This window comes from Micromonospora sp. CA-246542 (assembly GCF_050942905.1).
GTDB lineage: Bacteria > Actinomycetota > Actinomycetes > Mycobacteriales > Micromonosporaceae > Micromonospora.
Window position 1 is genome coordinate 3,422,770 of the sequence record NZ_CP192040.1, and the last position, 56,240, is coordinate 3,479,009.

General features: G+C 72.9%; 53 protein-coding genes (2 of these 53 only partly in view). 36 read left to right on the forward strand and 17 right to left on the reverse strand.

The genetic code is table 11. The features are described from left to right. On the reverse strand, positions 1-1,015 hold the 5' portion of the coding sequence (locus tag ACQP0N_RS16030) for a glycosyltransferase family 39 protein (RefSeq protein ID WP_433121185.1). 545 nt of this gene lie to the left of the window's left edge; 1,015 of the gene's 1,560 nt are visible here — the first part of the coding sequence; its start codon is at positions 1,013-1,015; its stop codon lies beyond the left edge, outside the window. Between the two features lie 209 nt (positions 1,016-1,224). On the opposite strand from ACQP0N_RS16030, the gene ACQP0N_RS16035 reads away from it, so the two are divergent. From ACQP0N_RS16035 to ACQP0N_RS16050, 4 genes are read left to right on the forward strand one after another with little or no spacing between them, the layout of a single operon-like run. Next, positions 1,225-2,115, forward strand: coding sequence for a glycosyltransferase family 2 protein (locus tag ACQP0N_RS16035; RefSeq protein ID WP_396804883.1), 891 nt, complete (start codon positions 1,225-1,227; stop codon positions 2,113-2,115). A 23-nt stretch (positions 2,116-2,138) separates the two neighbouring features. Beyond that, entirely contained in the window at positions 2,139-3,110 is a 972-nt protein-coding gene (locus tag ACQP0N_RS16040) for an NAD-dependent epimerase/dehydratase family protein (RefSeq protein ID WP_433121188.1), read from the forward strand. Between the two features lie 21 nt (positions 3,111-3,131). Then, positions 3,132-4,427 carry an acyltransferase family protein gene (locus tag ACQP0N_RS16045; protein WP_433121190.1) on the forward strand — a complete coding sequence of 432 codons (1,296 nt, stop codon included), beginning with the start codon at positions 3,132-3,134 and terminating at the stop codon, positions 4,425-4,427. 37 nt (positions 4,428-4,464) lie between these two features. Beyond that, positions 4,465-5,436 (forward strand): DNA polymerase domain-containing protein, encoded by a 972-nt coding sequence (locus ACQP0N_RS16050; protein WP_433121192.1) that lies wholly within the window; start codon positions 4,465-4,467, stop codon positions 5,434-5,436. Between the two features lies 1 nt (position 5,437). Here ACQP0N_RS16050 and ACQP0N_RS16055 read toward each other — a convergent pair whose 3' ends face one another. Further along, positions 5,438-5,920, reverse strand: a complete 483-nt coding sequence (locus ACQP0N_RS16055; protein WP_433121648.1) for an Lrp/AsnC family transcriptional regulator — start codon at positions 5,918-5,920, stop codon at positions 5,438-5,440. A gap of 130 nt (positions 5,921-6,050) precedes the next feature. Between ACQP0N_RS16055 and pdhA the strand changes: the two genes are divergently transcribed. The 4 genes from pdhA to ACQP0N_RS16075 all read left to right on the forward strand — a co-directional run bounded on the left by pdhA (position 6,051) and on the right by ACQP0N_RS16075 (position 11,543). Further along, positions 6,051-7,217, forward strand: coding sequence for a pyruvate dehydrogenase (acetyl-transferring) E1 component subunit alpha (gene pdhA / locus ACQP0N_RS16060; RefSeq protein WP_433121194.1), 1,167 nt, complete (start codon positions 6,051-6,053; stop codon positions 7,215-7,217). Then, a complete protein-coding gene (locus ACQP0N_RS16065; RefSeq protein ID WP_433121650.1) occupies positions 7,214-8,218 on the forward strand; it encodes an alpha-ketoacid dehydrogenase subunit beta in 1,005 nt (334 codons plus the stop codon). Before pdhA ends, ACQP0N_RS16065 begins: the two co-directional genes overlap by 4 nt. Then, a complete protein-coding gene (locus ACQP0N_RS16070; RefSeq protein ID WP_433121196.1) occupies positions 8,215-9,726 on the forward strand; it encodes a dihydrolipoamide acetyltransferase family protein in 1,512 nt (503 codons plus the stop codon). Before ACQP0N_RS16065 ends, ACQP0N_RS16070 begins: the two co-directional genes overlap by 4 nt. A 137-nt stretch (positions 9,727-9,863) precedes the next feature. Then, positions 9,864-11,543, forward strand: coding sequence for a right-handed parallel beta-helix repeat-containing protein (locus ACQP0N_RS16075; RefSeq protein WP_433121652.1), 1,680 nt, complete (start codon positions 9,864-9,866; stop codon positions 11,541-11,543). Between the two features lie 91 nt (positions 11,544-11,634). Here the strand turns inward: ACQP0N_RS16075 and ACQP0N_RS16080 are convergent, their stop codons facing one another. Both ACQP0N_RS16080 and ACQP0N_RS16085 read right to left on the reverse strand, forming a co-directional pair. Next, entirely contained in the window at positions 11,635-13,734 is a 2,100-nt protein-coding gene (locus ACQP0N_RS16080) for a PQQ-dependent sugar dehydrogenase (RefSeq protein WP_433121198.1), read from the reverse strand. Between the two features lie 20 nt (positions 13,735-13,754). Continuing rightward, a complete protein-coding gene (locus ACQP0N_RS16085; protein ID WP_357170445.1) occupies positions 13,755-14,729 on the reverse strand; it encodes a sugar phosphate isomerase/epimerase family protein in 975 nt (324 codons plus the stop codon). Between the two features lie 1,565 nt (positions 14,730-16,294). On the opposite strand from ACQP0N_RS16085, the gene ACQP0N_RS16090 reads away from it, so the two are divergent. Further along, a complete protein-coding gene (locus ACQP0N_RS16090) occupies positions 16,295-17,563 on the forward strand; it encodes an Ig-like domain-containing protein (RefSeq protein WP_433121200.1) in 1,269 nt (422 codons plus the stop codon). Between the two features lie 120 nt (positions 17,564-17,683). On the opposite strand, the gene ACQP0N_RS16095 is transcribed toward ACQP0N_RS16090, so the two are convergent. Next, positions 17,684-18,700 carry an SMP-30/gluconolactonase/LRE family protein gene (locus ACQP0N_RS16095; protein WP_433121202.1) on the reverse strand — a complete coding sequence of 339 codons (1,017 nt, stop codon included), beginning with the start codon at positions 18,698-18,700 and terminating at the stop codon, positions 17,684-17,686. Between the two features lie 189 nt (positions 18,701-18,889). On the opposite strand from ACQP0N_RS16095, the gene ACQP0N_RS16100 reads away from it, so the two are divergent. Next, positions 18,890-19,312, forward strand: coding sequence for an STAS domain-containing protein (locus ACQP0N_RS16100; RefSeq protein WP_433121204.1), 423 nt, complete (start codon positions 18,890-18,892; stop codon positions 19,310-19,312). A gap of 178 nt (positions 19,313-19,490) precedes the next feature. On the opposite strand, the gene ACQP0N_RS16105 is transcribed toward ACQP0N_RS16100, so the two are convergent. After that, positions 19,491-19,883 carry an FKBP-type peptidyl-prolyl cis-trans isomerase gene (locus ACQP0N_RS16105; RefSeq protein ID WP_357118979.1) on the reverse strand — a complete coding sequence of 131 codons (393 nt, stop codon included), beginning with the start codon at positions 19,881-19,883 and terminating at the stop codon, positions 19,491-19,493. Positions 19,884-20,068: 185 nt separating this feature from the next. Then, positions 20,069-20,626, reverse strand: coding sequence for a hypothetical protein (locus ACQP0N_RS16110; RefSeq protein ID WP_433121206.1), 558 nt, complete (start codon positions 20,624-20,626; stop codon positions 20,069-20,071). 236 nt (positions 20,627-20,862) lie between these two features. Here ACQP0N_RS16110 and ACQP0N_RS16115 point away from each other — a divergent pair, with 236 nt between their 5' ends. Further along, complete coding sequence (locus ACQP0N_RS16115) at positions 20,863-21,816, forward strand: TerC/Alx family metal homeostasis membrane protein (protein WP_433121208.1); 954 nt, start codon at positions 20,863-20,865, stop codon at positions 21,814-21,816. An 18-nt stretch (positions 21,817-21,834) separates the two neighbouring features. On the opposite strand, the gene ACQP0N_RS16120 is transcribed toward ACQP0N_RS16115, so the two are convergent. Continuing rightward, positions 21,835-22,395: a hypothetical protein gene (locus ACQP0N_RS16120; RefSeq protein WP_433121210.1), complete on the reverse strand. Its 561-nt coding sequence runs from the start codon at positions 22,393-22,395 to the stop codon at positions 21,835-21,837. Continuing rightward, positions 22,392-23,135 (reverse strand): Asp23/Gls24 family envelope stress response protein, encoded by a 744-nt coding sequence (locus tag ACQP0N_RS16125; RefSeq protein WP_433121212.1) that lies wholly within the window; start codon positions 23,133-23,135, stop codon positions 22,392-22,394. Before ACQP0N_RS16125 ends, ACQP0N_RS16120 begins: the two co-directional genes overlap by 4 nt. Positions 23,136-23,775: 640 nt before the next feature. Here ACQP0N_RS16125 and ACQP0N_RS16130 point away from each other — a divergent pair. The 3 genes from ACQP0N_RS16130 (at position 23,776) to ACQP0N_RS16140 (ending at position 27,894) form a co-directional block, all read left to right on the forward strand. Then, complete coding sequence (locus tag ACQP0N_RS16130; protein ID WP_433121214.1) at positions 23,776-25,389, forward strand: Ig-like domain-containing protein; 1,614 nt, start codon at positions 23,776-23,778, stop codon at positions 25,387-25,389. An 89-nt stretch (positions 25,390-25,478) separates the two neighbouring features. Next, positions 25,479-26,345 carry a hypothetical protein gene (locus ACQP0N_RS16135; protein WP_433121216.1) on the forward strand — a complete coding sequence of 289 codons (867 nt, stop codon included), beginning with the start codon at positions 25,479-25,481 and terminating at the stop codon, positions 26,343-26,345. 292 nt (positions 26,346-26,637) lie between these two features. Then, complete coding sequence (locus ACQP0N_RS16140) at positions 26,638-27,894, forward strand: hypothetical protein (RefSeq protein WP_433121218.1); 1,257 nt, start codon at positions 26,638-26,640, stop codon at positions 27,892-27,894. A 110-nt stretch (positions 27,895-28,004) separates the two neighbouring features. Here the strand turns inward: ACQP0N_RS16140 and ACQP0N_RS16145 are convergent, their stop codons facing one another. Continuing rightward, positions 28,005-28,352, reverse strand: a complete 348-nt coding sequence (locus tag ACQP0N_RS16145; protein WP_396797971.1) for a histone-like nucleoid-structuring protein Lsr2 — start codon at positions 28,350-28,352, stop codon at positions 28,005-28,007. A gap of 155 nt (positions 28,353-28,507) precedes the next feature. Further along, complete coding sequence (locus ACQP0N_RS16150) at positions 28,508-29,116, reverse strand: response regulator transcription factor (protein ID WP_355052631.1); 609 nt, start codon at positions 29,114-29,116, stop codon at positions 28,508-28,510. A 98-nt stretch (positions 29,117-29,214) separates the two neighbouring features. Between ACQP0N_RS16150 and ACQP0N_RS16155 the strand changes: the two genes are divergently transcribed. From ACQP0N_RS16155 to ACQP0N_RS16170, 4 genes are all read left to right on the forward strand, one after another. Further along, complete coding sequence (locus ACQP0N_RS16155; RefSeq protein ID WP_433121221.1) at positions 29,215-30,873, forward strand: manganese catalase family protein; 1,659 nt, start codon at positions 29,215-29,217, stop codon at positions 30,871-30,873. A 95-nt stretch (positions 30,874-30,968) separates the two neighbouring features. Next, the gene (locus ACQP0N_RS16160; protein ID WP_355052628.1) at positions 30,969-31,250 is read left to right on the forward strand and encodes a hypothetical protein; all 282 of its coding nucleotides are present in this window, start codon (positions 30,969-30,971) and stop codon (positions 31,248-31,250) included. A 37-nt stretch (positions 31,251-31,287) separates the two neighbouring features. After that, positions 31,288-33,618 (forward strand): endopeptidase La, encoded by a 2,331-nt coding sequence (gene lon / locus ACQP0N_RS16165; RefSeq protein WP_357118944.1) that lies wholly within the window; start codon positions 31,288-31,290, stop codon positions 33,616-33,618. 85 nt (positions 33,619-33,703) lie between these two features. Next, entirely contained in the window at positions 33,704-34,159 is a 456-nt protein-coding gene (locus tag ACQP0N_RS16170) for a DoxX family protein (RefSeq protein WP_433121224.1), read from the forward strand. A gap of 48 nt (positions 34,160-34,207) precedes the next feature. Here the strand turns inward: ACQP0N_RS16170 and ACQP0N_RS16175 are convergent, their stop codons facing one another. Both ACQP0N_RS16175 and ACQP0N_RS16180 read right to left on the reverse strand, forming a co-directional pair. Next, a complete protein-coding gene (locus tag ACQP0N_RS16175; protein WP_355052625.1) occupies positions 34,208-35,932 on the reverse strand; it encodes a DEAD/DEAH box helicase in 1,725 nt (574 codons plus the stop codon). Between the two features lie 81 nt (positions 35,933-36,013). Continuing rightward, positions 36,014-36,913: a hypothetical protein gene (locus ACQP0N_RS16180; protein WP_433121226.1), complete on the reverse strand. Its 900-nt coding sequence runs from the start codon at positions 36,911-36,913 to the stop codon at positions 36,014-36,016. Between the two features lie 132 nt (positions 36,914-37,045). Here ACQP0N_RS16180 and ACQP0N_RS16185 point away from each other — a divergent pair, with 132 nt between their 5' ends. The 4 genes from ACQP0N_RS16185 to ACQP0N_RS16200 are packed head-to-tail and all read left to right on the forward strand — an operon-like array spanning position 37,046 to position 39,607. Then, the gene (locus ACQP0N_RS16185) at positions 37,046-38,200 is read left to right on the forward strand and encodes a histidine kinase (protein WP_433121228.1); all 1,155 of its coding nucleotides are present in this window, start codon (positions 37,046-37,048) and stop codon (positions 38,198-38,200) included. After that, complete coding sequence (locus tag ACQP0N_RS16190) at positions 38,197-38,802, forward strand: response regulator transcription factor (RefSeq protein ID WP_433121230.1); 606 nt, start codon at positions 38,197-38,199, stop codon at positions 38,800-38,802. Before ACQP0N_RS16185 ends, ACQP0N_RS16190 begins: the two co-directional genes overlap by 4 nt. 14 nt (positions 38,803-38,816) lie before the next feature. Further along, complete coding sequence (locus tag ACQP0N_RS16195) at positions 38,817-39,059, forward strand: hypothetical protein (protein WP_433121233.1); 243 nt, start codon at positions 38,817-38,819, stop codon at positions 39,057-39,059. A gap of 23 nt (positions 39,060-39,082) precedes the next feature. Further along, positions 39,083-39,607, forward strand: coding sequence for a 2'-5' RNA ligase family protein (locus ACQP0N_RS16200; RefSeq protein ID WP_433121235.1), 525 nt, complete (start codon positions 39,083-39,085; stop codon positions 39,605-39,607). 26 nt (positions 39,608-39,633) lie between these two features. Here the strand turns inward: ACQP0N_RS16200 and ACQP0N_RS16205 are convergent, their stop codons facing one another. Next, positions 39,634-40,854, reverse strand: a complete 1,221-nt coding sequence (locus ACQP0N_RS16205) for a S8 family peptidase (RefSeq protein WP_433121237.1) — start codon at positions 40,852-40,854, stop codon at positions 39,634-39,636. 278 nt (positions 40,855-41,132) lie between these two features. Between ACQP0N_RS16205 and shbA the strand changes: the two genes are divergently transcribed. Both shbA and ACQP0N_RS16215 read left to right on the forward strand, forming a co-directional pair. Beyond that, positions 41,133-41,705, forward strand: coding sequence for an RNA polymerase sigma factor ShbA (gene shbA / locus ACQP0N_RS16210; RefSeq protein WP_433121239.1), 573 nt, complete (start codon positions 41,133-41,135; stop codon positions 41,703-41,705). Further along, positions 41,702-42,772: an anti-sigma-D factor RsdA gene (locus ACQP0N_RS16215; protein ID WP_433121241.1), complete on the forward strand. Its 1,071-nt coding sequence runs from the start codon at positions 41,702-41,704 to the stop codon at positions 42,770-42,772. The genes shbA and ACQP0N_RS16215 overlap by 4 nt, the downstream gene beginning before the upstream one ends. Positions 42,773-42,964: 192 nt before the next feature. Here ACQP0N_RS16215 and ACQP0N_RS16220 read toward each other — a convergent pair whose 3' ends face one another. Beyond that, on the reverse strand, positions 42,965-43,789 hold the full coding sequence (locus tag ACQP0N_RS16220) for a helix-turn-helix transcriptional regulator (RefSeq protein WP_433121243.1): 825 nt from the start codon (positions 43,787-43,789) through the stop codon (positions 42,965-42,967). Between the two features lie 256 nt (positions 43,790-44,045). On the opposite strand from ACQP0N_RS16220, the gene ACQP0N_RS16225 reads away from it, so the two are divergent. The 10 genes from ACQP0N_RS16225 to ACQP0N_RS16270 all read left to right on the forward strand — a co-directional run bounded on the left by ACQP0N_RS16225 (position 44,046) and on the right by ACQP0N_RS16270 (position 52,090). Then, complete coding sequence (locus ACQP0N_RS16225) at positions 44,046-44,780, forward strand: SDR family oxidoreductase (RefSeq protein ID WP_433121245.1); 735 nt, start codon at positions 44,046-44,048, stop codon at positions 44,778-44,780. Positions 44,781-44,804: 24 nt separating this feature from the next. Next, complete coding sequence (locus ACQP0N_RS16230) at positions 44,805-45,107, forward strand: hypothetical protein (RefSeq protein WP_433121247.1); 303 nt, start codon at positions 44,805-44,807, stop codon at positions 45,105-45,107. 100 nt (positions 45,108-45,207) lie between these two features. After that, on the forward strand, positions 45,208-45,948 hold the full coding sequence (locus ACQP0N_RS16235) for an ArsR/SmtB family transcription factor (protein WP_433121249.1): 741 nt from the start codon (positions 45,208-45,210) through the stop codon (positions 45,946-45,948). A 168-nt stretch (positions 45,949-46,116) separates the two neighbouring features. Further along, on the forward strand, positions 46,117-46,710 hold the full coding sequence (locus tag ACQP0N_RS16240) for a hypothetical protein (protein WP_433121251.1): 594 nt from the start codon (positions 46,117-46,119) through the stop codon (positions 46,708-46,710). Next, the gene (locus ACQP0N_RS16245) at positions 46,611-47,141 is read left to right on the forward strand and encodes a cytochrome P450 (RefSeq protein ID WP_433121253.1); all 531 of its coding nucleotides are present in this window, start codon (positions 46,611-46,613) and stop codon (positions 47,139-47,141) included. Before ACQP0N_RS16240 ends, ACQP0N_RS16245 begins: the two co-directional genes overlap by 100 nt. Continuing rightward, positions 47,138-47,935: an isocitrate lyase/PEP mutase family protein gene (locus ACQP0N_RS16250; protein WP_433121255.1), complete on the forward strand. Its 798-nt coding sequence runs from the start codon at positions 47,138-47,140 to the stop codon at positions 47,933-47,935. Before ACQP0N_RS16245 ends, ACQP0N_RS16250 begins: the two co-directional genes overlap by 4 nt. A gap of 139 nt (positions 47,936-48,074) precedes the next feature. Then, positions 48,075-49,037 (forward strand): DUF5715 family protein, encoded by a 963-nt coding sequence (locus ACQP0N_RS16255; protein WP_433121257.1) that lies wholly within the window; start codon positions 48,075-48,077, stop codon positions 49,035-49,037. A gap of 4 nt (positions 49,038-49,041) precedes the next feature. After that, positions 49,042-50,643: an asparagine synthetase B family protein gene (locus tag ACQP0N_RS16260; protein ID WP_433121259.1), complete on the forward strand. Its 1,602-nt coding sequence runs from the start codon at positions 49,042-49,044 to the stop codon at positions 50,641-50,643. Between the two features lie 54 nt (positions 50,644-50,697). Further along, positions 50,698-51,525, forward strand: coding sequence for a MerR family transcriptional regulator (locus ACQP0N_RS16265; protein ID WP_433121261.1), 828 nt, complete (start codon positions 50,698-50,700; stop codon positions 51,523-51,525). A 220-nt stretch (positions 51,526-51,745) separates the two neighbouring features. Further along, the gene (locus tag ACQP0N_RS16270; protein ID WP_433121263.1) at positions 51,746-52,090 is read left to right on the forward strand and encodes a DUF1203 domain-containing protein; all 345 of its coding nucleotides are present in this window, start codon (positions 51,746-51,748) and stop codon (positions 52,088-52,090) included. A gap of 6 nt (positions 52,091-52,096) precedes the next feature. Here the strand turns inward: ACQP0N_RS16270 and ACQP0N_RS16275 are convergent, their stop codons facing one another. Together ACQP0N_RS16275 and ACQP0N_RS16280 are read right to left on the reverse strand one after the other, a co-directional pair. After that, positions 52,097-53,323, reverse strand: a complete 1,227-nt coding sequence (locus ACQP0N_RS16275; RefSeq protein WP_433121265.1) for an SLC13 family permease — start codon at positions 53,321-53,323, stop codon at positions 52,097-52,099. Between the two features lie 125 nt (positions 53,324-53,448). Then, positions 53,449-54,900: an LVIVD repeat-containing protein gene (locus tag ACQP0N_RS16280; RefSeq protein ID WP_433121267.1), complete on the reverse strand. Its 1,452-nt coding sequence runs from the start codon at positions 54,898-54,900 to the stop codon at positions 53,449-53,451. Between the two features lie 140 nt (positions 54,901-55,040). Between ACQP0N_RS16280 and ACQP0N_RS16285 the strand changes: the two genes are divergently transcribed. Next, positions 55,041-55,742 (forward strand): DUF305 domain-containing protein, encoded by a 702-nt coding sequence (locus ACQP0N_RS16285; protein ID WP_433121269.1) that lies wholly within the window; start codon positions 55,041-55,043, stop codon positions 55,740-55,742. Positions 55,743-55,764: 22 nt separating this feature from the next. Next, positions 55,765-56,240 carry the 5' end (the start) of a sensor histidine kinase gene (locus ACQP0N_RS16290; protein ID WP_433121271.1) on the forward strand. The gene runs 730 nt beyond the window's last position, so the window shows 476 of its 1,206 coding nt (coding positions 1-476); the start codon lies at positions 55,765-55,767; its stop codon lies beyond the right edge, outside the window.

Consider the following 56,240-nt stretch of genomic DNA (forward strand, 5'->3'; position numbering starts at 1 on the left):
GCACGAGGAAGAGCAGGTACTTGGAGAAGAAGTAGTTGATGTCGCCGGTGGAGGCCACCAGGATCACCGGCACCGGCAGCGCGGCGATCACCGCGGCGGCGGCCGTCCGCGCGGCCACGTCGCGGCGCAGGTGGGTCAGCACCCCGACCACGGCCAGCGCGGTGATCGCGGCGGCGAGCAGCACCGACCCGAAGACCTGTTCCCAGACCGTCCACGGCGCGCTGTCCGGGATCCAGCTGATCTGCCGTCCCGCCTGCTTCATACCGCGCAGGATCACCGGGGCGGCGATCCCCACCCCGGCGGCGGTGGCGAGCACGAACCAGGCCAGCGACCACCAGCGGCGCTCCCGCCAGGCGTGGATCAGGACGGCGACACCGTGCCCGAGCAGCAGCGTGAGCGCCACCACGTTCACCAGGCCGATGCCGGCCACGGCGAGCGCGTACGCGATCCAGCGCAGCCACCCCGGGCGCTGCAACGCCCGGAGCAGGAACAGCGTGGCCGCCGCCGCGGCCAGGACCACGAAGGCGTACGACCGGGTCTCCTGCCCGAAGCGGGTGACGGTGGGCACGAGGGCGAAGACGAAGCCGGCGGCGACACCCGCCGTCCGGTCGAAGATCCGACGTCCGACCAGCGCCACGCACGTGGTCGCCAGGACCATCGCCAGCGCCGACGGCAGCCGTACGACGGCCGCGTCGGTGCCGAACAGGCTCGTCCAGCCGTGCATGAAGAGGTAGTACGCCCCGTGCACGGCGTCGACGTTCGCCAGCATCCCCAGGATCTGCCCGGTCGAGCGGGTCGCCACGTCGACGGTGACCAACTCGTCGTGCCACATCTCCGGGCTGCCGAGACGCCAGCCGATCGCGAGGGCCGCGAACGCCGTGGGCCAGAACCAGACACTGAGCACGAGTCGGCGGGCGAGAGGGGGTCGCCGTCCCTCCGACTCGGTGGCGGGCGGGGGCGGCCCCGCGTCGGTGGGCGCGGGAGGCGCGTCCGTGGTGACGGCGCGGTCTGGCATCGGCGTCCGATCGGGGGCGAGCGGGGAGTGGGCGCGACGATGATAGCCGTCGGCGTGGTCGCCGGAGGACCCGTCGTCCGGTCACCGCCGGTGGTGGCGCGGCGAGCCCCGGGGCCGGATCGCCGGTACTGGATTCGGACGCCGTGCCTGATAATGTGGCCCGCGCCCGTCGCGCACGTCCACCACGCAGAGTAAGGCCCGGGGAACCGATGATTGTCGACATCATGTTGCCGTACTACGGGAGTGTGCCCCTCATGCAGGCGGCGGTGCGCAGCGTGATGGCACAGAGTGATCCGGGTTGGCGTCTGACCGTGGTCGACGACGGCACCGAGCCGGGCGTGCCGGAGTGGTTCGCGCAGATCACCGACGAGCGGGTCCGCTACCAGCGCAACGAGCGCAACCTCGGCATCACCAACAACTACCGCAAGTGCGTCGGCCTCGCCGAGCACGAGTATCTGGTGATGATGGGCACGGACGACATCATGCACCCCAACTACGTCGCGACCGTGCGATCGGTGATCGAGCAGTACCCGGGCGTCGGTATGGTGCAGCCGGGAGTCGAGATCATCGACGCCGACGGCACGGTGGTCAACACCATCGTCGACGAGGCCAAGCGTCGGCTCTACGCCCCGCGCGTGGAGTCCCGGACGCTGATGGGTGGCGAGGACCTGGCGGCCAGCCTGCTGCGCGGCTGCTGGTTCTACTTCCCGTCGATCTGCTGGCGGACGGACGCCCTCAAGGCCGTCGACTTCCGCGAGGAGTTCCAGGTCATCCAGGACCTCGCGCTGGTGATCGACCTGATCCAGCGCGGCGAGCAGATGGCGATCGACAACACCCTGTGCTTCCAGTACCGGCGACACGCGGTGAGCAAGTCCGCCGCCGATGCGATCACCGGCACCCGGTTCACCGAGGCGCGGGCGTACTTCGTCCAGGTCGCCCGGCGGATGGACGAGCAGGGCTGGCCCCGGGCGGCACGGGCGGCCCGTCGCTACATGTCGTCCCGGCTGCACGCCATCACGCTGCTGCCGACGGCCGTGCTCGCCGGCCGGATGACCGGTGTGAAGAGCCTGTCGCGGCACGCGTTCGGGCCGGGCCGATGAGCGACCACAGCCAGGGAGAAGCCATGATCGTCGAGCAGCGGCAGCCGGCGCCGGAGGCCGACGGGCGGCGGGTGGTGGTGCTCGGCGGCACCGGCTTCCTGGGCCGTCCGATCTGCCGGGCGCTGGCCGACGCGGGGCACACCGTCATCGCCGTCGCCCGTACGCCGCGCGACATCGGGCCGGGGGTCGCCGTCCGTGCTCTGGACCTCGCCGCAGCCGACGTGGACGAGATCACCGCCCTGCTGCGCGACCTCGAACCGGACGTGGTCGTCAACTCCGCCGGCGGCATGTGGGGGCTCAACGACGCGCAGATGCTCGCCGTCAACGTGACCCTGGTCGAGCGCCTCATCGAGGCCGCCGGCCGACTGCCCGGACGCGTCCGGGTGGTCCAGCTGGGCAGCGTGCACGAGTACGGGCTGGTGCCGGTCGACACGTCGATGGCCGAAGGGCTCCGGCCCGCGCCGGTGATGCCGTACGGCGAGTTCAAGCTCCGCTGCACCACCGCGGTCGCCGAGGCCGACCGGGCGGGCCTGATCGAGGGCGTGACGCTGCGGGTCGGCAACGTGATCGGCGCCGGCCAGCCCGGGCACAGCCTGCTCGGGGTGGTCGCGGGTCGGCTGCGCGACGCCCAGCGCGCCGGCGAGCGGGCCCGGCTGGAGCTGGCTCCGCTGGGCTCGCGGCGTGACTTCGTGGGCCTGAGCGACGTGGTGGCCGCCGTGCTGCTGGCCACGACCCGTCCCGCAGCGGCCGGCCACGTGATCAACATCGGTCGCGGAGTCGCCGCCAGTGCCCGTGATATGGTCCAGCTCCTCATCGACGTCAGTGAGGTGCCGACCGATCTGGTCGAGGCCGAGCACACCGGCCCGGCCGAGACGAGCTGGCAGCGGCTGGACGTCGGGCTCGCCGCCGAGGTGCTCGGCTGGTCGCCGAGCGACGATCTGCACACCGAAATGAAGCAGTTGTGGGAGCACGCCGGCGCCGAGGTGCCCGCCTGATGGTCGAGAGGTCCTGACCGCATGACTACCCCCGCCCTCGTCCGCTCCCGTGGCACGCTCGCCGACCTGCTCTCCGGCCGCAGCAACGGCATCGGGCTCATCCGGCTCTGCCTCGCGGTCGGCGTGGTGTTGTCGCACTCCAAGCCGCTCGGCTTCGGCGCCAACGACCTCGGCTACCACCTGACCGGCCGGCAGACCAACGTCGGCACCATGGCGGTGTACGGCTTCTTCGTGCTCTCCGGCCTGCTGATCACCCGCAGCGCCCGGCGTACCGGCATCATCCGCTACGCCTGGCACCGCGCGCTGCGTATCTTCCCCGGCCTCTGGGTGTGCCTGCTGATCACCGCGCTGGTGGTGGCCCCGCTGGTGGCCCTGCGCGAGCACGGGACCACGGCCGGCTTCTTCGACAACGCCTGGGACCGGGGCGGCCCGCTGGCCTACCTACAGGCCAACTGGTGGACCGGTGTCCGTCAGTACGGCATTCAGGACCTGCTCAAGGCGACCACCCCGTGGGGTGAGAAGAGCGGCTCCAGCGTCTTCAACGGCGCCCTGTGGTCACTCAAGTACGAGATGTTCTGCTACGTCGTGGTGGGTGTCCTGGCCATCACCGCGGTGCTGCGCAACGCCCGCCGGTTCGTGCTGTTCCTGACCGTCGCGCTCTACCTGAGCATCCTGCAGGACTGGGTGAGCTCCGGGCAGTTCAGCGGGCCGGCGTCCACGGCGAGCTGGTCGTTCGACTCGCCCCTGGTCGGCGTGATGAGCTTCCACTACATCGTCTACCTGGGCTTCCTGTTCGCGTTCGGCGCGACCCTGGACCTCTACCGGGAGCGGGTGCCGATCAACGACGCGCTGGGCATCGGCTCGGCCGTGGCGCTGGGACTGTCCCTGCTCTTCGGCGGGTTCTTCGCCATCGGGCTGCCGGCGTTCGCGTACCTGCTGGTGTGGCTGTCGGTGCGGATGCCCCGCCAGCTGCACTGGGTGGGCCGCAAGAACGACTACTCGTACGGCATCTACATCTACGGGTTCGTCGGCCAGCAGGTGATGGCGAGTCTGGGTTGGAGCCGCTGGGGGTACGTCCCGTTCGCCGCGATGTCGCTCGCGGTCGCCTTCGTCGCCGCGTTCGTCTCGTGGAAGCTCGTCGAGCGCCCGGCGCTGCGGTTGAAGGACTGGACGCCGGGCTTCGTGGCCCGCCGCACGGCGCAGACGGTACCGGTCGAGCAGCAGACCGCCGTGGCCGAGGAGCCGCAGCCGGCGTCGGTCGGCGGCCCGACCGAGGAACTGCCGCAGCAGCACGCCACGCTGGTCACCGGCCGGTAGCCCACCGGGTCCGCCGCCACGTCGTACCCTCGGGGGCGTGGCCACGGCGGCGGAGGAGATCCGGGTGGGGGAGCGGCTGGTCCGCGTCTCCAGCCCCGACAAGCCGTACTTCCCGGAACGTGGGCTGACCAAGCTGGACGTGGTCCGCTACTTCCTGGCGGTCGGCGACGGGATCCTGCGGGCGCTGCGCGACCGGCCGACCATGCTGGAACGCTGGCCGCGCGGCGTCTTCGAGGGCGCGACGATCGCGACCCGGCAGACCAACCGCGGCGACGCGTTCTACCAGAAGCGGCTGCCGGCGGGCGCGCCCGAGTGGGTGCGCACCGCGCACATCACGTTCCCGAGCGGCCGGACGGCCGACGAGGTCGCGCCGAGCGAGCTGGCCGTGGTGATCTGGGCGGCCAACCTGGGCACCCTGCGGTTCCATCCGTGGCCGGTCTCCGCCCGCGACGTGGAGCGCCCCGACCAGTTGCGCATCGACCTCGACCCGCTGCCGGGCGTCGGCTTCGAGCAGGTGGTGCCGGTGGCCCGGGAGGTGCGCGCGTTCCTCGCCGAACTGGGCATGACGGGCTACCCGAAGACGACCGGCGGGCGGGGCCTGCACGTGTACCTGTCGATCGAGCCGCGGTGGAGTTTCGGCGAGTGCCGCCGGGCGGTGCTCGCGCTGGGACGGGAGATGCAGCGTCGGCTGCCGGACCTGGTCACCACCACCTGGTGGCGGGATCAGCGGGACCGGCCGGTCTTCGTCGACTACAACCAGATGTCCCGCGACCACACCATGGCGTCGGCGTACTCGATCCGGCCGACGCCGCAGGCGTTGGTGTCGGCGCCGTTGGACTGGGCGGAGCTGGACGACGCCCGTCCGGAGGACTTCGACGTGCTCACCATGCCGGCCCGGTTCGCCGAGCGCGGCGACCCGCACGCCGGCCTGGACGGCGACCGGCACTCGCTGGAGCCGCTGCTGGAACTGGCCGACCGCGAAGGCCTGGAGGCCCCGCCCGTACGGTGACCTACTGCCACGGGCTCTGCGTGCCCTCGAACTCCTCGAAGACCAGCCACGACCGCGTCGACAGCACCCCGGAGATGCGCTGCACCCGGTCGAGTACGACGTCCCGCAGGGCGGCGTTGTCCGGCGCCCGGACCAGGGCCAGCACGTCGTGCTCGCCGCTGAGCAGTGCGACGTGCTCGACGTAGCGCACCTGGGCCAGCTCGGCTGACACCTCCCGCCAGGTGTTCTGCTCGATCGTCAACGCCATGTACGCCGAGGTGCCCAGTCCGGCCGCCTCGGGCGCGACCTGTGCCCGGAACCCCGTGATCACGCCGTCGCGCACCAGGCGCTCGACCCGGGCGTACGCGTTGGTGCGCGAGATGTGGATCCGTTCGGCCAGCGTGCGCACCGACGTACGCCCGTCGCGGACCAGTTCGTCCACGATCCGCCGGTCGACCTCGTCCAAGGCTCGGGCCGATCGTCCCGCTCCGGCCGCCCGACCCACCCCGTCTTCGGCCTCCTGGCTCACCGATCTGCCTCCCGCATGCCAGACGTCCCGCCTTCTTCGTGGATCTTGAGTCAATCATCCGTCAGGCGGAAGCATAGGCTCACCACACGTCCCAGGAGGTCCCGCCGTGACGACCACACCCCAGGCGGTCCGCAGGGCATCCCCGCGCGCCCGTCGGACGGTCACCCCGCCCGACCCGGCGCGTTCGCTGCTGCCGGACGCCGAACCGGTCCGCCTGCTCGACGAGACCGGCACGCCGCTGCCGGCCCGCACCGACTACCCGGAACCGCCCGTCGAGGCGCTGCGGGAGCTGTACCGCCGGATGGTGCTCGGCCGCCGGTTCGACACCCAGGCGACCGCGCTGACCAAGCAGGGCCGCCTCGCCGTCTACCCGTCGTCCCGGGGCCAGGAGGCGTGCCAGGTGGCCGCCACGCTCGCCGTCCGCGACACCGACTGGGTGTTCCCCACCTACCGCGAATCGATGGCGCTGGTTGCCCGAGGCATCGATCCGGTCGAGGTTCTCACCCTGCTGCGCGGCGACTGGCACTGCGGCTACGACCCGACCCGGGTGCACACCGCGCCGCAGTGCACCCCGCTCGCCACCCAGTGCGTGCACGCCGCCGGGCTCGCCCACGGTGAGGCGTACCAGGGGCGCGACACGGTGGCGCTGGCCTTCATCGGTGACGGGGCGACCAGCGAGGGCGACTTCCACGAGGGCGTCAACTTCGCCGCCGTGTTCAAAGCCCCGGTCGTCTACTTCGTGCAGAACAACAGGTACGCCATCAGCGTCCCGCTGTCCCGGCAGACCGCCGCGCCCTCGTTGGCGTACAAGGGCGTCGGCTACGGCGTACCCAGTGAGCAGGTCGACGGCAACGACCCGGTCGCCGTGCTCGCCGTGCTGACCCGCGCGGTCGCGCACGCCCGCGCCGGAAACGGGCCGTTCCTGGTGGAGGCGCACACCTACCGGATGGAGCCGCACACCAACGCCGACGACGCCAGCCGCTACCGCGACGGCGCGGAGGTCGACGCCTGGCGGGACCGGGACCCGGTCGCCCGCCTCCAGGCCTACCTGCGCGCCCGTGGGGTGCTCGACGACGCGGCCGTCGCCGAGATCGCCGAGCAGGCCGAGGCGTACGCGGCGGACCTGCGTACCCGGATGAACAGCCAGCCCACGGTCGACCCGCTGAGCCTGTTCGACCACGTCTACGCCGAGCCCACCCCACAGCTCGTCGAGCAGCGCGAGCAGGTCCGCGCCGAGCTCGCCGCCGCGCACGACGAAGAGGGTGACGCCTGATGGCCACCACCATGGCGAAGGCGCTCAACTCCGCGCTCGCCGACGCCCTCGCGGCCGACGAGCGGGTAGTCGTCTTCGGCGAGGACGTCGGCGCGCTCGGCGGCGTATTCCGGATCACCGACGGCCTCCAGGCCCGCTTCGGCGAGAAGCGCTGCTTCGACACCCCGCTCGCCGAGGCCGGCATCGTCGGCTTCGCCGTCGGCCTGGCCATGTCCGGGCTGCGGCCGGTGGTCGAGATGCAGTTCGACGCGTTCGCGTACCCGGCGTTCGAGCAGATCGCCTCGCACGTGGCGAAGCTGCGCAACCGCACCCGCGGGGCGCTCAGCGTGCCCATCGTCATCCGCGTGCCGTACGCGGGCGGGATCGGCGGGGTCGAGCACCACTGCGACTCGTCCGAGGCGTACTACGCGCACACGCCCGGCCTCAAGGTCGTCACCCCGGCTACCGTCGACGACGCGTACTCCCTGCTGCGGGAGGCGATCGACGACCCCGACCCGGTGGTCTTCATGGAGCCCAAGAAGCTCTACTTCGCCAGCGCCGACGCGGCCCTGCCGACGCGGACCGAGCCGTTCGGCCGGGCCGTCGTGCGCCGGCCCGGCCGCGACGCGACCCTGGTGGCGTACGGACCGGCGGTGCCGGTCGCCCTGGAGGCCGCCGAGGCCGCGCGCGAGGAGGGCTGGGACCTGGAGGTCGTGGACGTGCGCACCATCGTGCCGTTCGACGACGCCACCATCACCGCCTCGGTCCGGCGCACCGGTCGGTGCGTCGTCATCCAGGAGGCGCCCGGCTTCGCGGGCGTCGGCGCGGAGATCGCCGCCCGGGTGCAGGAGCGCTGCTTCCACGCGCTGCACGCTCCCGTGCTGCGGGTGGCCGGGCTGGACATCCCGTACCCGGCGCCGATGCTGGAACACACCCACCTGCCGGGCGTGGACCGCGTCCTCGACGCGGTCGCCCGCCTGCAGTGGGACGACCAGCCCGACGCGCGCTGGGCGGCGGCATGACCACCGTCGAGCGGACCCAGGTCTTCCTCCTGCCCGACCTGGGCGAGGGGCTGAGCGAGGCCGAGATCGTCGAGTGGCGGGTCGCCGTCGGTGACGTCGTCGAGGTGGACCAGAGCGTGGTCGAGGTGGAGACCGCCAAGGCGGTCGTCGACGTGCCCTGCCCGTACGCCGGACGGGTCGTGACCCTGCATGGCGCGGCCGGCGAGGTCCGCCCGGTCGGCCAGCCGTTGATCACCATCGCGCCGCTGGACGGCGATGGTGGCGAGCCCGCCGGGCACGCCACCTACCGCGAGGAGGAGCGGGCCGGCTCCGGCAACGTCCTGATCGGGTACGGGACGGGCCACGGCGGCGCGACCCGCCGTCGCCGCCGGCCGCGCCTGACCCTTGCCCCCGACCCGACCGACGCCGCGCCGACCGCCACCGGCCCGACCGGCGTTGGCGCGACCGGCGCTGGCTCGGCTGCCGTCGGCCCGGCCGCTACTGGCTCGGCTGCCGTCGGCCCGGCCGCTACTGGCTCGGCCGCTACTGGCTCGGCCGCTACCGGCGCGGTCGGGGTTGACCGGCCCGGCGCGAGTCCGGCCTCCCACTCCGCTGCCGCCGACGACGGCGCGACGGTCGGTGCCCAGTCGTCGAGTGCCCTGGTCATCTCGCCGATCGTCCGTCGGCTGGCCCGCGAGCGCGGCGTCGACCTGAGCGCGGTGCGGGGCACCGGACCCGGCGGGGTGATCCGCCGCGCCGACGTGGAGGCGGCCTCGACCGCGCCCCGGCTCGCCGCCGTGCCGGAGCCTCACGTCACCCTGGCCCCGACCGGGGACGGCGACATGGTCATCCCGCTCACCGGCATCCGCAAGGTGATCGCCGACAAGCTCTCCCGCAGCCGGCGGGAGATCCCCGAGGTGACCATCTGGGTCGACGTGGACGCCACCGGGCTGCTGGAGACCCGTGCGGCCATCAACGCGGCGACGCCCGACGCCCCGGTGAGCATCCTGGCCCTGCTGGCCCGGATCTGCCTCAGCGGCCTGCGCCGGTACCCGCAGCTCAACGCCCGCGTCGACACCGAGGGCCAGCGGATCGTCCAGTCCGCCGGCGTGCACCTGGGTATCGCCGCGCAGACGGACCGGGGCCTGCTGGTGCCGGTGCTGCGGGACGCCCAGCGGCTCACCACCGCCGAACTGGCCGCCGCGCTGGCGGAGACCACGGCCGCGGCCCGGGCCGGGACGCTCGCGCCGGCCCGGCTCACCGGCGGCACCTTCACCCTCAACAACTACGGGGTGTTCGGCGTGGACGGCTCCACGCCGATCATCAACCACCCCGAGGCGGCGCTGCTCGGCGTGGGGCGGATCGTGGACAAGCCGTGGGTGGTCGACGGGCAGTTGGCCGTCCGCAAGGTCACCCAGTTGAGCCTCACCTTCGACCACCGGGTCTGCGACGGCGGGGTGGCCGGTGGCTTCCTGCGACACGTCGCCGACTGCGTGGAGCGCCCGGCGCTGCTGATCGCCGCCGTCTGACGCGTACCCCCTGAGGCCCCGACGCCGCTTGCGCGGCGTCGGGGCCGGCGCGCGGCCTGGGGTTTCCCGGCCGTGTCACCGGGAAGTCGGCCCCGCCGGTACGCGCCGGACGCGTCGAAGGGAGCCGACAGGTGGCCGTGGCGAACGAGCTGCTACTCAACTCGATCCGCGTGCGGCGGCCCGCGGCGGCCGGCGCGCCGCTCTACTGCGACGCCCGGGAGTACGGCCTGACCGGTGACGGCGCGACCAACGACCAGCCGGCGCTGGCCGCCCTCGTGGACCGTCTCGGTGCGGGGTACGCCTCGGACGGCCGGGCCCGCGTCATCTACTGCCCGCCCGGCATCTACTCGATCCGCGACGCCGGAACGGTGTGGCGCAGCGGCGTCTCGCTGGTCGGCGCCGGCCCGGCGGCGACCCGGTTCATGCTCAGCAACGAGGGCAACCGCGCCGACCCGACCCCACTGGCCTTCTGGACCACCGTGCAGCACGGCGCCGACCGGGACCGCCACATCGCCGACTGCACCTTCGCCGACTTCCAGATCGACGGCTCCGGCGTCGCGATGGCCGAGTACAACTACCTCGCCAAGGGGCTGGGCCTGCAGTACGTGGTGCGCGGCGTGTTCCGCAACCTCTACATCCACCACACCGCCGCCACCGGGCTGGGCTGCGACTTCCTCCAGGACTCGCTGATCGACGGCGTGGTCGTGGTCGGCTGCGGCCGGCTGGACAACGGCGAGCAGATCGGCGGCGCCGGGATCGGCGTGGGCATCGGCGGGTGGGGTCCGATGGAGCGCCTCACCATCGCCAACTGCACCACCCTCGCCAACGGCACCAACGGCATCTTCCTCGAACTGCAGAAGGACTACTGGACGCCGCCGCGCGGCTACCGCATCATCGGCTGCCACAGCCAGGGCAACCGGTTCGGCATCTCCGACTGGGGCGCCGACGGTCTCATCGTCTCCGCCTGCACGATGGCCGGCAACCTGGAGGCCGGCTTCGACATCTCCGCCCAGGGCACCGCCGCGGTGGCCGGGCGCGGCGGGCTGGTCGCCGACTGCGTCATCGACGGCAACATCCGCGACGGGGTCAGCGTCGGCAACACCCCGGGCCCGTACACCATCCGGGGCAACCGGATCAGCGGCAACGGTCAGCACGGCTACCACGCGCACGACCTCGGGCGGGGCTACCAGGGCCCGATGCGGGACGTGGTGATCGAGAGCAACGACTTCTGGGGCAACGGGCTGGACGCCATCCGGATCGACCACCAGATGACCGACGCGGTGCTGCTCAACAACCGGATCCGCAACAACGGCCGACAGTACGCGCAGGCCGCCAGCGGTAGCGGCGAGACCGTCCGCTACGCCGAACGGTCCGTGGTGGACCGGTCCGCGAACTGGCCGCACGACGGTCACCGCGGCAAGGTCCTGCGGGTGGGGCGGGCCGTGGCCATGGTCGCCGCGAACACCGGCGACGAACTCACCCTCGCCCCGGTACGTCCCGACGGCATCAGCGCGTGGAGCGGGGACATCCCGCCTCCGGGGTGCCGGTACGAGCTGTCCGCCCCACCCGAGCGACGGGCCGGCATCACCATCGACGCGGCGTTCGACTCGGCCACCGTCCGCGGCAACCGGATCTGGGACAACCACGAGGACCGGACCCAGACCCACGGCCTGTGGATCACCGGGCGGGGAAGCTGCGTGGACTGCCGGGTCGAGGACAACGACCTGGCCGGCAACGCCGACGACGGGATGTGCCTGGACACCCCGCCGGTGGGCGGACGCTGGCGCGACAACCACGTCGACAACGACTGGAGCTGACCGGCCGGGCCGGAACGCGCGGCGGCGGCGACCGGAAGGCTCTCCGGTCGCCGCCACCGTCGGTGCGGGTTCGTGCTGGTGTCGCGGCCCGTCAGCCGGCCAGGCCGGCCACCGGTGTCGGATCGAGCACGACCGTCGCCGAGGCCGTCTGCGGCGGCACGCCGGGCTCCGTCGGCGCGTCGGTGTACTCCGCGACGAACACCGCGGTCAGGTTGTCCGCGCCGCTGTGCCCACCGTCGAGGAAGGTGGGGATGGTGCCGGAGCATCCGGTCGCGGTGGAGAGCGGGTGCCCGTGCTCATCGTGGCCGAGCACGTAGGTGACCTTCACCCGCGAGCAGTCCACCGGCAGGTCGTCGGTGACCTTGACCTCGTACGCGACCGTCTGCCCGAACTGGAAGGGCTGCCCGGCCACCGGGGCGACGAACTCGATGACCGGCGCGGTCGGCCCGACCACCAACGGCAGGGTCGCCGAGGCCGAGCGTCCGGTGCGGTCCGTCACCTTGAGCGTCGGTGTGTACGAGCCGTTCTCCTGGAACGTCCACGTCGGATTGGGGTTGGTGCTGTCCACCGAGCCGTCCGCGTCGAAGTCCCACGCGTAGCTCAGCTTGTCGCCGTCCGGGTCGGTGGTGCCGGCGCTGGAGAACGCCACGGTCAGCGGGGCCTGCCCGACGGTCGGCGTACCGCTGATCTTCGGGATCGGCGTCCGGTTGCCCCGGACGAAGTCGATCCGCGACAACTGCGCGTCCGGGTTCTCGGCGAAGTACCCGTCGCCGTACTCCAGAACGTAGAGCGCGCCGTCCGGACCGAACTCCATGTCCATCGGGTTGTCCACCACGATCGACGGCGCCACCGGCCGGATGTCCGTGACGTCGCCGTCGGCGTCGAGGCGGAACTCCTTGATGTAGTCCCGGGTCCACTCGTAGAACAGCGGCACCCCGTCGTAGTACGCCGGCCACCGGGTACGCGACGTGCTGGTCCCGTCGTACTCGTACGCCGGGCCGCCCATCGGGGCGATGCCACCCGTGCCGAGCTGCGGGAACTCGGCCGAGGCGGCCGCCGAATACCAGACCTGCGGGGCCTCGACCGGCGGCAGCACCCGCTTGCCGGTGTTGTGCGGTGAGTCGTTGACCGGGCGCGCGCAGTTGAACTTCGGACCGGACTCGCCGGTGGCGAAGTCGTAGTCGCGGTAGGCGATGGTCGGCGTCACGCAGTACGGCCAGCCGTAGTTCGCCGGCTTGTCGACCACCATCCACCGGCCGTGTCCGGCCGGCCCGCGCTGCGGGTTCGCCGTGGAGGCGTCGGGGGAGTAGTCGCCCACGTACACGTTGTCGGTGCGCCGGTCGACGACGAACCGGAACGCGTTGCGCAGCCCCATCGCGTAGATCTCCGGTCGGGTCTGCGCGGTGCCCGGCTTGAACAGGTTGCCCGCCGGCACCGTGTACCCACCACCGGCCTTCACCTTGATGCGCAGGAGCTTGCCGCGCAGGTCGTTGGTGTTGGCCGCGGTGCGCTGGGCGTCGTACGCCGGGTTCCGGTCGGCCCGCTCGTCGATCGGGACGTAGCCGTCGGAGGCGAACGGGTTGGTGTCGTCACCCGTCGACAGGTACAGGTTGCCCTTGCTGTCGAAGTCGACCTGACCGCCCACGTGGCAGCAGATGCCCCGGTCGGTCGGCACGTCGATGATCTGCTGCTCGCTGGCGAGGTTGAGTTTCATCCCCTCCAGCTTGAACCGGGACAGCCGCAGCGCGCCCTTGAACCGCTGCCAGTCGGCCTCGGTGCCGGTCTCCGGCGCGTCTCCCTCGTTGACACCCGGGGTGGCCGGGTCGTCCACCGGAGTGTCCATCGGCGGCGAGTAGTACAGGTACACCCATTTGTTCTGGGCGAAGTTCGGGTCGATCGCGATGCCCTGCAACCCCTCCTCGTCGTGCTGGTACACGTCGATGTCGGCGGCGAGGGTGTTGAGCCCGGTGCGCGGGTCGTGGATGCGTACCTCGCCGGTCCGGGAGGTGTGCAGCACCCGCAGGTCGGGCAGGACGGCGAGGCTCATCGGCTCGCCCGGGAAGTCGTTGAGCGTCACCTTCTGGAAGCTGCTGTCCGGTGGCGGAGCCGGCGCGGCGGTCGCCGCCGTCGTCGGCGCGACCAGGCCGGCCGTCACCAGGAGCAGGGCGGACGCGAATGCGGTTTTGTTCATCAAATAGCCCTTCACGGTGCTCAGTACCGGAGCGAGGCGAGATAGTCGAAGCCGACCCGGGCGGTCTCGAGGGCGTCGGCCGGCACCCGCGGCGAGGTGCCCGCGTCGTCGCGCTCCACGATGTACTCCTCGATGCCCGCCTCGCGCTCGTGGGCGAAGATGCGACCGAAGTCGATGACGCCGTTGCCGAGATCGGCGAAGCCACCCTCGACGTCCAGGTCCTTGACGTGCACCTGACGGATCCGCCCGCGGTTCTCCCGGATCACGTCGACCGGGTCGTGTGCTCCCCGCCAGGTCCAGTAGAGGTCCAGCTCGAAGTGGACCAGCCGGGGATCGGTCTGCCCGGTGAGGATCTCGAAGCCGGTCGACCCGTCGGTCAGCGGCACGAACTCCAGTTGGTGGTTGTGGTAGCCGAAGTCGAGGCCCGCACGCTCGGCGAGCCGGCCGGCCTGGTTGAGGTCCCGGGCCAGGGCGCGGTAGATGGCCGGGTCCCGGTACGGGCGGCCCTCGGCGTCCCGACCGAAGTACGGGTGCACGATCTTCTTGGAGCCCAGCGTGTTCGCGTCGGCGAGGGCGCGTTCCCAGGTGGCGGCGTCGAACGGCTGGGGGATACCGGTGTGCCCGGAGGTGGCCCGCAACCCGGCGGCGTCGAGCGCGGCGCGGAACTCCGCGGCCGTACGCCCGACGAAGCCGGCGTGCTCCACCCGCCGGTAGCCGATGCGACGCAGGGCGGCGAGGGTGCCCGGCAGGTCGGCGGCGAGCTGGTCGCGCAGGGTGTAGAGCTGGATGCTGATGCGGTCCACCGGCACCCGACGCCGGCCGTGGGACTGACCCGCGGCGGCGGTGTCACCGGCAGGCGCCGCGTTGGCCGGGCCGGCGAAAAGCCCGGCGGCGCCGACAGCGGCGGCGGAGACGGTCGCGGCGCGGAGCAATCCTCGCCGACTGACCGACTCGGACGCCCCGGTCGACTCCGAGCGGTTGGCCTGGTGATCCATGGTGGTGGTTCCTTCCTGACGGATGGCGTGCCGTCGGCAGCGGTCAACCGGCTGCCCGTACCGGGACGCGCCGAACCGGCCGGAGATGTGCTCCGGCGTGGACGGTGTGGACGACGCGTTGTTCCGCGGTCGGGGACCCTGTGGGCGGACCGCGGCCGACCCCGGCAGGGGCGGCAGGCAGGCTGATCGACGAATGGGCAACCCTCTATCTGAAAAGCGACCCTACCCTTGACTATGGACAAAGGCAAAGCTCCCTCGCGATCAGCAGAAGTTTCGCTCCACCTGACAAAAGTCCGCCCACCAGGTGCGGGACCCCAGGATCCCCGCCCGCCTCCACCCGCGCCGATCTTGCACTTTCTGCGCCGACATGCCGGGCATACCGGGTCCTAACGGCAACCGAAAGTGCAAGATCGGCGCAGAGGGGGCGGGCGGGAGGCGCGGGGCCTTGCCTTTTGTCACGCCCGGCCCGCCGCCGCGCGCCCCGCGCCTGCCGCGTGCGCCCCGCGCCTGCCGCGTGCGCCCCGCGCCTGCCGCGTGCGCCCCGCGCCTGCCGCGTGCGCCCCGCGCCTGCCGCGTGCGCCCCGCGCCTGCCGCGTGCGCCCCGCGCCTGCCGCGTGCGCCCCGCGCCTGCCGCGTGCGCCCCGCGCCTGCCGCGTGCGCCCCGCGCCTGCCGCGTGCGCCCCGCGCCTGCCGCGTGCGCCCCGCGCCTGCCGCGTGCGCCGTGATCGCGCTCGATCCAGGATGTAGGGGCCTCGTTGATGTCTCGAAGCCACTACTTCCTGGTTCGAGCGTGATCTTGAGACCTATGAGCCGGACCCTCGTCCCTCGCGCAGGGTCGATCGCTGCTCGTGGGGTCGAGGGCGTGCCAAGATCCACGCAACATCGGGGATCTTGCTGCCTCCCGCGCACCGGAGCCAGCAACATCGGGGAAACTGCGCGGATCTTGCCCAGCCCGGCCCTGCCCGGCCCTGCCCGGCCCTGCCCGGCCCTGCCCGGCCCTGCCCGGCCCTGCCCGGCCCGGCCCTGCCCGGCCCTGCCCGGCCCTGCCCGGCCCTGCCCGGCCCTGCCCGGCCCGGCCCTGCCCGGCCCTGCCCGGCCCTGCCCGGCCCTGCCCTGCCCTGCCCGGCCCTGCCCTGCCCTGCCCTGCCCTGCCCAGCCCAGCCCAGCCCAGCCCGGCCCGGCCCGGCCAGGCCCGGCCCGGCCCGGCCCAGCCCAGCCCAGCCCGGCCAGGCCCGGCCCAGCCCTGCCCGGGCCAGCCCAGCCCTGCCCGGGCCAGCCCAGCCCAGCCCGGCCCGGCCGGTCCTGTGCTTGCTGCGTCAGTCGTGCACCTAGGGCGCAAGGTGCGGGAGTGGCGGCGGCGTGGTCGGACGGGACGTTGCGGGTCGGCGGGCGTGCGGACGGCCGGAGACTACCCACAACCGGCAGAGGTGCGCTTTCTCGGCAAGCGGCTCAGCGGCGGAAAATGCGTCGATAAATGCGCTCGCGATTATCTCCGAATGCCCTGAATGCTCCTGTCGAGGCGGCCAGAATATGAGCGAGGGAAGCCGAAAACGGGGGGACTGAACATGACGTCTAGGCGGCGATTGACGCTGTTGGCGGTAACTGTCGCGGCCGCACCGCTCATGTTGGGCGGGTGCACGATCGGTGGGGATCCGGCGGCCGGGCCGGCCAAGCGGCGCGCCGCGCCGCCGGAACTCACCGTCACGCCGGGCGACAAGACCCGCGAGATCCCGGTCAGCGCCGAGGTCGGCACGGTGGTCAAGGGCGGACGGGTCACCGCCGTCCGACTCACCGACGACAAGGGCACGCAGGTCAAGGCGGAGCCACGTGAGGACGGCTCGGGTTGGGTGCCGAGCAAGCCGCTGCAGCCCCGGCGCACGTACACCGCGGAGGTGACGGCCACCGGCGACTCGGGCGCGACGACCACGCGGACCACCACGTTCACCACGATGGCCACGTCCACGAAGCCGCAGGTGACCAGCACGCTCTATTTCGTCGGCAACCGGACGTACGGTACTGCCATGCCGGTAACGGTGGCGTTCGACCCGGCAATTCCGAAAGAGGCCAGGGCGGATGTGCAGCGCCGGTTGTTCGTGAAGACGAATCCGCCGCAGCCGGGCACCTGGTCGTGGCTGGACGACGGGAGTCAGGTCTATTACCGGGCACCCGATTTCTGGCAACCGGGGACGACGATCAGCGTCCGGGCCGGCCTCCAGGGCCTGCCGATCGGCAAGAAGTTGATGGGGGACGCCGAGCGGACCGCGACGTCGAAGATCGGCAAGCAGGTCTCCCTGGAGATCGACAACGCCACGAAGCAGATGTCGGTGCTGCGCGACGGCAAGCTGGTCCGCCGGATCCCGGTCAGCCTGGGCAAGCCGAGCACGCCGAGTTCCAGCGGCAAGATGGTGATCATGGAGAAGCACGAGCGGACCACCTTCGACACCCGGGGTGAGCCGAACGGCGGCTACGTGGTCGACGTCGACGACGCCCAGCGGCTCACCTGGGGCGGCGAGTTCATCCACTCGGCCCCCTGGTCGGAGGGCGAGCAGGGCTACACCAACACCTCGCACGGCTGCGCGAACGTGTCGGCCACGGCCGCGGACTGGCTGATGGGCGTGACCCAGGTCGGCGACCTGGTCACCGTCAAGGGCACCGAGGTCGAGTTGCAGCCCGGCAACGGCTGGACGGCGTGGAACGTGAGCTGGGACGAGTTCGTCAAGGGCAGCGCGCTACCGGTACCTCCGGGGCTCAAGCCCGCGCCGGCCGCCCCGGCGCACCCGGGCGCGGTCGCCGGTGGGTCGCCGGCCCCGGCGCCCTCGGTGAGCGGCCGCTGACACACGCCCTCCGGGCCGGTCCACCCACGCGGTGGGCCGGCCCGTTCGCCCTCGCGGGGGCGGGACTCCCGCCGTCGGGGCCGGCCGCCGCCCGGCGGCGTGGGGCGCGGGCCAGGCTCTTCACCCCAGGGGTACGCGGGCCACGCCGGATCCGGTCAGGCTGCCCAACCACAGGTGGTCGCCGTGCTGTCGTACCCCGGTGATCATCGAGTAGTGCCCGGCCGGGCCGTGCAGCGTACGACGGACCGTGCCCTCGCCGTCGACGAGCGCGACCAGCCCGTAGCGGCGTGGCTGCGGCTGCATGGCGTCGGGCAGCAGCGCGGCGAGCTGGCGCAGCCGGGGGTGCGGCAGCAGCCGTTCGGCGATGGGCACGCGGGGGCTGGGCAGGGCGATCCAGTACGTCCCGTCGCCCACGGCGCAGAGATTGTCCGGGTACGCGGGCAGGTCGGCGAGCACCCGCACCCCGCCGCCCAGCTCGACGCGGAGCAGCCGGTGGGTGGTCGTCTCCACCAGCATCAGCGCCGATTCGTCGGGCGTCAGGGCGATGCCGTTGGGGAAGTACAGCCCGTCGGCCACGACCTCGGTACGCCCACTGCCCGGGTGGTGGGCCAGCACCCGGCCGTTGGGGCGGTGCTCCAGCAGGTCCCGTTTCCAGTGCGAGACCGGGAAGCGGTCCGACGAGTCGGTGAAGTAGACGGTGCCGTCGCGGGCCACCGTCGCGTTGTTGGCCAGGTGCACGGGCGGCGCCGTCCCGGTCAGCTCGCGGACCGTTCCGTCCGGCGTGACCCGCAGCAACCCCCGGTACGCGTCGCAGACGACCAGAGCCTCCCCGGACGGGTCCAGCTCGATCCCGAGCGGTCGGCCGCCGGTCTCGGCCAGGAGCCGTCCCCGGGTGCCGGCGGGCGCGTCGACCGGCCACCACCAGAGGTTGCCGTCCTCGTCGCCGCTCACGACCCGACCGGCCGGGTCGACGAGCACGTCCTCGGGCCCGACGGCCCCCTCGGGAAGGGGCAGGAGGTCGACCTGGTCGAGGCGGCGATCGGTGGCCGCCCACACGCCGCGAAGCGGAGGCGGGACGGTGGCCGGTTCGCGGACGGGCCGGATCAACCGTGGCGGCCGGGGTCGGGGGATCACCATCGGCTCATTCTCCAACGCCGATGTGGGTCGTACCGGATCCGGCGCGCCACCTGGCCGTTCGGCCGACCCCGAGGCCCTGACCTCCATCCTCGGGCGGATGAGGGGAAGCCTGGGGGATGACCCTGGACGTACCCGGAATCACTCCCCGGACGGGCGAAACTGTCGGTGGTGGGGGCTAGATTTCAGGGCATGGAAGAGCGCAGCGACCGGATCGACGTGCAGGTCAGCGTGGGTGACCAGGTGGTCCAGGTGCGGGTGACCGGTGAGGTCGACATCGCCACCGTGGCCGCGTTCCGGTCCGCGCTGTGGTCCGCGCCGGCGCGTCCGGTCGTCCAGCTCGATCTGTCCGGGCTCCGGTTGCTCTCCGCCGCCGGGGTGCGAGCCCTGCTGGCCGCGCATCTGCGTGTCCGGGCGCGGGGCGGCGAGCTGGTCGTGGTCGATCCGACGCCGATGGTGGCCCGCGTGTTGCGCGCTACCGGCCTGCACCGGGTGGTGCCGATCCTCGAGCCCGCCCGGGTGGTCGAGGCCGCCCGTCGTGGGACGCCGGCCGACCTGGTCGTGCCCGTCCGCCGTCCACCGGCCGCGCCCGGTGACCTGGTGCTGGCGGCCTGACTCTCAGGTGGCCGAGGGCCGCTGAGGTGTCGAGGTGCGGCGCCGCCTGACTGGACATGCCGCGACCGACGGCCGGGGACGCTGAGGTGCTGCGGAGCGACGCCGACCTTCTGCCGCTGTGCCTGACGTACGAAGGGGCCGCCCGGCGTCGAGCCGGACGACCCCCACGCCGTGTCGGTCAGCGCACGCCGAGCAGGTCGACGATGAAGATCAGCGTCTCGCCCGGCTTGATGACGCCAGCGGCACCGCGGTCGCCGTACCCCAGGTGCGGCGGGATGGTGAGACGCCGCCGGCCGCCGACGCGCATGCCGGCCACGCCCTGGTCCCAGCCGGCGATGACCTGACCGCCGCCGAGCGGGAACTCGAACGCCTCGCCCCGGTTCCACGACGAGTCGAACTCGCCGCCCGTGGAGTGCGACACGCCGACGTAGTGGACGCTCACCAACTGGCCGGGCTCGGCCTGCGGGCCGTCGCCGACGGTGATGTCCTCGATCACGAGGTCGGCCGGCGGCGCACCCTCGATCGGGCCCACCTCGGGCTTGCCCGATCGGGCGCCTGCTGCCTGGTTCATGCGGGATCTCCTGCCGTGTTGCGGTGTTGTGTCCGGTCACCGTCGATCCTGCCGGATCGCCGACGGCCGATGTACGCCACACCCGTGAACCGACCGCGGATGATCGACACCGCTACGGGCCCACGGCCGCACGCGCACGTTCGCGGGCGTCACCCCCGGGGGGGTGACGCCCGCGTCGGAGGGGCTCACCGGAGCCAGGGCGCCTGCCGGACGATCGGCAGCTTCGCCCACACCTTTCCGAGGCCCCAGGTGTCGCCGGCGTTGAGCAGGGCCAGGACGGCGAGCACCGCGGCGTAGATCAGGTGGTCGTCCATGAAGAGGTTGTTCTCCGGGGGCAGGACGGCGGTCCACATGAGGACCAGCAGCAGCCCGCCGGTGACGGCCGCGACCCGCATGCCGACGCCGAGCAGCAGCGCGATGCCGATCCCGGCGAGGCCGGCCATGAACAGCCAGTCCGCCCAGGCGGCGCCGGCGATGTTCGTGTAGATGTCCTTGAACGGGCCGGCGACCCCGAAGGTGAGGAAGCCCTTGGTGGGGCTGCCCCCGTTGATCCAGGCGTTCTTCGATTCGGTCTCGTGGCCGAGGCCGAACAGCTTGTCGAGGAAAGCCCAGAGGAAGATCCAGCCGAGCGCCAGCCGGGTGCCCGCCAGGACGTACCGGGCGGCCCTCTCCCGGGTGGTGCCGGCCGCCGGAGCGGTGGTCTCGGCGGTGGTCCGCTCGATCGTCGCGGTCATGGTGTCCACGTCCCTTCTCAGCCTCGCACCGCGCTTCCCGGTGGCACCTCCAGTGGACGCCCTCGGCCCCGGGGGGCGGCAGGGCCGACCGGACCGCACCGGCCCGGGACCTTGGACCCCTGACGGCTGGGCCTGGTGGCACCGCGTGGGGTGTCGACTTCGCCGGAGCGCCGACGGCGGGTGAGCCGCTCGCATAGGCTCGGGAGCGCCGGCCGGCGGGGGCAGCGGGCGGTGCGCCGTGGTCGATGCGGAGGGCACCGGTGGCAGAGGCGACGGTCACGGTGCCGCTGTGGGCCTGGGCGGCGGTCGGCGGTCTGCTCGCCGTGCTGCTGGCGATCGACGTGGTGGCGCACCGGGACAACCACGTCATCGAGCTGCGCGAGGCGTTGCTCTGGAGCGCCGTCTGGATCGGCGCGGGTCTTGCATTCGGGTTGGTCGTCTGGTGGGCGCTCGGCGGCGACCCGGCCGTCGCGTACTTCTCCGGCTATCTGCTGGAAAAGGCGCTCTCGGTGGACAACGTCTTCGTCTTCGCCCTGCTCTTCGGCTATTTCCGGGTGCCGGCGGGCTACCAGCACAAGGTGCTGTTCTGGGGTGTCGTCGGCGCGCTCGCCTTTCGCCTGGTGTTCGTCCTCGCCGGGGCCGAGCTGCTGGCCCGGCTCGCCTGGGCCGGGTTCGTGCTCGGCGCGTTCCTGATCTGGACCGGCTGGCGGCTGGCCGTACGGGGGGAACCGGACGTCGACCCGGACCGCGTCCTCGCCGTCCGGCTGTTCCGTCGGGTCGTGCCGACCGACGCCAGCTACCACGGTGACCGCTTCACCGCCCGGGTCGGCGGGCGTCGGGTGGCGACGTTGCTGTTCGTGGCGCTGGTCGCGATCGAGGCCACCGACGTGGTGTTCGCCGTCGACTCGGTGGCGGCGATCCTCGCCATCACCACCAACACGTTCCTCGTGTGGACGGCCGTCGCGTTCGCCGTCCTCGGGCTGCGCAGCCTCTACTTCTGCCTCGCGGGCCTGCTGCGGCACTTCGGTCACCTGCGGTACGGGCTGGCGCTGCTGCTGGCGTTCGCGGGGGTGAAGCTGATCCTCGCCGAGACGCCGGTGGGCAAGCTGCCGGTCTGGCTGACGCTCGCCGTGGTGCTGCTGACCCTGGCGGTCTCCATCTCGTCGAGCGTCGTGGCGGGCCGTCGGGCCGCGCGCTGACCCGCACGGACGCTCGGCTCACGGCCGGTCCGGCTCGACCCGGGCCGTCACGTCGAGGTGTGCGGGTGCGCAGCCGGCCGTCGTGGCGAACCGGTGGACGGCGGCATGGACGTGCTCGCGGACCCGCGCGGCGGGGGCGTCGCTGGTCAGGTCCACCTGGACCCACACGTCGGGTCGCGGTGGCGCGCCGGTGAGCACGACCCGGGCCCCGCGCACCCCGGCCGCCCGGACCAGGTCGCGTTCCAGGGCGCGGACGAGCACCTCGGTGGCCAGCCGGGTGCGACCGGGACGGTTCCCGGCGTGGCTCAGCATGCCCCGCAGGGGTCGGTCGGGTCGGCGTACCGTCCGGTGCAGCAGGCGCTGGCCGGCGACGGCGGTCAGCAGCCCGGCCACCGCGGCGGCCAGGGTGCTCCAGGGCGTCGCCAGCCGCCACGCGTCGACCAGGCCGCCGCCGAGCAGGACCGGGTCGGGGCCGCCGCCCGACAGCGCGCCGGCGCCGATCGCCAGCGCGGTCGCCCCACCGGCCACCAGCAGCAGCGCGACGATCGTCCACAGCAGGCGGTGTGCGGCGTCGGTCATGCCGGTCGCCGGGAGGGCAGCAGTCGGATCTCGACACGGTCGACGTGTGGCCGGGCGAGCCGGCGCAGCTCCTGGCGCACGGCGAACTCGACCTCGGCGCGGGCCGCGGGGTCGCCGGTGGCGTGCAGCCGGGGTCGCCACCGGTCGCTGTGGCGGCGGACGCGCGCTCTCGTCCGGCGTACGCCCGGGACGGTGTCCACCGCCTCGGTCAGTCGACGTTCCACACACCGTCGGCGCAGGTGCCAGCCGTCGCGTTCGTCGACCCGCAGCCGAACCGGCGTCCACCGGCGCAGTTGAGCGGCCAGAACGACGAGGCCCAGCAGGACGGCAGCGCCGGCCGCCGCCCGGACGCCCGGATCGGCCCAGTGGGTGCTGGTCAGCGCCTCGTACCAGCCGGGGCGGACGAGCGGTGGCGTCGGGACGTCGAGCGTCACCAGCAGCGCCTGCGCGGCCAGCAGGGCGCCCCCGGCCAGCAGGGCCACACCGAGCAGGAATGAGGCCACCCGGTTGACGGTCGCCATGGTCAGCTCTCCCCGCGTGGTCGGGGGGCGGGAAGCGGCCTCGTCCGAGCCGGGCACCACGAGATCCCGCACCGTGATCGTCACCGCGACGACGGTGTGGCCGGTGTCGGCGTACACCCGGTCGGCGACCGCGCGCCGGACCGCGTCGGCGACGGCGGGCACGCTGTGTCCGTACTCGGTGATGAGGTCGAGGTCGAGGCCCACGGTCCGGTCGTCCACGCGGACGGTGACCGGGCGGACGTCGCGGATGCCCGGCACCCGGCCGGCGGCGGCGACGGCGCTCCGACCGATCTGCGCTGCCGCGCCGGTGTCGCGGCGCGGTGGTTCGACGCCCGGCGGCGGGCCGTCGGCCGGCGTGGCACGGGTGTAGGGGGCCGCCCGGGAAGCCGGTGGTGTCGTTCCGCCCGATCCGTGCTCGGTCGACGGCGGATGGTCGGCTCGCCGGCCGGTCGCGGGTGCCGGGGCCGGCGCGGGTGCTCTCCCTCGCGTCGACGCGGCCCGCTCGGGGCGAGGGCGCCGAACCGCAGCTGTCGCGACATGCTCCGACCTCCCAGCCGATCCGCCTTCGGGCGACCTCGCTGGATACACCCCGGCGGGTCGACTGGAACGCAACAGCAGTGTGATACGGGTCACAGCAGGTTGGTCGGCGCTGGTGTGGCCCGGCGTTCCTCGGCTCGCTTCTACAACGTTGTAATGGGTGCCTGAGGGGACGCCGTGCGCCCACCCCCGGCCCGGCCGGCGGCGTGGGGTTGGCGTCGACGCCCTTCCCCGGGGTGGCGACGCAGCCCTGCGCGCCTTGACGTCCGGCACTGGCCGGGGCGACGATCCCAGTGACGAATATCGATGACGGGGGTCGTTGATGAGGAATCGGATCGTCTCGCTGGCCGTTGTGGCGCTCGTCGCCGTCACGGGTGCTCTCGCCGTGATTCTCCCGGCCTCCGCCGCCAGTGGGTGCGCGGCGGGGCTCCTGGTCCACGCCCGGTTCTCGTCGATGCTGCGTGGCGAACTCAGGGTGCACAGTTTCGGTCGGCCGCTCGCGGAGTGGACGCTGCGGTTCCCACTGCGCTACCCGACCGAGCAGATCAAGAACGTCGAGGGCGTGCGCTGGGAACAGCACGGCGCGCAGGTCACGATCCGTAACCTGCCCGGTGTCACGCTGCCGGCCGACCAGACGGTGTCCTTCCCGTATGCCATGACACACGGGGTGGTCTGGACCGAGCAGCCGCAGGACTTCACGCTCAACGGCGTTACCTGCACGACCTCCGTGCCCGCGCCTCCGCCCCCGTCGAGCCCGCCGACGTCGCCGAGTCCGCGGCCGAGCGAGTCGCCCAGCCGCACCCCCGACCCGAACCGTCCGTCCATCCGGATCACCAAGCCCGAGGTGGGTGACCACTTCTTCGCTCCGGCCACCATCACCGTGGAAGCCGCCGCCACGGCCGCGCCCGGCCGACGGATCACCCGCGTCGAATTCTTCGGCTGGGACAGCTGGTCGGACAGGATCTCGCTCGGCACCGACACGACCGCGCCGTACACCGCACGGTGGCCTGATCTGCCGGCCGGCCTCTACACCGTGAATGCCCAGGTGTACGACGACCAGGGCGCGACGCTGAGCAGCGAGAGGAGCGTTTCCGTACGGGTGTTGACACCGGGCGAGGAGCGGCAGGCGCCGTACGTCAGCGTGGTGCGCGACCAGCTCTGGGGCATCTCCCCGGTCATCGACACGGCGGCGCCCCGACGCCTGACGCCGCTCGCGCGCACCGGAGCGGAGGCCCGTTGCGTGCAGGGGCGGGGCATCTGGGACGGCGCGGTCGACGCCACCGCCGTGGCCGGGCTCGCCGCACGCGGCGTGCAGGCGGTGTACATCCCCCTCAACGAGGCCTGTTGGCTGGGTTTGTCGTACGTCGACCCCCGCTACGGCGGGGAGCCGTACCGGCAGGAGATCGTGGCGTACACGCAACGGTTGACGACCGCCGGTATCACGCCCATCGTCGCGCTCGCCTGGAGCCACGGCCGCTACACCGGGCCGGGGGCGACCTGCCGGGACGAACGCGCCGTCTGCGCCAAGCCGATGCCGGACGCCGCGTACGCGATCGACTTCTGGCAGAGCGTCGGTCAGACCATCCTCGGCGAGACGGTGGTGTTCGACCTGTTCACGGCCCCGTACCCGGATCGGGCCATCGCCGACCCGGCACTGGCCTGGACGTGCTGGCGCGAGGGCGACCAGGCATGCGCCGCGCTCGGCTATCCGACGGTCGGCATGCTGCAGTTGCTGGCCGCGCTGCGCAGCGGTTTCCGGGGCGTGGTGCTGGCCAGTGGCCTGAACGGCGGCAACGACCTGTCCCAATGGGCCACGTACGTGCCGGACGACTGGTATTACAACGTTGCGGCGGCGTGGCGGCCGACAGCGCCCGGTGGCTGCCACCCGCCGACCCTGCCGCAGGCGCCCGTCGTCGTCACGGCCGTCTGCCGCTAGCGCGGCGGCCGGCGGGCCGCGCCACCGGAACGGGTGATCGACCGCCTAGACTCGGCGCGGTTCGACCGACCGGCGGATGGATCAGGCAGATGACGAGCACCGACGAGCGCGGCTGGCTGCGGGCGTTGCCCGCCGATGGTGGACGCGACGCGCTGTTCAGCCGCGCCGGCCACCGGGTGTACGGGACGCGTCGGCTCAGCGAACTGGTGCAGGGGCGTCCGCCGGGTGTGACCGGCAGCCAGTGGGGCTCGGCCAGCCGAACGGCGTTCGACCTCGTGGTCTGCGCGCCGGACACCCAGCGGCCGGTCGTCGCCGTGACGGTCGGACCGGTCCCGCTGCCCGGGTCGGCCGAGCAGCGCGCCGAGCGGCTCGCCGACGCCGTGGGCGCGGCCGTCGGCCTGCCCGTGCTGCGCATCGGGTCGCCGACGCTGCGGGCCGCCGAGCACGGTCGGCGTCTGATCGAGTACGTGCTCGACGCGCGCGCCTACGCGGCGGGCGGCACCGGGGACGAGCCCGCCCCGGTGGGGTTCCGCGACATCCTCGGTCGGATGCCGGACGGGCGGACCGGCCCGGTGAACGACCTCGGCGCGTTGGCCCGGGCGGCGGCCGTCGAGGCGTACGTGGCCGGGCAGCTCGCCGACCCGATCGTGCGTGGGCTGCACGTGCGCTGGACCGAGGGCCGGGCGCAGGGGTGGAGCTGGGTCCAGCCACGCCTGGACGGCTGCCTCGTCGAGCGGGTGTCGATCACCGCGCAGCGCTTCTCCTGCGGTGTCGACGAGGCCCGTCTGGCCGAGGACCTCGCGACCGTCGCGATCGGTGAGCGGCTGCGCGTCGCCCGGCCGGAGGACCCGGATCTACTCGCGCGTGCGGACCTCACCGCCGAGATCGCCGCGTTGAGCCGCCGCCGCGACGAACTGGTGGGCGGTTTCGCCTTCGATCACCTCTGCGTGGACTGACCGGCGACTCTCCGCTGCCCAAGACCGCTCGGCTCCCGATCCGTTCGGGTGCCGAGCATTTTTCTTTGGGGTGGTTGAACCTTCCCCGTCGCCGTCCCGTACTCCTGCGCGAATGAAGAGGATCTCCCCAACCGCGTCGATCGGGCGCGGGCGACGGTGCGGAAAGGGCATCGTCGGCCGTCGACACGTTACCGGGTAGGTCGCGGTGGCCGCCACCGTGGCGTGCCATCTCACATCCGTCGGTCCGCCGAGGGCAGGAATCCACTACCGGATCGAGAAGGAGAGCAATTCGATGCGCAGGTCCACTCGGGCGCGCCGGTCACCCGGCATCGCGCGGAGCAAGCGTCTGCTGGCCGTTGTCGGCACGCTGGTGGTCTTCGGTGGAGTAGTCGCCGTCACCCAGATTTCGTCGGCCCAGGACCGGCGGACGAACAAGCCTCGGCCCGTCGCCGGGCAATGCGTGGAACCGAGCCCCGGCTCGACCGCGCCGAGCGGCACCTCGACCAGCCGTACGTGGCAGAACGGTCGGTGGGTGCGCAACCACTGGGGTGACGGTCAGGAGTCGGTCGCGGAGTGCGAGGACGGAAAGGACGGCACGGTCGGCACCGGCTCGGCCATCGCCTGTCCGGATGTCCTGTCCAAGCTGCCGCAGGTGCCGGAGCGGGCGCGCGCCGAGGTCGACCGTAACCTCGCGCAGCTGCAGACCCAGATCGCCGAGGCCGACCGCCGGCTCGCCGCCGAGGGCAACAAGGGTCAGGCGTTCATCAACAACGCGATTCTGCGGCCGTTGGCCGACAAGCGTAAGGCGGTTCTGGACCGCATCACGACCGCCATCGACCGGGTCGGGCCCCGCCCCCAGGGCCTGGCGCAACTCGCCCAGTGTCAGGTGCAGCCGACCGGTAACAACAACGGTGGCGGCAGCAATGGCGGGAACACCGGCGGCGGTACCAACAACGGTGGGAACACCGGCGGTGGCAACAACGGCGGCAACGCCCCCGGCGCTGGCCTCGGTGTGCTGGCCAACAACTGCGACGAGAGCAAGTTGGAGCCGCACAACGGTTTCCAGCTCGGCAACCGTTGTGTGAGCACCGAGTTCGGTGAGGTCGGCGCCGCCGCCAACAACCCGTCGCTGCTGATCACCCAGTTCCCGCAGCAGGTCGGCCGCAACCAGCCCTTCACCCTGCGGGTCAGCACCAAGAACCTGGTCCGGGACCGGTTCCTGGCGGCCGGCCAGGGTGGCTACTACGTGGAGAGCTCGCTGCTCAACGACCAGGGCCTGGTCCGGGGTCACTTCCACACCGCCTGCCGGATGCTGGACAGCCTGACCGCTCCGCCCGAGCCGCAGGAGGTGCCGGCGTTCTTCGTCGCCACCGAGGACGGCCGCGGTGGCGCCCAGCCGGACGAGGTGACCATCCAGATCCCGGGTCTGCCGGAGTCGGGCACCGCGCAGTGCTCGGTCTGGGCCGGTGACGGCTCGCACCGTCTGCCCATGATGGAGCGGGCGAACCAGACCCCGGCGTTCGACTCGATCCGCGTCACCGTCAACTGACCGGTCGATGAGTGGCCGGCCACCCGGGTGGACAGCACCCCGGGTGGCCGGCCACGCACACAGCGACGGGGTCCCGCCGTTTTGGCGGGACCCCGTCGCTGTGCCGCGTGTCAGCGGTTCTTGTACGCCTCGACGACCTCGACCGGGATCCGGCCCCGCTCGGAAATTTTGTAGCCGTTCTTGACGGCCCATTCCCGGATCGCCCGGTTTTGTTCGCGGTCCATTCCCGCGCCGGTGGGTCGCCCCGGCCGCCGAACTGTCCGCGTGTTCTCCGCCGGGCCTCGGCCGATCCGCCGGCCCGCATTGATGTATGGGTCCAGCGCCTTACGCAGGACACCCGCATTCTCGTCCGAGACGTCGATGGTGTACGCGACGCCGTCGAGACTGAACTCGACCGTCCGATCGGCCTTCCCGCCGTCGAGGTCGTCGGTCAGCACCGTGATTACTTTTCTCGCCATTGCCGATTACTCCCTGTGTGTGGCGGGATGTTTCCAAAGTCTGACCTATCACCCGGGGAATCCGCAACAATGTGCGTGCCATTCATTTCGGCGCGTCGCGATTCAGCGGGGCACAAAACAGCGGACTGGCCGTAATCGCAGGTCGCGGTGCGGTGTCAATCGGTGAGCAGACCGGCGTGGCCGGCCACCGCCGCCGCCTCCGCCCGGTTGGAGACCCGCAGCTTGCGCAGCAGAGAGGCGGTCATTCGTTTCACCGTCCGTTCCGACACGTGCAGTTCCTCGGCGATGTCGACGGTGCTGCGCCCGGTCGCGATCGCCCGCAGCAGACGGCGCTCCTCGGCGTCGAGGTCGACGGACGCCGCTCGGGCGGGTCCGAGCAGGGCGCGCAGCAGTTCCGCCGGCAGGACCGCCCAGCCGTCGAGGATGGCCAGCAGCGGGGGTAGCAGCTCCTCCGGTTCGCTGGTCTTCGGCAGAAACCCCTCCGCGCCGGCCCGTAGCGCCTCCAGTGCGGGCGCTGGGTCGGTCGAGCCGGACATGGCGACCACCCGTACGCGGGGGGTGGTCCGCCGGATGGCCGCCACCGCCCGGACGCCGCCGGGTGGTGGCATGTGCAGGTCGACCAGCGCGAGGTCGGGATGGCAACGACTGATCATGCTGGCCGCCGCGGCGGCGTCCCCGGTCGAGCCGACCACCTCGGCGCGTCCGTCGGTGGTCACCGGAAGCAGCAGCTCCAAGCCACGGACGAACAGGGGGTGATCGTCCACGACAGCGAGTCTGAGGTTGGGGGCGTCCGGCATGTCTGGGCCGTTCCCCAGCGGGTACCGATCATGCGGGTACGCACCGATCGGGGGGAGTCGGATGGATGCGCGCACGCCAGGGGTGGCAGGGCTTGTTGCGAGGATTGCGACGTACCGGGTCCGGACCGGGCATCCCACCCTCCCCGGCGGTCGACGCGGACCTGCTGCTGCGGGTGTTGTGTCACGAGTTCCGTACCCCGGTCAGCGCGCTGACGTCGTTGACGCGGGCGCTGGCCGATGACCACCGGCCGCTGACCGGCGCGGACCGGCGGGCGGTCAGCGCGCTGGCCCGCGACCAGGCCGTCCACCTACAGGGCCTGCTGCGCGACGCGACGGCCGGCGCCGGCGTGCTGACGCCGGTGGCCGAACCGGAGGCGACCGTGCCCCTGGTCGGCCTCCTGCGTGAGGCGGCCGCGCTCGTGCCGGCGGGCCGGCGTCGGGTCCGCGCCACCCGACGTGCGGCCTCCTGGCCGGTACCGGCCGGTCGCACCCGGCAGGTGCTGGGCAACCTGGTGGAGAACGCGCTGCGGCACGGGCCGGCCAACGGGCCCGTCGGGCTCTACGCCGCGTTGCGCGGCCCCGGCCTGAGCATCGTGGTCACCAACGAGGGGCGGGTGGACGACGGGCTGCTGGTGGCGCTGCGCCGTCCGGCCCCCGTGGTCGGGATGTCCGGTCTGGGGTTGTGGATCGTGCGGCACCTGGTGGCCGCCGATGGGGAGCGCTGCGGGCGCACCGGTTGCGCCCGCGGGGCGTGGCGCTGGAGGTGCTGCTGCCGGCAGTCGGTCCGCTGCGCTGACCCGCGCGGGACACGCATTGGCCCGGCCGGGTCAGCGGGATGGGAATCGTCCTTGGCGCCAGCCACCCGGTGCCGAGGAGGTCGCATGTTCAGTCACGTCAAGGACCTGCAGTTCGAGGCCAAGCCGGACGCTCCGGACGCTGCGTTCGCCCGCCGTCTTCAGGAGGTGCTGGGCGGCAAGTGGGGCGAGATGACCGTCGCCAACCAGTACCTCTTCCAGGGCTGGAACTGCCGACTCCCCGGTAAGTACAAGGACCTGCTGCTCGACGTCGGCACCGAGGAGGTCGGCCACGTCGAGATGATCGTGACGATGATCAGCCGGTTGCTGGACAGCGCGCCGCTGGCGCTGTCGGAGGCCATCGCGGACAACCCCGGGGGCGGGGCGGTCTACGCCGGGTCGAACCCGGCGCATTTCATCCACGGCGGGGGCGGGGCGCTGCCCGTCGACGCCAGCGGGGTGCCCTGGAACGGCTCGTACGTCACCGCGAGCGGCAACCTCCTGGCCGACTTCCAGCTCAACGTCACCGCCGAGGCGCAGGGCCGGTTGCAGGTCGCCCGGCTGTTCAACATGACCGACGACCCCGGGGTCAAGCAGATGCTGCGCTTCCTGCTGGCCCGCGACACCATGCACCAGAACATGTGGCTGGCGGCCATCGAGCAGCTGAAGGAGGACGGCCTGGAGGAGATGCCGGTGCCGGACGCCTTTCCGGACTCGGAGGAGTTCACCGACGAGTTCGGCTACACCTACCTGGGCTTCTCCTCGGGCACCGACGCCGCCCAGGGGCGGTGGGCGTCCGGGCCCGCGCCGGACGGCAAGCGTGAGTTCCGGTACGACGACAACCCGCGCGCGAACGCCCCGGAGCCGGTGTTGCCGCCCGGTGACCCGCGGCTGTACGGCACCAACCCGGGCGGCTCGGCCGGGTCGTGAACACCGTCACGAGGTCGACCGGTGTCGGACCGGTCGTCCCACGCGGGACGGCCCGGCGGCACCGGATCTGTCGGTCGACGAAGGAGGAGAAGCGCATGTCTGTCGTCGCGCCCGCCCGCGAGTCCGCGGCGGTCCCGCTGTCGCGTACCCGGGTGAAGTTGGTCGTCTGCACGGTGCTGACGGCGCTCGCCGTGGGGGTCGGGTTGCCCGCCCGGGTGGTCCTCGCGCTGGCGCTGACCAGCCTGGCCATCCCCGTCGCCGTGGCGCTGGCCGGAGGCGGCCGGGCGGTGCGGGAGCTGCTGCTGCCGGGTCACCGCCGGGCCCCGGACAGTGGCCTGGGTCACACACCGGAACAAGGGGAACGCTTTGTTACTTGAGTGAGACACGCTCAACTCAATGGATAGCAGGTGTTCGATGGCAACTCTTCCGGTTCTGCCCCTGACCGACGCCGTGCTGCTGCCCGGCATGGTCATCCCGGTGACCCTCGACCCGACCACCCAGGCCGCCATCGACGCGGCACGGACGACCGGCGACCGCAAGCTGCTGGCCGTCCCGCGTATCGACGGCGAGTACGGCCCGATCGGCGTGGTCGCCACCATCGAAAAGGTCGGCCGGCTCCCCGACGGTGAGCCCGCCGCAGTCGTCCGTGGCCTGTCCCGCGCGCGCATCGGCTCCGGCGTGCCCGGTCCCGGCGCGGCGCTCTGGGTCGAGGCGACCGAACTCGACGAACCCGCTCCCGCCGGCCGCGCACGTGAGCTCGCCCGCGAGTACCGCGCCCTGGTGACCTCCGTGCTCCAGCAGCGGGGCGCCTGGCAGGTCATCGACGCCGTGGAGCGGATGACCGACCTCTCCGAGCTGGCCGACTCGGCGGGCTACGCGCCGTGGTTGACCCTGGAGCAGAAGACCGAACTGCTCGCCGCGCCGGACGTCACCGCCCGGCTGGAGCTGCTGGTCGGCTGGGTGAAGGACTACCTGGCCGAGCAGGAGGTCACCGAGCAGATCAACAGCGACGTCCGCGAGGGCCTGGAGAAGTCGCAGCGGGAGTTCCTGCTGCGCCAGCAGCTCGCCGCGATCCGCAAGGAGCTGGGCGAGGACGAGCCGGACGGCTCCGCCGACTACCGCTCCCGGGTGGAGAGCGCCGAGCTGCCGGACAAGGTCCGCGAGGCGGCCCTGCGCGAGGTCGGCAAGCTCGAGCGGGCCAGTGACGCCTCCCCGGAGGCGGGCTGGATCCGTACCTGGCTGGACACCGTGCTCGAGATGCCGTGGAGCACGCGTACCCAGGACAACACCGACCTGGCCGCGGCCCGGGAGGTGCTCGACGCCGACCACGCCGGTCTGTCCGACGTGAAGGACCGCATCCTGGAGTACCTGGCCGTGCGCAACCGCCGTGCCGAGCGCAACCTCGGCGTGGTCGGCGGACGCGGCTCCGGCGCGGTGCTCGCCCTCGCCGGCCCTCCCGGGGTCGGCAAGACCAGCCTCGGCGAGTCCGTGGCGCGGGCCCTCGGGCGTAACTTCGTCCGGGTGTCGCTCGGCGGCGTCCGCGACGAGGCGGAGATCCGCGGCCACCGGCGCACCTACGTGGGCGCGCTGCCCGGCCGGATCGTCCGGGCCCTGCGCGAGGCCGGCTCGATGAACCCGGTCGTGCTCCTCGACGAGGTGGACAAGCTGGCCGCCGGCTACGCCGGTGACCCGGCCGCCGCCCTGCTGGAGGTGCTCGACCCGGCCCAGAACCACACCTTCCGGGACCACTACCTGGAAGTCGACCTGGACCTGTCCGACGTGCTCTTCCTCGCCACCGCCAACGTGGTGGAGTCCATCCCCGGCCCGCTGCTGGACCGGATGGAGCTGGTCATGCTGGACGGGTACACCGAGGACGAGAAGGTCGCCATCGCCCGTGACCACCTGCTGCCCCGGCAGCGGGAGCGGGCCGGGTTGACCGACGACGAGGTGACCGTCGCCGACGAGGCGCTCGCGCTGATCGCGGGGGAGTACACCCGCGAGGCCGGTGTCCGGCAGCTCGAACGGGCCCTGGCCAAGATCCTGCGCAAGGTGACGGTGACGCTGGCGACCGACCCGTCGCCGGTACGCGTCGACACCGACAACCTCAGCGGCTATCTGGGGCGGCCGAAGTTCACCCCGGAGTCGGCCGAGCGTACGGCGGTTCCCGGTGTCGCCACCGGGCTCGCGGTGACCGGCGCCGGCGGCGACGTCCTCTTCATCGAGGCGACGAGCATGGAGGGCGAGCCGGGACTGACCCTGACCGGTCAGCTCGGCGACGTGATGAAGGAGTCGGCGCAGATCGCGCTGTCGTACCTGCGCTCCAACGGGCGACGGCTCGGCATCGACCCGAACGCCCTGGCCGGGCGGCGGATCCACGTCCACTTCCCGGCGGGCGCGGTGCCCAAGGACGGCCCCAGCGCCGGCATCACCATGGTGACGGCCCTGGCGTCGCTGGTCACCGGCCGGCCGGTCCGTCCCGAGTTCGGGATGACCGGTGAGGTGACCCTCTCCGGTCGGGTGCTGCCGATCGGCGGGGTGAAGCAGAAGCTGCTCGCCGCGCACCGGGCCGGCCTCACCGAGGTGATCATCCCGGCGCGCAACGAGCCGGACCTGGACGACCTGCCGGCCGAGGTGCGCGAGGCGCTGACCGTGCACACCCTGGCCGACGTGGCCGACGTGCTCGCCCTGGCGCTGCGCCCGGCCGACGTCCAGGCGCTGGACGGACCGGCGCTCTTCACGGTCTGACGCTCCACCACGATGACCCCCGCCGTCCGTCGACGGCGGGGGTCATCGGCGTCCGTGCATCGAGGGCTAGTGTCTGTTCCGCTCGATGCGTCGACCACCTCTCCGCCGCGAGGCGGTGCCCCCGGAGGTAACCCCCGTGAACCTGGTGCTCTGGATCATCCAGATCCTGCTCGCCGTCGTCTTCGCCGGCGCCGGCCTGGCCAAGCTGACCCAACCCAAGGACAAGCTGCGCACCATGATGCGGTGGGTGGACCCGGTCCCGCCGTCGCAGGTCAAGGCCCTCGGCGCGGTCGAGGTGGCGGCCGCCCTCGGGCTCGTGCTGCCCGCGCTCACCGGCATCGCCACCGTGCTCACGCCGCTGGCCGCCGTCGGGCTGGTCATCGTCATGATCGGCGGCATCCTCGTGCACCTGCGCGACCGGAAGAAGCGGGAGACCGCGGCCGAGCGTCGGCTGGAGATCCAGGGCGCCATCACCTGCGCGGTGCTGCTCGTCCTCGCCGCCGTGGTGGCGTGGGGACGGTTCGGCCCGTACTCCTTCTGAAAGGCCCGTCGGCGACCGCCGTACCCGGGCGGTCGCCGACGGCTCAGCTCAGCGCTCGTCGCGTCCGCGGTCGCGGCGCACGGTCGCCTTGCGGCCCTTGATCGTGCTCTGGCGCAACCCGGAGATCACCTCGTCGGCGACGCCCTGCGGCACCTCGACCAGGGAGAACCGGTCGGCGATCTCGATCGAGCCGATGTCCCGGCCACGGATGCCGGTCTCGCCGGTGATGGCCCCGACCAGGTCCTGGGGGCGTACGCCCGCCCGCCGGCCCAGGCCGACGAAGACCTGGACGGTGTTGCCGCCCCCGGGGCGCGGCCGGCCGGCGCCCCCGCGCCGATCGCCACCCCGCCCGCCGAACTCCGCGCGACCCTCGCGCGGGGCGCGGACCGGAACCTGCGGAATCTCCTCCTCGTCGTCGGAGCCCGGCGACGTCACCTCGTGGGCCAGCTTCACGGCGGCGAGGGCGACCTCCATCAGGTCGAACTCGTCGGTCAGCGTCTCCACGATCACCCGGTACGGGTCGAGGTCGTCCTCCAGCAGGCTCTCCCGCAGCGCCGCCTGCGTCAGCTCCAGCCGGCGGGTCCGCATGTCCGCCACGGTCGGGATCTTGTCGATGGTGATCCGCTGGCCGGTCACCCGCTCGATGGTCTTGAGCATCCGGTGCTCGCGCGGCTCGGCGAGGGTGATCGCCACGCCCTCGCGTCCGGCCCGGCCCACCCGACCGATGCGGTGCACGTACGACTCGGGCGCCGACGGCACGTCGTAGTTGACCACGTGGGTGAGCTGTTCGACGTCCAGCCCACGGGCCGCCACGTCGGTCGCCACCAGCAGATCCGCCGTGCCGGCCCGCAGCCGGCCCATCACCCGGTCCCGCTGTTCCTGGCTCATCCCGCCGTGCAGCGCCTCGGAGCGGTAACCCCGGCCGTTCATCGTCTCGGTGAGCCGGTCCACCTCCTCGCGGCTGCGGCAGAACACGATCGCCGCCGTGGGCGACTCCACGTCGAGGACCCGGCCCAGCGCGGCCGGCTTGTGCGCGCGGGTCACGATGTACGCGCTCTGCCGGACCCGGGGCGCCTCGCCCGCCACCGGCTGCTCCCGGCCGATCTCGATGCGCACCGGCTCGGTCAGGTGCTGGCGCGCCATCCCGTCGATCCGCGACGGCATGGTGGCCGAGAAGAGGACCGTCTGCCGCTCGGCGGGCGCGTGCTCCAGGATCGCCTCGATGTCCTCGGCGAAGCCCATGTCGAGCATCTCGTCGGCCTCGTCCAGCACCACGGTGGCCAGGCCGCTCAGGCGCAGGGTGCCCCGGGCGATGTGGTCCAGCGCGCGCCCGGGGGTGGCCACGACCACGTCGACGCCGCTGTCCAGCGCCCGCAACTGCCGGCCGATCGGCTGTCCGCCGTAGATCGGCAGCACCCGCGCGCCCAGATCCTTGCCGTACCGGTGGAACGCCTCGGACACCTGCACCGCCAGTTCCCGGGTCGGCACCAGCACCAGCGCCACCGGGTCCCCGCCGTCGCGGTGGGGAGACATCCGGTGCAGCAGCGGCAGCGCGAACGCCGCCGTCTTGCCGGTGCCGGTGGCGGCCTGACCCAGCAGGTCCCGACCCTCGATCAGCGGTGGGATGGCCTCCCGCTGGATCGGCGTCGGCTCCTCGTAACCGAGGGCGGACAACGCGCCCAGCAGTTCGTCGCGCAGCCCCAGGTCCGTGAACGCGGTCACCTCGGGCTCGCTGGCGGTCGGTGCGTCGTGCTGTGCAGGTGCGGAACTCATGTGCCAAGCCTTTCATCACCCCGTCGAGGCCGCTGCGCCGACCGGCACAACATGCGGGCGGGGCCGCACGATCTGGGCGGATCATGCGTCGGTGGTGAGGATCGCCAGGATCATGATGCCGGCCAGTACGACGTCTAGGACCCCGCAGAACTCCGCGTAGCCGCGCGGCACCACCCGGCCGGTGCGGTGGCGCGCCACGTCCCAGCCGGCGTGCGCCAGCCACCCCAACGCCACCAGCCACGCCGCCGTCCGTCCACCGGCCATGATCCCGACCAGCGTCAGGGCGCCCCAGACGGCGAGACCGACGAGTTCGGTGGCGAGCACACCCGGCCCGCGCAGCGTGCGCCGGAACAGGCCGATCAGCAGATAGCCGCCGGGCAGCACCAGCATCGTCCACGGGCTGAGCACGATCGGGTCGAGCCACATGTCCGCGGTCAGCAGCAGTGCCAGCCCGGCCGGCCAACGGCGGGCCAGAGCCACCACGGCCGGGTGTCGACGGATCACCGCCGGCGACGCGTGCCGGTGCCGCACCGCCACCAGCACCATCGCCGGCACCATCAGCAGGTGCCCGCCGAGCAGCAGACCGCCGGCATCGAGCAGGCCGGCCCAGTACGGCACGAACAGCAGCAGGAACGGGACGTACATCGCGGCGGCCATCTCGCCGACCCCACGCCAGTGGTGCGCCCGGTAGCGCATCCACACCGTCATCCCGACGGTCATGGTGGTGGCCATCACCAGCGCGGCCACCTCCGGGCGGGCCAGCGCGCCGCTCGCTCCCAGAGCGGCACCGGCCAGCTCGACCAGCGGCCCGAGCAGCACCATCCCGGCGATCATCGCCAGCGCCATCTCGCCGAGATGCCACCACCAGCCCCGCCTCCCGCCGGTCCCCGCCGCGACCGGGGACGCCGGCTGGTCGCTCGGCAGCGGCGCGGTCAGGGGTACGACGGGTGCGGTGTCCGCGTACATCCGTGTCTTCTGCATGCCTCGACCCTGCCGGCCGGGGGCGCATGCGGGGCAGATGCGTGCGTCACCGGAAAACCGTGCGGGCCGCACGGTTGAACCGTGACGAATCGCAGGGGTGGACCGTGCGCGCGGCGGTCCTAGGATCGACGCGTGTTGAGTGAGGCGGAGACTCCCCGGGCGGACCGCCGACTGCGCCGGGCCCGTCGGGCGACACTGCTGTCGCTCGTCACCGGCGTCTGGGCGAGTCTCCTGTTGCCCGCGGTCGGTCTGTTCCGTGAGCCCGAGCCGGTCCGCGCGGCGCTCGGCGCGGTCGGCGTACTCGCCTTCCTGATCGCCCAGACCGCCGTGCTGTACGCGGCCGTGACACCGTGGCTCGACCCGCGCTGGCGTCGCCGCTTCCACCTGGCTCTGGCCGGGGCGGCGGTGCTGACCGTACCGCTGGTGGGGCCGGTGGCGGCCGGCGCCTGGCCGACGTGGGCCTGGCTCGGGGCGGCGCTGATCGGTATGGCGCCGCTGCTCGTCCGGCCGTGGGCCGCGTGCGCGGTGGCAGCCGCCGTCCTGCTGGTGTCGGTGGCCGTCGCCGAATGGACCGGCGGTTCCGTCACGCGCCACCTGGCGGTGACCGGTGGGGTCGGGGCGGGCATCGCCGCAGTCAACGGCTTCCAGGTCTGGTTCTGGGATCTCCTGATGGACGCGCGGCAGGGCCAGGCCGCCCAGGCCCGGCTGGCCGCCGCCGAGGAGCGGCTGCGCTTCGCCCGCGACGTGCACGACGTGCTGGGCCACCGCCTCACGGTGATCGCCCTGAAGGCCGAACTCGCCGCCCGGCTCGCCCCGGTCGACTCGGAGCGGGCCGCTCGGGAGGCCGCCGAGGTCCAGCGGCTCGCCGCCTCCGCGCTGACCGAGGTCCGCGAGACCGTGCACGGCTACCGCGTCGTCGACCTCGACGAACAGCTCACCGCCATCGTGGGGGTGCTGCGGTCCTGCGGCGTACGGTGCACGGTCCTGCCGCCGCCGGTGGACCTGCCGCAGTCCGCGGCCACCGAGCTGGCGGCGGTGCTGCGCGAGGCCGGCACGAACGTGCTGCGGCACAGCCGGGCCGACTGGTGCCGGATCCGCATCGACCGGGAGGACGACGTGGCCAGGATGACCGTGGTCAACGACGGCGCCGACGACCGGGGCCCGGACGCCCACAGCCAGGGCCTGCGCGGCCTGGCCGACCGGCTCGCCGCCGCCGGGGGCGATCTGCGGGTACGCCGGGAGGACGCCGTGTTCACGCTCGAGGCCACCGTGCCGGTGACGACGTGATCCGCGTCCTGCTCGCCGACGACGAGGACCTCGTCCGCGTCGCGGTCGGCGCGCTGCTCGGCCTGGAGCCGGACATCGAGGTGGTGGCACACGCCGCCGACGGGCCGACGGCCGTAACCGCGACACTGGCGCACCGCCCGGACGTGGCCGTCGTGGACCTGGAGATGCCCGGCCTGGACGGCATCGCGGTCGCCGCCGAACTGACCCGGGCGCGCCCCGAGTGCGCGGTGGTGGTCCTCACCGGGCACGGTCGTCCCGGTCACCTGCGCCAGGCACTGGCCGCCGGCGCCCGGGGCTTCCTGCCCAAGGGCTCGCCCGGTGGCGCGCTCGCCGATGTGATCCGCCGGGTGCACGCCGGCGGCCGGTACGTCGATCCGTCCCTGGCCGCGGACGCGTTGACGCTGCCGGCGTGCCCGCTGACGCCCCGCGAACTGGAGACGCTGCGGCTGGCCGAGTTCGGCGCACCGGTCGCCGTGATCGCCCGACGGGTGCACCTGTCCACCGGCACCGTGCGCAACCACCTCTCCGCCGCCGTCCAGAAGCTCGGCGCGGCCGACCGGGCCGGGGCGGTCCGCACCGCCAGAGACAACGGCTGGCTCTGACCTGTCCTCGCCCTTTGCTCATCTTCGAGGCGTGGGTGTTCGGCGAGTTGACCACGTACTGCCTGGCCGCTGTGGTGGCCTGCCTGATCCTGAGCCCGGTGGCGGCACAACTTCCGCCACTGGCAGTCGGTCTGCTGGGCGCGGCGACCATCACCGCCGTCGCCGCGTTCGGCCTGACGATCCGGGCGCGGCTCGCGGGCGCGGTCAACCCGACGGCCGGCGGCGGCGCCGGTCACCGGTACGGCCGGGGTCGGTGACGCGTTCGGGCTAGCGTGTCTGCGTGCGTACGGTGGAACTGGTCTGCTCGCCCGGGTTGGACGCCGCGATCCGGACGGCCTGGACGCGGCTGGCCGCCGCTGGGTTGCCGAGCCTGGCCCGCAACATCCATCCGACGAACCGGCCCCACCTGACCATGGCGGCCGTGGACGATTTCCCGTCCGGTGTCGAGCGGCGACTGGCCGACCTGTTCGACGCCGCTCTGCCGCTGCCGGTCACGCTCGACCGGGTCGTCGTCCTCGACGGCAGCGCCCCGCTGGTCTGGCTCGTACGGCCCACGCCGGCGTTGACGGCGCTGCACGCCGCCGTCTGGGAGGTCCTCGACCGGGCCGACGGACACCGCCCCTGGCACGCACCGGGAGCGTGGGTGCCGCACCTCAGCCTGGCGCTGCGGTTCCGCGACGCGGACCTGCGGATGGCCCGCGCCGTGACCGGTGGGCAGCGCCCGACCGGCGCGTTCGACGCGGCGCGCAGCTACGACGGTACGGACCGGACGGTCACCTGCCTGACGGAACCGTCCCGGCCCTGATCGGGGCCGGGACGGTTCGGTGGGGGTCAGAAGGTGGCGACGTTGAGCAGTTTCTCCTGAATGCCGTCCGGGTCGCCGGCCGGCCAGCTGTAGGTGGTGGTGCCGGCCGCCTGGAGAGCCGACTTGACCGCGCTCGGGGTGGCGCTGGGGTGGGTGGCCTTGTAGAGCGCGGCCCCGCCCGCGACGTGGGGGCTGGCCATCGAGGTGCCGGAGATCGTGTTGTAGCCGGCGCCCTTCCAGGTCGAGTAGATGCAGACGCCCGGCGCCATCAGGTCCACGTCCGCGCCGAAGTTGGAGAAGTCGGCGATGGTGTCGTCCACGTCGCTGCGGCAGGTGGCCGCGGCGCCGCCGCCGGGCAGCCCGTTGAAGTCGGCGAGGGCGCTCACCGTGATGACCTCGTCGTAGGCGGCCGGCACGTGGTTGGCGGCGTTGTCGGTCTCGTTGCCGGCGGCGACCACGTAGGTCACGCCCGCGGCGACGGACCGGCAGATCGCCTCGTGCATGGCGTCCTTGTTGCTGCCGCAGGCGCTGTCGGAGCCGGAGCCGCCGAGGCTCATGTTGGCGACCTCGATCTCGCTGGCGTGGGCCGTCACGTAGTCGATGCCGCAGATGATGGCGGAGAAGGACCCGCTGCCCGCGTTGTTGAGCACCCGGACCGGCCAGATGCGGGCGCCTGGCGCCACGCCGACCACGCCGACGCTGTTGTCGAGCGCGCCGATGGTGCCCGCGACGTGCGTGCCGTGGCCGTTGCCGTCGTCGGCGCTGCTGCCGGTGGAGCAGTTCTTGGCGCCGGCGGTGTAGACGTTCAGGTCGGGGTGGTCCAGATCGACGCCGGAGTCGATGACGGCCACGTCTACGTTGACCCGCTCGTCGACGCCGTTGATCTTCGCGGTCGGGCTCAGCTCGGCGTCGGCCCGGTTGATGCCGGTGGGCGTCGTCTGGGCGCTGGCCGTGACCACCCCGTCCGGCTGGACGAAGAGCACTCGGGAGTCCCGGGCGATCCGTGCGGCGGCCGTGGCGCTCATGCGGGCCGAGTAGCCCTGCACGGCGTTGGCGTAGACGTACCCGACCGTCGCCCGGTCGGCGCGGGCGTGCTCGGCGGCGACCGATGGCGCGTTGACGTCCGAGCGGAGGACGACGATCCAGTCGCTTGCCGCATCGGCGGCGGTGGCGCCGGTGGCGCCGAACGCCGTGGCGGCGGCGACGACGATGCCGGTCAGCATCGCGACGCCCAGCTTGTTGCGCATGGGGGTTCCTCTCCACGTGCGGTGCGGGCGGTTGGCCCACGTCGAGGCTGTCGCATCCGGCGTGGACGGACCAGACAACAAATCCATTCGTTACTAGAAATATATAAATGCCTATCAACCGGGCATAACTTTTGACTCGACGTCGGTGACGCCGAGCGCGAAAGCCTCTGCTGACTTATCGGCGACCGGCGCCTTCGTGTTTCACCTCGGTCCGCTTGGTGTGCCGAGGTCGAGCGGCTACCGTCGGACCAGCCGCACGAGAGGGGTCCGCCGGGCCGATGGACGTACCGGATCCCGACGCCGTGCGTCGCGCAGTCGAGGGAGATCCTGCGGCCGTCACGCAGGTCCTGACCCAGATCAGGCCGATCGTGGTGCGTTACTGCCTGGCCCGCCTCGGTCCGGTCGGCGCTGCCGGAGCGACCGCCGAGGACGTGGCGCAGGAAGTCTGCGTCGCCGTCCTGCGCGCCCTGCCGCGCTTCACCGACCAGGGTCGCCCCTTCCTCGCCTTCGTCTACGGCATCGCCGCCCGCAAGGTCGCGGACGCCTGCCGCGCCGCGGCCCGCGACCGCACCGACAGCGTCGCCCACCCTCCGGACGCTCCGGACCCGGCTCCCGGCCCCGAATCGCGGGCCGTGACCGCCGACCTGAACGCCAAGCTGGCCGGGCTGCTGTCCCAGCTGCCGGCGACCCACCGTGAGATCCTGGTGCTCCGACTGGCGGTCGGCATGACCGCCGACGAGGTCGGTACGGTGCTGGGCATGACGGGAGGCGCCGTCCGACTCGCGCAGTACCGCGCTCTCACCCGGCTCCGCGCCCTCGTGGGCGACACACTCGCCGGGGTGATCCTGTGAGCGCTTCCGAATCCGTACCGACGCCGCCGGACCCCGTCGGGCAGGCTGACCAACTGCTCGACGCGATCAGCCGTGGCGAGCGTCCGCCGGCCGAGCACCCGGACGACGACGCTGTCATCGCCCTGCTGGCCGACTGGCACGCGGACGTGGTGCGGCGGTCGGAGGAGTTTGAGACGACGGGGGAACCGGCAGCAGCCCCACACGTGGTTCAGCCGGACGTGGCGACGGTGGCGCAACGGCCCGCTCCGAGCCGACCGATGCGGACGGTCCGCCGACGCTCCCTGATCGCGGCCCCGGCCGGCGTCGCTCGTCGGCGACGCAGGCGGCCCGCGTACGCTGCCGCCACGCTCGCCCTGGTCACTGTCGTCGGCGGTCTCTGGTTCGGCGCCGCCCGTGCGGAACCGGGCGGCCTGTTGTGGCCGGTCACCGAACTGGTCTACGCCGAGCGGGCGCAGTCGATGGTCGCCGAACGTGAGGTCGGCCGGATGCTGGAGCAGGCCCGGCAGGATCTTGCCGATGGGCGTCACGACGACGCGCGTCGCCAGTTGGCGCGCGCCGAGGATCTGTTGCGCACCATGGGTGCGGACCCTGCCGCCGTTCGCCTCCGCAGAGAGGCCGAGGAGTTGCGGCTCCTGCTTCCACCGGTCCCGGTGGCCGAACCGTCCTCCCCTGCGGAGGGCACCGGCACCGCGCCGGTTCCCTCCGGGACGGCGCCGGCCACGTCGGCGAGCCAGGGATCCCTGGTGGCCGTCCCCGAGCCGAGCCGCACCCCGGGCGGGTCGAGATCGACCACACCGGCCACGAGGACGCACCCGACCGGGCCGCCCGTCGGCGTGCCGGCCGCCCGACCGAGTCCGACGGCGAGCTCGAAACGGCATCCTCCGCCGCCGACCCCCACTGCCCGACCGAGTGCCGCACCGTCCCGTCGGGGTGGCGCGGAGTCCCGTCCGAGTGGGACAGCGTCCCGTCCGGGTCGCGCACAGTCGCACCGGGACCCCACAGTGCCGACGCCCGACCGTTCGGCGAATCCGCGGGCGAGCCAGAACGGGCCTCTGGCGGAGAGGTGACCGCGACTGTCACCGGCCTGAGCCCACCCGCCTGGTGGCGTGCGGCTGCGGAACGTGACGTCCGCTGGTCGGTCGCTGAGGTGCCGGACGGCCCGGGTGTCGAGCGGGCGGGGTGGGCACCCGGTGGACGATGGATACAACGTTGTGAAGAGACGTCGGGCGGCCACCCGCGGTGCTGGCGCTCGCCGTGGTTCAGGCGGAGACGTGGACGGCGGCCAGGTGGGCGAGAGCCTTGGCGCTGGGGCTTCCCGGCTCCGGCGTGCCCACCAGCAGTTGCTGACCGGGCGCGTCGCGGACGTCGAAGGTCTGGTAGGTCAGTTCGATCCGGCCGGCCTCCGGGTGGTGCAGGACCTTGAACATGCGGCTGAGGCCACCCACCGTCTGGTCCTCCCAGAGGAGGCGGAACTCCGGCGAGCGCTGCCATTCGTCGGCCACGAGCGCCTGGATCCCTGGATCGTCCGGAAAGAGGCCCGCGTTGAGCCGCAGCGCGTGCACGACGTTCGCCATCAGGGTCGACCAGTCCGGAAAGAAGACGCGCGCCTGCGGGTGCTCGAACAGCACACGCACCATGTTGACGGTGTCCCCGAACGGCGCCAGCAGTGCTGCGGCCACACTGTTGGTGGCCAGCACGTCGAACGCCGGACTGAGCACGTAGGCGGCGGACGTGGGGAAGGCGTCCAGCAACCGCAGCAGTGCGGGATGGACCGACTCCCGGGAGCTGTCCAGGCCCCGGCTGGGGTTCAGCCCGGCAAGCCGGAACAGGTGACCGCGCGCGTCCGGGTCGAGGCGCAGCGCCCGTCCGATCGCGTCGAGCACCTGCGCGGAGGGGTTGCGTTCCCGGCCCTGTTCGAGGCGGGCGTAGTAGTCGGCGCTCACGCCGGCCAGCACCGCGATCTCCTCGCGGCGCAACCCGGCCACCCGCCGGTCGCCACCCCCGCGCAGCCCGACCTCCCTCGGGTCGACGCGGGCGCGCTGGGCCCGCAGGTATGCGCCGAGACGACTGCTGGTGGCGGCCATGTCCACCAGCCTAGAGCTCCCGCTCCCCGGTCCGACGCGCTCCACGGCGACGACAGCAGCGACCGACGACGCCGGCCGCCGGTAACCGGACGTCGGCCCTGAAACGGCGCTCACCTGCTCGAACAGGTCCACCGAGAGCGCCACTGCCAGGGTGCCGCGCACCCAGGAAAAGCCGCCCTTCCGAGGTGTGGAGCCCCGCAGGATGGTGGGACGCGCGGTGCGTCGCCGCAGGCACCAACCGAGACCCGGAGCAGTGATGACCAGCTCACCCACCAAGATCGTTCTCATCACCGGCGCGAGCAGCGGCATCGGCGAGGCCACCGCCCGCCGTCTCGCCGCCGACGGCCACCACGTCGTGCTCGGCGCCCGCCGCGTCGACCGGCTCGCCGCGCTCGTCGACGAGCTGCGCGCCGCTGGCGGCTCCGCCGACCACCAGGAGCTGGACGTCACCAGCCGCGACAGCGTGGCAGCGTTCGTCACCGGGGCTCATGACCGGCACGGTCGCGTCGACGTACTGGTCAACAACGCCGGTGTGATGGCCCTGTCCACCCTCGACGCGCTGCGGACCGACGAGTGGGACCAGATGATCGACGTCAACCTGCGCGGCACCCTGCACGGCATCGCGGCTGCCCTGCCGCTGATGCGGGCACGCGGCAAGGGTCACATCATCACCATCGGCTCTTCCGCCGCCTACCGCGTCGACCCGACCGCCGCCGTCTACTGCGCCACGAAGTACGCCGTCCGGGCGCTCGCCGAAGGTCTGCGGCAGGAGAGCCGCGACGTGCGGGTGACCCTGGTGAGCCCCGGCTACACCCACTCGGAACTCACCGAGCGTGGTGGCGATCCGCAGATCCGGGCCGCGGCCCGCGCCGCGGCCGAGGAGCTGGGCATGCCGGCCTCCGCGGTCGCCGACGCCATCGCGTACGCGATCGCGCAGCCCGACACCGTCGACGTCAACGAGATCGTCATGCGTTCCACGGCGCAGGGCTGACCGTTCACCACCAGGGAGTCGACCATGAGCGAAGCACTCGAAATGACGACGTTCCGCCTCGTCGCCGGCCTCACCGTCACGGATTTCGTCAAGGCCAACGAGGACATCGACGACTACCTGCGGCGTCAGCACGGCTTTCGGTGGCGTCGCATCACCGAGGCCGACGACGGCACGATCACCGACGTCGTCGCCTGGGACTCCGCGGCCGACGGCCGGCGTAGCGCCTCCGGAATCATGACGGAGATGGCCGACTCGCCGGTGCACGCGACGATCGACCACTGCACCGTCGACTTCCGGATCGTCCCGGTGCGGCACCGCATCTCGTGATCCACCACGGCGGGCGAGACGGTGACCGCCGTCGACGGGCGGCGTCCACGGCGACCGGGCCCGCCTGATCGGTGCGGTGGTGGTCGGCGATGATGGGGCCATGAGTGGCGTCGACGGCGGGGGGATGGCCGAGCTGGCCGCCCTGCTGGCCGACGGCACCCGGGCGGGCATCTGCCTGGCGCTCCTCGACGGGCGGGCCTGGACCGCCGGCGAGTTGGCCCGACGTGCCGGGGTTGCCCCGTCCACGGCCAGCGAACACCTCACCCGGCTGGTCCGGGGTGGGCTGCTGGTCGAGGAGCGGCAGGGCCGGCACCGCTACCTGCGCCTGGCCGGGCCGTCGGTGGCCCAACTGATCGAGGACCTCGCGGGACACGCGCCGGCCCCTCCCGCGCCGACCACCTCACTGCGCGCGGCGAGCGCCACCGCCGCCCTGGCGTACGCCCGGACCTGCTACGACCATCTGGCCGGACGGCTGGGCGTCCTGCTGTACGACGCGCTGCTGGCCGACGGCCGGCTGGACCGATCCAGTGGGTTGGCGCTGACGTCCGACGGGTGGGCCTGGGCGGCCGGGTTGGGCGTACCGGTGGATGTGCTGCGCGCCGCCCGCCGACCCGTGGTCCGGGACTGCCTGGACTGGACCGAACGCCGACCGCACCTCGCCGGCGCGCTCGGCGCGGCACTCCGCCGCCGCTTCGCCGAGCTGGGCTGGATCACCCAGGGCGCCGGCCGGGCGGTACGCCTCACCACGATCGGCCGCCCGGCCCTGGCCGAGAGCCTGCACGTGCCCGTGCACACCCTCGTCCCCGACCCGCCAAGCGCGCCGTCCAGCGGCCGAGCCTGAGCCGCCGGCCGCCGGCCGCCGCGCTCCGGCTCGGCACCCGCCGGCCGCCGCACCGCCGGCCGCCGCACCGCCGGCCGCCGCACCGCCGGCCGCCGCGCCGCGCCGAGGCGAGGTGAGGTGCGGGACTGTTCGGTGGGGAGCGAACGGTTCGGGTTCTACGGTCGAGCGGTGATCGACATCTGGCCGGACATCGCACCCGTCGCGGGAACGCCGCCATGCGGCCCGCCCACCTTCGAGCCGGGCAGCGGGTGGTGCGTCACCCGGCACGCCGACGTCCGGGCGGCGCTGACCGACCCGGCGTTCGGGGTGCCAGCCGTCGACATCGGTCCGCCCGGCACGCTCGCCTGGCTGCGTGCCTCGGTGAGCAGGTTCAGCCCGCCGGAGCGGCACGCCGGGCGCCGCGCGATCGGGGTGCGCGCGTTGGCCGAGCTGGACCCGGACGAACTGCGCCATGCGGCGGCCCGGTTGACCATCGCCCTCGTCGACCGGGCCGGTGACCACCTGGACGTGATGCGTGACCTGGGCCGGCCGGTGCCACTGCGGGTGCTGGCCGGTCGCCTCGGTCTCGTCGATCCGGCAGCCGCCGGTACGGCGGTCGCCGTCGTCGCCGCGGCGTACCACCCGGGGTTGATCCGGCGCTGGCCGCGCGGGCCGACCGGGCGGTGGCGGCGCTGCTGGCGCTCTGCCCGCCGGCCCCGCCGGAGGTACGGGCGAACCTCATCGGTCTGCTGGTCCAGGCGTGCGACGCGACCGCCGGCCTGATCGGCGCCGCCGCCCACCACCTGCTGCGTCCGGCCGTCCCGACCACGGCGGGGACCGGCGACCTGCTGGCCGAGGTGCTACGCCTCGATCCGCCGGTCCGGGCCACTCGACGGGTCACCGTCGACGCGGTACGACTGGGCGGACGCGACCTGCCGGCCGGCAGCCCGGTGCTGCTGCGCTTCGACGCGGCCAATCGTGACCCGCTGGCGTTCGGCGAGCCGGAGGCGTTCCGACCCGACCGGCCGGGTGGCGGTCTGCTCACCTTCGGCGCGGGGGAGCGCGGCTGCCCCGGTGACCGCCATGCCCTCGCGCTGGCCGGAGGGGTTCTCGACGTGCTGCGGGAACGCTGCCGGCGCACCCCGACTCCGGTGCGCCACGAGCCGCACCCGACCCTGCGCATCCCGACCACGGTGGAGGTGAGCGTCCGATGATCGAGCGTCGTGCCGAGTTCCATGCCCTGCACCACCCCGGCCGTCCCCTGCTGTTGCCCAACGCCTGGGACCACGCCTCGGCGGCGGCGCTCGTCGCGCGTGGCCATCCGGCGATCGGCACCACCAGCCTCGGGGTCGCCGCGACCGCGGGCCTTCCCGACGGCGCGGCGGCCACCGCGGAGGAGACTTTGGCCCTGGCCCGTCGGCTGGCCCGGTTGCCGGTGCTGCTCAGCGTCGACGTCGAGGCCGGGTTCAGCGACGACCCGCTGGAGGTCGCCGGGTACGTGGCGGAGTTGGCCGCCCTCGGTGTGGTCGGGATCAACCTGGAGGACGGGCGCTCCGACGGCACCCTTGCCGATCCCGAGTGCGTCGCGGAGAAGATCGCGGCGGTGAAGGCGGCGGTGCCGGACCTGTTCGTGAACGCGCGCACCGACACGTGGTGGCTGAACGTGCCCGACCCGCTGCCGCAGGCCCTCCGTCGAGCCCACGCCTACCGGACGGCCGGCGCGGACGGCATCTTCGTGCCAGGCGTCGTCGACGAGGCGACGCTGCGCCTGCTCACGGAGCGGCTCGACGCGCCGGTGAACGCGCTGTACCAGCCGGGCGGGCCCGGGCTGACCGAGTTTGGTCGCGCCGGGGTGGCCCGGGTCAGCACCGGCTCCCTGCTCTTCCGGGCCGCGCTGGGTGCCGCGATCGCCGCCGCCGACGCGGTCCGCGTTCAAGGGGGCGCCGTACCGGCGGAACTGCCGTCGTACGCCGAGGTGCAGGACCTGGTGCCGACGGACGGCGACTGACGGTCCCGCCGGCCTCCGCTGGTCGTCGCGTCCGTTCGGGGGTAAATCGGAGGATCGTTCGGTCTGTACCCGGTCTTGGTGATTACGGTGTTTTTCAGGGCGATCCACCCAGTGCCGTGACCGGAGAAGGGACCCCGTCATGCGAGTGCCCAGCCGTAGTCCGGGACAGCAGCCCGCGTCGCCCACCGCCCCACCTCGCCGCCGACCCTCCGGCGCCGCCGCCCGTCGCCCGTCGCCTGCCGCCACCCCCGACCTCGCCGCCTACCGGGCGGCCGTGGCCGACCTGCTCGTCGAGGTGGGAGCGCTGGCCGACGCCACCAGCACCCGGGCACGTCAGGTGCTCATCGACGAGCGGCTCCGCGAACCGGCTCTGGCGGCCGTGCTCGACGCCACCCCGCAGGGCCTGCTCGGCACGCGCGAGACGCTGCTGCTGGAGATGGCCCGCTACCAGCCGAACGAGCGCACCTCGGCACGCGACCTCACCGCGCTGGTCCGGATCTACCTGCTCTCCCGCATCGACGTGCTGTGGTGGCAGGACGCCCCCGTGTTCCGTACCGACGACCAGGTCAACGGCAGCGCGGAACTGGTCGATCTGGAGTGGCTGCGCCGCCGGGACCTGCTGCGCTTTCGCTACCAGGAGCAACCCGCGACCGTGCTGGGCCGGGCCGCGCGCGGACTACGCCGGCGGCTGCGCCCCGACGTGACCCCGCGCACCGCCGGTCTGCTGTTCCGTCGGGCCCGCCGGGAGGTGGTGGCGCTGCTCAACGAACTGGCCCGGGAGTTCGCCGCCGCCGCGCCCGCGGGCACCCCGCCGCTCTGGGTGACGAGCCTGGTCCGGAGCACCGAGCACCAGTACCGGCTGCGCCGCCTGGGTTACGCGGCGATGCTGCCCAGCGGCCACTGCCTCGGCTACTCGGTCGACGTCGAGCTGGCCTGGTTCACGCGGTTCGGCGCGCGCGACGCCCTCGCGGAGCTGCTGCTGGCCCGCCAGGAGGCCGGCGACCTGAACGTGATCGACGAGGGGCAGGCCTGGCACCTGTGCCTCGCGCCCACCGCCCGGCATCGCCTGCGCCGGGCGTACGAGGCCGAGATGGGGGTCTGAGACCGTGTGCGGCATCGCGCTCAGCATCGGCCCCGAGGCCGACCCGGCGACCTTCCGACGGATGCTCGCCCTCCTCGCCCCGCGCGGTGAGGTCACCGAGACCCGCTGTGAGACGGGACTGCTCGCCGGCACCCGCCGGCTTCGGGTCGTCGACCGCGACCGGGCCGTGCAGCCCTGGACGTCGACCGACGAGCGGTGGCTGCTCTGTTTCAACGGCGAGATCTTCAACCACGGTGAGCTGCGCGCCCAGCTCACCCGCCTCGGGCAGGTGTTCCGCACCGACAGCGACACCGAGGTGCTGTTGGCGGCGTTCCAGCAGTGGGGCGAGTCGGCGGTGACCCGCCTGCGCGGCGAGTACGCCTTCGCGGTCGTCGAACGCGCCACCGGCCGGGCGTACCTGGCCCGCGACCCGCTCGGCGTGAAACCGCTGTACTGGTCCCGACGGCCGGGCTGCCTGCACCTCGCCTCCGAGGTCAAGGCGCTCGTCGGGCACCACGCTCCGGTCAGCGAGGTGCCCCCTGGGCACCACGGTTGGGCGGAGCCGGACGGGTCCGTGCGACTGCGCCCGTACGTCGACCTGCTCACCATCGGCGCGGGCCTGCCGGTCATCGACGACCCGGACGAGGCCACCCTGCTCGTCCGGGCCGCCCTGACCGACGCCATCCGGATGCGGGTGGAGACCGACCTGACCGTCGGCGTCGTCCTCTCCGGTGGGCTGGACAGCTCGTTGACGCTGCGGCAGGTACGTGACATCCACCCGGACTGCGTGGCGGTGACGGTCGGAGTGCCGGACAGCCCCGACGTCGCGTACGCCCGTCGGCTCGCCGCCGACCTCGACGTGCCGCACGTCGTGGTCGAGCTGCGCCCGCGCGACATCCGGCTGGCCGACGTCCGGGAGGCCATCCGGATCTGCGAGCTGACCGAGTACGGCGACATCATCAACGCCGTCGTGTCGGTGCCGATCTTCCGGCGGCTGCGCGACCTGGGCGTCAAGGTGGTGCTCACCGGCGACGGCTCCGACGAGCTGTTCGGCGGGTACCCGATGTACCGCCAGGTCGACCCGATCGCGTCCCGCCGGCTGTTCCTGCACCGGATCCGCAACCTCTGCCGTACCGAGTTGCAGCGGGTCGACCGGGCCGCCATGGCTCACGGGGTGGAGGCGCGGGTGCCGTTCCTCGACCTGAGCGTCGTGGAGCTGGCGATGCGGCTGCCCCTGAACCTCAAGGTGCGTGACGGCCAGGAGAAGTGGATCGTGCGGCGGGCGTTCGCCGACGTGCTGCCCGACTACGTCGTGCGGCGGCCGAAGCACCCCATGTCGTACTCCTCCGGTCTGCACGAGCGGGTGCGGCTCTACAAGCCGCTCTTCGCCCGGATGCACCGGTCGTTCGGCTACGACCTGCTGGAGCCGGTCCGCCGCGACTTCGACACCGTGCTCAGCGGGTGCGGCAACGACCTGGACCGGGCCATCGCCGACGGGATGAACCGACCCGACTACACGGTCCTGGAGCACGCCCGCGACCTGGTCGGGGCCGCGAAGTGGAACGCCGCGCCGATGGTCCGCCGACTGGTCGGACCCCGTCCGTCCCGCCGCTCACCGGTGGGCTGACCCCCGCCCGACGCTTGACTCTGACACCGTGTCAGGGACCAGCGTGAGGGGATCATGTTCACCATCGGAGACTTCGCTCGACTGGGCCGCGTGTCGGTGCGGATGCTGCGTCACTACGACAGCATCGGCCTCCTGCACCCGGCCAGCGTCGATCCGCACACCGGCTACCGCTTCTACCGGGCCGAGCAGTTGCGTCGGCTCAACCGGGTGATCGCCCTCAAGGACCTGGGGCTCACCCTGGAGCAGGTGCGGGCGATCCTGGACGAGACGGTCGACACCGCCGAGCTGCGCGGCATGCTGCGGCTGCGTCGCAGCGAGCTGGCCAGCCGGCTGGCCGCCGACACGGCCCGGCTCGCGGCGGTCGAGGCGAGGCTCCGGATGATCGAATCGGAGGGTCGGATGACCAACCAGGACGTCGTACTCAAGCAGATCGCGCCGGTGCGCGTGGCGGAGCTGACCGCCGTGGCGCCCAGCTACCAGAGTCAGGACATCGGTCCGGTGATCCAGCCGCTCTATCCGGAGCTGTTCCGCCGGCTCGACGCCGCCGGGATCACCCCGTCCGGGCCGGCCATCGCCTGGTACGAGCCGGCCGACGACGAGGGCGAGGCGGTGGTGGTGCACGCCGGGGTGAGCGTCGGCGGCGGTGTCGTGGCGGTTCCCGACGTGACGGTGCGGGACCTGCCGGCGGTCGGGACGGCCGCGACGATCGTGCACCACGGCTCGATGGACGACGCCGACCGGAGCGTCCAGGCGCTCGCCCGGTGGATCGAGGACAACGGGTACCGCCCGGACGGGTTCGCCCGCGAGGTGTACCTGGACTATCGCCAGGACTCCCCGGAACAGGGCGTTACCGAGCTTCAGCTCGCCGTCGACCGCGCCTGACGGCGCTCGCCCCCGCACCGGCGGCTGGTCCCGAGCGCCAGGTCCGATCACCGCCAGCACCCGTACCGGCACCGGGGCAGGCTGAACGCATGACGACCACCGCCACCTTCCTCATCCACGCCGTGCCGCCCGCGGCGCTGGAGCTCGTCCGCCGGACCGGCCGAGACGCCGCCGGCCATCGCGTCGAAGGGCGCCTGGCCGGCGGCGGGGAGCCGCTGCGGTGTTGCCTGCGCGACGCCGGGGCGGGGAGGCGGTGCTGCTCTTCGGCTACGCCCCACCGATCGCCGCCGCCGTGTACCGGGAGATCGGGCCGGTCTTCGCGCACGCCGCCGCCTGCCCCGGCCCGGACCACGGCGGCGGCCACCCGGCGGGCTGGCGGGGACGTGCCCAGGTCCTGCGGGCGTACGACGGGCAGGGACGAATCTGCGGCGGCCGGCTGCACGACGGCACGAACCCGGAGGCGGTGATCGCGGAGCTGTTCGCCGACCCGCAGGTGCAGCAACTGCACAGCCGCAACGTGATCTACGGCTGCTTCATGTTCGTGGTGGAGCGGGCCGCCGGGTGACGGCCCTCAGCCGACCAGGAGCAGCGCGCCGACCGCCGCGAGCGTGCCGACGACGGCGAGCAGGGCGCTGGTCAGCACGAACCGTCGCACCGGCACCGTCACCCCGGCCGCCCGGCACCGCTCGAACCACAGCAGGGTGGCCAGCGACGCCCAGGGGGCGGCCAGCGGGCCGACGTTCGTGCCGATCAGCAGGGCCAGCAGGCGGGTGTGGTCGACGGTCGGCAGCACCGACTCGCCGGCCAGGTACGCCGGCAGGTTGTTGACCGCGTTCGCCAGCAGCGCCCCGGTGCCCCCGGCACGCAGCGCGCCGACCGCCCCGCCGTCGGACCCGACCAGGCCGGCCACCAGGTCGTCGAGCCCGTGCCGGCCGAGGGTCTGCACCACCAGGAACAGGCCGACGACGAAGAGCAGCAGTCGTACGGGCACCAGTTGAACGCGCAGCGTCGCGGGGGAGCGGACCACGAAGCCGACCAGCACCAGCGCGAGGGCGACGGTGGAGGCGAGCCCGATCTCCACCCCGGCGAGGATGCCGGCGACGAAGAGCAGGCAGCCAGCGAGCGCGGTGCGGTGCAGCACCGGGTCGGCCGGCACGTGCGGGGCCGGCGGGACGAAGCGTCCGCCGACCGGCCGTTCGCGCCGCCACCAGGCGTACCAGAGCAGCGCCATGGTGGCCGTTACGGCGGCGAGCTGCGGCAGCGCCATGCGCCCGGCGTACGCCAGTGGGGTGAGGCCGACCCGGTCGGCGGCCAGCAGGTTCGTCAGGTTCGACACCGGCAGCAGCAGGCTGGCGGTGTTCGCCAGCCAGACCGTGGTGACCGCGAGCGGCCCGGCGGGGACGCGCAGGCTGCGGGCCAGGGCGAGCAGCACCGGGGTGAGCAGCACGGCCGTGGTGTCGAGGTTGAGCACGAGGGTGGTCACCGTGGCCAGGCCGCCGCAGAGCAGGAACAGCGCCGCCCAGCGGCCCCGGGAGGCGATGGCCAGCCGGCTGGCGAGCACGTCGAAGACGCCCGCGACGGCGGTCAGCTCGGCCAGCACGATGACGGTGCCGAGGAAGAGCAGCAGCGGCAGGATGCGGTGCAGGGTGCCCGTGGTCTCGGCGCGGGGCAGCAGCCCGCTCAGCGCGAAGGCCGCGCCGGCCACCGCGAGGACGACGGCCACCAGGTCGAGCGGGTGGGGACGCCAGCGCGCGGTCGGCTCGGGCGGGGCCGGCGGCGCGCCGGCGGCAGACTTCACAGGTGACCACGTTGACACAGCGCCCGGTCAGGCGCTCGTCAACCCTGGCCCGGGTGACCAGGCCCACCTGACGTGGCCGGGCCCGGCCCCTCGAGAAGAGGCCGGGCCCGGTTCGCGCGTCGGTTCTACCAGCTCAGGTAACCGGGCTGGGTCTGCACGTTCAGCTCCTTGAACCGGGTCAGGTTCGCCGACCAGGTCCGCCAGTCGTTCAGCTCCAGGACGTCCAGGCCCTTCTGGATGTCGTTGGAGTAGATGTTGCCGTTGTAGTAGTACGTCGACCAGGCGCCGCCGGTGAGGGCCTGGGTGTCGGAGAGCGGGCCGCGCTCCCAGTAGGCGATCTCCTTGGGGTGGCGCGAGTCGGTGAAGTCCCAGACCGAGATGCCGCCCTGGTACCACGCCTGCACCATGATGTCCCGCCCGAGCACCGGGACCAGCGAGCCGTTGTGCGCCACGCAGTTCTCGGTGTCGCCGTTGGTCCGGGGGATCTTGTAGTAGCTGCGGAACTCCAGCTTCCGCGCGTTACCGCGGCCGGTGATGTCGTAGACGGCGTCCGCGCCCCGGTTGGGGCCGACGGTCTCGTTGCAGGTGGCCGCGCCGCCGCCGCCGAGCTCGTCGGTGAAGACGACCTTGGTGCCGGCGTTGTTGAAGGTGGCCGAGTGCCAGAACGCGAAGTTGACCGTGTCCCGGACCTGGGTGATCAGCCGGGGCGCTTCGCGGTTCTTGATGTCGAGCAGGATGCCGTCACCCATGCAGGCGCCGGCGGCCAGGTCCTTCGCCGGGTACGCGGTGATGTCGTGGCAGCCGGTGGTCGCCGAGCCGGTCTCGCTGCCCGGGAAACCGCCGTCCGGGAAGAGGTTCGGCGTCGAGATGACGGCCGCCTGGGTCGGCTGCTTCACCGGCACCTTGACGATGGAGATGGAGTCGTGCGGCGGCTGGCAGTCGGGGAACTCGGCCCGCGGGCTGTACGACGAGACGTACAGGTAGACGTTCTTGCGGTCCTTGCCCGGCACCAGCGTGTGGGTGTGCGACCCGCAGGCGGTCTCGACGGACTTGATGTAGCGCGGGTTGGCCTTGTCGCTGATGTCGAAGACCTTGATGCCCTCCCACGACTCCTTCACCGACGCCGGCTGCGCGACGCTCGCACACGAGTCGTCGCTGCGCGACGAGTCGGTGGAGACGAACAGCAGGTTGCCGTAGACGGAGATGTCGTTCTGCGAGCCCGGGCAGTTGACCTGCGCGGTGATCGTGGGCGCGCTGGGCCGGGAGATGTCGTAGATGACGAAACCGTTGTAGTTGCCGGCGAAGGCGTACTTGCCCTGGAACGCCATGTCGCTGTTGAGCGCGGCCGTCGTGTCGAACGGCGCCTGCTTGGGGAGGTTGGCGATCTGCCGCAGGTTGGGGCTGCTGCGGATCTCGTCGACGCCCGGGATGTCGCTGGCGGCGGCGGCCGGTGCGGCCGGTGCGGCCTCCTGCGCGCTGCTCGGTGTCGCCAGGACGACGCTGGTCAGCAGCAGGCCGGTCGCGGCCAGGCTGATGATGCGGAGTTGTCGGAGCCGTGCGGTGGCCAACTTGATCATTGGCGGCGCCCTTCGAAAGGGGGGATGACGTTGTCGGTACCTTACCGAGCCTCGGAGATCATCGATGTGAGCCGGGTCACATATACGTGGACTCTTCAATGGATAGGATCGCTGCGACCTCGACCTGAGGGGAGTGCGGCATGACTGTCCGACGTGGTCGGTTACTCGCCGTCGTCATAGCGGCGGCCATCGTCCTGGTGTTGGTGGTGCTGGCCGTCCGCGCCGCCGGTGATCCCGGCCGGCCGGCCGCCGCGCCCGCTTCGGCGTCAGCCGCGGCGACGACGGCCGGCCCGACCGGTCCACCACCGCCGCCGGTCCTCGTGCCCGGCCGCCCGGGGGAGCCGGCCGTCGCCCGGTCCGCGCACGAGCTGCGCGACGACAGCCCGCCCCGCTACAACGGCCTGGACACCGTCTACGTCCAGATGATGATTCCGCACCACGAGCAGGCGCTGGAGATGAGCACGCTGGCGACGGACCGCGCGGCCGATCCGCGGATCCGCGCGTACGCCGACCGGATCCGCGCCGGCCAGGGCCCCGAGATCAAGGTCCTGCGCGGCTGGCTCGCCACCCGTGGGCTGCCCGAGACGGCGCCCGGCCACGACCACGCCGGCATGCGCGGCATGCAGTCCCCCGACGCGATGCGGCGACTGGCCGCCGCCCGGGGCGTCGAGTTCGACCGGCTCTTCATCACGATGATGACCGACCACCATCAGGGCGCCGTGACCATGGCCACCGATCTGTTGTCGGTCGGGGCCGACGCGACCCTCAACGAGCTGGCCACCTCACTCGCCACCGAACAGGCCATCGAGATCAACCGCCTACGCGAGCTGACGCCGCCCTGACCGTCGACGACCCGTACGCTGGGTGACCGTGAGACGCACGCTGTTCGGCCGCCCCCTGCGCGGCGTCGCCTTCGACGTGGCCGTCACCGGTGTGGTGGCGTTCGTCGGTCTCGCCTCGGCGGTGTCGCAACCCGGCGGCTGGGCCGCCGCCGGCGTCGGCCTGGGCATGGCGGTGGCGCTGCTGTTCCGCCGCACCCATCCGAGCGCGGTGACCGTCGTCGTGGCGGCGCTCGCCCTGGTCCAGGTGATCGCCGGTTGGGGTCCGCAAGCCTTCGACGTCGCCGTCCTGATCGCGCTCTACAGCGTCGTGAAGTACGGCCGGCGGCTGCGGGACGGCGTGCTGGCCGGCGCGGTCGCGGCCGTGGGCGTGCTGCTCGCCGCCGCGCAGACCCCCGGCGTCATCACGTGGTGGGTGACCGCGCTGTGGTACGCGCTGGTCACCGGCGCGGTCTGGCTCGTCGCGTTGAACGTGCGGACCCGCCGCCTGTACGTGCTGAG

What these genes read in the sequence shown, in the direction of transcription:
- ACQP0N_RS16035 (WP_396804883.1), top strand. Translation starts at nt 1,225, where the DNA reads ATGATTGTCGACATCATGTTGCCGTACTACGGGAGTGTGCCCCTCATG.
- ACQP0N_RS16040 (WP_433121188.1), top strand. Translation starts at nt 2,139, where the DNA reads ATGATCGTCGAGCAGCGGCAGCCGGCGCCGGAGGCCGACGGGCGGCGG.
- ACQP0N_RS16045 (WP_433121190.1), top strand. Translation starts at nt 3,132, where the DNA reads ATGACTACCCCCGCCCTCGTCCGCTCCCGTGGCACGCTCGCCGACCTG.
- ACQP0N_RS16070 (WP_433121196.1), top strand. Translation starts at nt 8,215, where the DNA reads ATGACCACCGTCGAGCGGACCCAGGTCTTCCTCCTGCCCGACCTGGGC.
- ACQP0N_RS16080 (WP_433121198.1), bottom strand. Translation starts at nt 13,734, where the DNA reads ATGAACAAAACCGCATTCGCGTCCGCCCTGCTCCTGGTGACGGCCGGC.
- ACQP0N_RS16085 (WP_357170445.1), bottom strand. Translation starts at nt 14,729, where the DNA reads ATGGATCACCAGGCCAACCGCTCGGAGTCGACCGGGGCGTCCGAGTCG.
- ACQP0N_RS16090 (WP_433121200.1), top strand. Translation starts at nt 16,295, where the DNA reads ATGACGTCTAGGCGGCGATTGACGCTGTTGGCGGTAACTGTCGCGGCC.
- ACQP0N_RS16095 (WP_433121202.1), bottom strand. Translation starts at nt 18,700, where the DNA reads ATGGTGATCCCCCGACCCCGGCCGCCACGGTTGATCCGGCCCGTCCGC.
- ACQP0N_RS16100 (WP_433121204.1), top strand. Translation starts at nt 18,890, where the DNA reads ATGGAAGAGCGCAGCGACCGGATCGACGTGCAGGTCAGCGTGGGTGAC.
- ACQP0N_RS16105 (WP_357118979.1), bottom strand. Translation starts at nt 19,883, where the DNA reads ATGAACCAGGCAGCAGGCGCCCGATCGGGCAAGCCCGAGGTGGGCCCG.
- ACQP0N_RS16115 (WP_433121208.1), top strand. Translation starts at nt 20,863, where the DNA reads ATGCGGAGGGCACCGGTGGCAGAGGCGACGGTCACGGTGCCGCTGTGG.
- ACQP0N_RS16120 (WP_433121210.1), bottom strand. Translation starts at nt 22,395, where the DNA reads ATGACCGACGCCGCACACCGCCTGCTGTGGACGATCGTCGCGCTGCTG.
- ACQP0N_RS16130 (WP_433121214.1), top strand. Translation starts at nt 23,776, where the DNA reads ATGAGGAATCGGATCGTCTCGCTGGCCGTTGTGGCGCTCGTCGCCGTC.
- ACQP0N_RS16135 (WP_433121216.1), top strand. Translation starts at nt 25,479, where the DNA reads ATGACGAGCACCGACGAGCGCGGCTGGCTGCGGGCGTTGCCCGCCGAT.
- ACQP0N_RS16140 (WP_433121218.1), top strand. Translation starts at nt 26,638, where the DNA reads ATGCGCAGGTCCACTCGGGCGCGCCGGTCACCCGGCATCGCGCGGAGC.
- ACQP0N_RS16145 (WP_396797971.1), bottom strand. Translation starts at nt 28,352, where the DNA reads ATGGCGAGAAAAGTAATCACGGTGCTGACCGACGACCTCGACGGCGGG.
- ACQP0N_RS16155 (WP_433121221.1), top strand. Translation starts at nt 29,215, where the DNA reads ATGCGCGCACGCCAGGGGTGGCAGGGCTTGTTGCGAGGATTGCGACGT.
- ACQP0N_RS16160 (WP_355052628.1), top strand. Translation starts at nt 30,969, where the DNA reads ATGTCTGTCGTCGCGCCCGCCCGCGAGTCCGCGGCGGTCCCGCTGTCG.
- lon (WP_357118944.1), top strand. Translation starts at nt 31,288, where the DNA reads ATGGCAACTCTTCCGGTTCTGCCCCTGACCGACGCCGTGCTGCTGCCC.
- ACQP0N_RS16170 (WP_433121224.1), top strand. Translation starts at nt 33,704, where the DNA reads ATGCGTCGACCACCTCTCCGCCGCGAGGCGGTGCCCCCGGAGGTAACC.
- ACQP0N_RS16175 (WP_355052625.1), bottom strand. Translation starts at nt 35,932, where the DNA reads ATGAGTTCCGCACCTGCACAGCACGACGCACCGACCGCCAGCGAGCCC.
- ACQP0N_RS16180 (WP_433121226.1), bottom strand. Translation starts at nt 36,913, where the DNA reads ATGCAGAAGACACGGATGTACGCGGACACCGCACCCGTCGTACCCCTG.
- ACQP0N_RS16205 (WP_433121237.1), bottom strand. Translation starts at nt 40,854, where the DNA reads ATGCGCAACAAGCTGGGCGTCGCGATGCTGACCGGCATCGTCGTCGCC.
- shbA (WP_433121239.1), top strand. Translation starts at nt 41,133, where the DNA reads ATGGACGTACCGGATCCCGACGCCGTGCGTCGCGCAGTCGAGGGAGAT.
- ACQP0N_RS16220 (WP_433121243.1), bottom strand. Translation starts at nt 43,789, where the DNA reads ATGGCCGCCACCAGCAGTCGTCTCGGCGCATACCTGCGGGCCCAGCGC.
- ACQP0N_RS16225 (WP_433121245.1), top strand. Translation starts at nt 44,046, where the DNA reads ATGACCAGCTCACCCACCAAGATCGTTCTCATCACCGGCGCGAGCAGC.
- ACQP0N_RS16230 (WP_433121247.1), top strand. Translation starts at nt 44,805, where the DNA reads ATGAGCGAAGCACTCGAAATGACGACGTTCCGCCTCGTCGCCGGCCTC.
- ACQP0N_RS16235 (WP_433121249.1), top strand. Translation starts at nt 45,208, where the DNA reads ATGAGTGGCGTCGACGGCGGGGGGATGGCCGAGCTGGCCGCCCTGCTG.
- ACQP0N_RS16250 (WP_433121255.1), top strand. Translation starts at nt 47,138, where the DNA reads ATGATCGAGCGTCGTGCCGAGTTCCATGCCCTGCACCACCCCGGCCGT.
- ACQP0N_RS16255 (WP_433121257.1), top strand. Translation starts at nt 48,075, where the DNA reads ATGCGAGTGCCCAGCCGTAGTCCGGGACAGCAGCCCGCGTCGCCCACC.
- ACQP0N_RS16265 (WP_433121261.1), top strand. Translation starts at nt 50,698, where the DNA reads ATGTTCACCATCGGAGACTTCGCTCGACTGGGCCGCGTGTCGGTGCGG.
- ACQP0N_RS16280 (WP_433121267.1), bottom strand. Translation starts at nt 54,900, where the DNA reads ATGATCAAGTTGGCCACCGCACGGCTCCGACAACTCCGCATCATCAGC.
- ACQP0N_RS16285 (WP_433121269.1), top strand. Translation starts at nt 55,041, where the DNA reads ATGACTGTCCGACGTGGTCGGTTACTCGCCGTCGTCATAGCGGCGGCC.